Consider the following 57,671-nt stretch of genomic DNA (forward strand, 5'->3'; position numbering starts at 1 on the left):
ACAGTCTCTCACTTCGTTGTGCTCCTGCTGGTTGGTGCAGGATTCTGGCTTGCGCGACGCCGTAAAACGGAGATCGTGGATTGAACGATTCTCCAGACATAGTTAACCTCTCCTCAAGCGAAGCGTTAACGACGACCTTGCGAGGTGAACACCTTGTCAAGTTTTACGGACGACGCAAAGTTGTGGACGAAGTCTCGGTACAAGTGAGAACCGGCGAAATTGTTGGCCTTCTGGGCCCAAACGGAGCCGGCAAAACGACCACGTTCTATATGATGACGGGAATGATCAGGCCGCGTTCCGGACACGTTTTCCTGGGAGATGCCGAAGTCACGGATTGGCCGATGTTTCGACGTGCAAGGTTAGGAATGGGCTATCTGTCGCAAGAGCCGTCTGTTTTTCGCAAGCTGACCGTGCGAGAGAACTTAATGGCAATCCTCGAACTGTTGCCAATCACGCGTTCTGAGCGCAGAAGCCGTGCTGAGGAGTTGCTGGCCGAGTTCAGACTGGAACACGTGATCAATAATAAGGGCTTTCAGTTGTCTGGCGGTGAGAGGCGACGTGTGGAGATAGCAAGGTCGCTGGTGACACGCCCGAAGTTCATGCTTTTGGACGAACCCTTTGCCGGGATTGACCCGATTGCCGTAGCCGACATCCAGAGCATCGTTCGGTCATTGAAAGACCGTGGGATTGGAGTTCTCATCACGGATCACAACGTTCGCGAGACTCTGGCAATAACTGACCGGGCCTATCTGATCTTTAGCGGGCGGCTGTTGATGGAGGGTTCCGCAGAGTTCCTTGCCTCGAACGAAGAGGCGAGGCGAATCTATCTCGGCGATTCTTTCCGCCTTTAGGCATGCTATAACACCTGCTTTGCCGAAGCAAGTCGGGAAGTAACACTATGATTCGACATGCAATAGTTAGACAGAATTATATTATCCCTCTTAAAGTAATCAAAAACAGTGTTTAGATACTAAGACAATCGTTTGTTCAAAATTACATACCTGGTCAAATTGCAGTCTGCTCCCTTGTGGCACAGGGGTTGCATGAAAGGAGAACTGATCTGCCACGGTGAATGGCTGTGCGGGGTTGTCCTCAAAACTCCGATTTGCAGAGTCCACTCCTCCCTACCGCTCGGACCAGAAGGGTAATTCGATGGAACTCAGACAAGTCCTCAAACCCGAACTTCAACAATACCTTCAACCGCAGCAGATACTGCGGAGCGAGCTCATTCAGCTCCCTATGCTCGAGCTGGAATTGCGCGTGCGTGCCGAGCTGCAGGAGAACCCGTTCCTCGAGGAAATTGCTGAAGACGAAGTGGTTGTGGAACGAAATGTCGCTGAAGTCGAGACGGACAACTCTGCAGCCTCGTTGGACGATCGTTCCGACGCCGATGAGGTCACCGCGCGGACAAGCCGAGAGGAGTCGTCCCGTCAGGATGATGAGGTCGATTGGGACAGCTTCTTGAGCGATGAGGACCCGTCTGTGTACAAGGCTTCACGATTCACTTCTTCCGGAGGTGAGGAGCTGACTGAATTGCCCCGCCCGTCTGTTCAATCCCTCGCCGAGCACCTTGAAGATCAACTGCGGCTTCAGCGGCTGACTGAAGAGGAATATCGCGTAGGACAGTATATCATCGGCTCTATTAATCGTGACGGGTTCTTGAGCTATCCTATCGAGGAAATCGCCAGAGAGTTGAACGTGCCCGTGCCGCTGGCGTTGCGAGTGCTGTCCGTGGTTCAAGAGCTCGACCCCCCGGGAATCGGCGCGCGGGACTTGCGGGAGTGCCTGCTGATTCAATTGCGGCAGAAAGATGACCCCCGGGAGTACCGTGTCGCGATGCGCATGTTAGTTGAAGGATACGACGACTTCATGAACAAGCGTTTTGAAGTCGTGGCACGCAAACTCGGAATTACTCTCGATGAAGTTAAGTCTGCCTACGAAGATATTCGCCGCTTAAATCCCAAACCGGGCGAAGGATACTTCGATGAAAAGCAAAATTACATTGTCCCGGACCTTGTCGTGCAGCGCATTGACGATAACGGGAATTTCAATGTCTATTTGAATGACGGCAATACCCCGAACTTTCACGTCAATACCGCCTACAAGGAGATGTTCCTCTCGGGGAACACAGACAAGAAGGTCAAGGAGTTTGTTACAAGGAAGCTTGAGAGCGCTCGTTGGTTTATCAACGCGATTCACCAGCGGAGGACGACGATTCTGCGCACAATGCGGGCTATCGTAGAACGGCAGAAAGAGTTCTTTATGAAGGGGAGAGAGTTCCTCAAACCAATGATTCTGCAGGATATCGCGGAAGACATTGGCATGGATATCTCCACTATTTCGCGTGTCACGAACGGCAAGTACGTTCAAACCGAGTGGGGAGTCTTCGAACTAAAGTACTTCTTCAGCGAGCGCATGGAAACAAGCGATGGCGAAGAGATTTCAACAAAGGTTATCAAATCGCGCCTGCAGGAGATCATTGAAGCTGAGGACAAGAGTGACCCTCTGTCGGATCAGGCGATTGCCGAATTCCTCGCCGCGGAAGGATTCCCCATTGCCCGTCGCACAGTGCAGAAATATCGTGAGCAGCTCAGCATTCCGGTGAAACGACTGCGGCGGGAGATTTAGCTGGAAGCGTAGCATTTCTGAATTCAGTTTTGTATCTTGGGGCCGGTTGCCGAAGGATTTGGCAGCCGGCTTCCTTTTTTCACATCAATCATCCCCGAAATTACATGTCCTTAGAAAACCCAGAAGTTCTGGAGACCCGCTCGGCAGAACTACTGCCTGTGTTGCCGCTGCGCGATGTGGTCGTCTTTCCGGCAATGATCTTTCCCCTACTCATCGGCCGCGCCGCGACTCTCGTAGCTATAGAGAAAGCCATGCTGCTCGAGCGTCGCATACTCCTTGTGACCCAGCGCGACCCGGGCACTGAGGAAATCACCCCGAAAGATCTCTTTGAGATTGGTGTTGTCGCTAACATCCTGCAGACTCTAAAGCTCCCCAATGGTCTGGTTAAGGTGCTCGTGGAAGGAGTAAGCCGCGCCCGTATTACGAACTGGGAGCCGGAAAGTGATTGTTTGTCGGCACTCAGCGAACCCATCGAGCTTACAGGAGAAGATGGACCAGAAGCCCGTGCTCACATGAAGGTCGCTTTGCGCGGGTTCCGTGAGTACGTCAGCTTGAATCGTCAGCTACCCGACGAAGTTCTCCTGACGCTCAGCAATCTGAACGACCCTACGCCGGTCGCCGATTTCGTGATCGCGCATTTGCCCATGACGGCCGTGCGCAAACAGGAAGTCCTTGAGCAGACGCATGTTCCAGATCAATTCCGTTTGATCAACAATGTGCTCGATGAAGAAATTGAGATTCTGAAAATCGAGCGCAATATTGAAGGACAAGTAAGAGAGAAGATCTCCCGGACGCAACGCAACTTCTTCTTGCAGGAGCAGATGCGCATAATCAAAAAGGAGTTGGGCGACGAAAGCGAGGAGGATTTCTCGGACGTCATCGCTTATCGCAAGAAGTTGCGGAAACTGCGTATGCCCAAGGATGTCCGGCAGCGTGCGGAGGAAGAGATTGAAAAACTCAAGGGCATGCCGATGATGTCGCCGGAAGCGACGGTGCTCAAGAACTATCTCGACTGGATGCTGGCGATGCCGTGGGGAGTAACGACTCAAGATCGGCTTGATTTGAAGGAAGCCGAGCGCATTCTGGACGAGGACCATTTCGGTTTGCGCAAACCCAAAGAGCGTATCCTTGAGCATCTTGCTGTGCTTGCGCGAGTTGAAAAGATTCGCGGTCCGATTCTCTGTCTCGTTGGCCCTCCCGGTGTCGGGAAAACGTCGCTCGGACGGTCCATCGCGCGGGCAATGGGACGCAATTTTGTCCGCATTTCACTGGGAGGTGTGCGCGATGAAGCTGAGATTCGCGGTCACCGAAGGACGTACATTGGCTCGATGCCCGGTCGAATCATTCAGGGAATGAAGCGCGCGGGTTCCATGAATCCGGTGTTCCTGCTGGACGAAGTTGACAAGATGTCCGCGGACTTTCGTGGCGACCCTGCGTCCGCCCTGCTTGAAGTTCTCGACCCCGAACAGAACTCGACCTTCTCGGATCACTATCTTGAAGTGGATTTCGACCTCTCACAGATTCTCTTCGTCACTACGGCTAATATTCGTCACGATATCCCGGTCCCGCTGCAGGATCGCATGGAGATCATCGAGTTGCATGGCTACCTCCATCACGAAAAAATGCACATCGCGCGCGAGTTCCTCCTGCCAAAGCAGATGCATGATCACGGTTTACGCGACGGAGAACTGCATGTTGTGCCCACTGCATTAGATAAGATCATCTCGTCATACACGCGCGAGTCCGGTGTGCGTGAACTTGAAAGGCTGATGGCCCGCATCTGTCGTAAAGTTGCCAAAGAAAACGCCGGCGACCTTGCTCGAACCATCAATGTCGCGCCAAACAAATTGAATCGCCTGCTGGGAGTCCCGCCGTACAAGGACAGTCAGATTGAGAAAGGGGATAGGATCGGCACCGCCGTTGGTCTCGCGTGGACATCGCAGGGCGGTGAGATCCTGAATATTCAATCAAGCGTGATGAAGGGCAAAGGTGCGATACAACTGACCGGCAGGCTCGGCGATGTTATGAAGGAGTCTGCTCATGCCGCAGTATCTTTCATACGTGCTCATGGCGGTGATTGGGGCGTCTCACCGGATTTTGTCACGAAGTGCGATGTTCACTTCCATATTCCGGAAGCCGCCACTCCTAAGGACGGGCCTTCTGCAGGTATTACGCTCGCGACGGCGCTGCTCTCGGCGCTGACTTCGACACCCGTACCTGCAGATATTGCCATGACTGGTGAAATTACGCTGCGTGGCCACGTGCTCCCAATCGGAGGTCTCGCCGAAAAGACAATGGCCGCGAAACGGGCAGGGATTCGGAAACTCATCATCCCTGCTGAAAATGAGCCTGATTGGCATGAACTCGATCTGGCACTGCGCAAGGGTATGGAGGTGGTCTTCGCAGACAATATCACGACTGTGTGGCGCGAGCTGTTTCCGACGACCAAGCGGAAGGTTCGAGCGATAACGACCGTCAATCAAGAGTCGGCTTCGCACTAACCCGTGGCCACGCGTGCTTTCTCAATTCCCGTTGCAGAGTTTGTCAAATCATGCACTGATCTTGCGCAAGCGCCACGCCCTGTGTTACCGGAGATCGCCTTCGTCGGTCGCAGCAACGTAGGGAAGTCTTCACTCATCAACTCGTTATTGAATCGTAAGGGGCTGGCATTGGCTTCTGCGACGCCGGGAAAGACGAGACTCCTGAACTACTTCCGGATCGGCGAACGGATGTTCTACTTCGTGGATCTGCCCGGCTATGGTTATGCGAAAGTTTCGCGGTCGCTGCAGGACGAGTGGGCAGGTTTCTTGGAAGACTACCTTGCCGACTCGGAAAATCTTGCGCTCGTCATTCTAATTGTTGACGTGCGGCGAGGGTTGACAAAGTTGGATCATCAGATGATTCAGGCTCTGAACATGTATCGCAGGCGTTTTCTCGTGATTGCGACCAAAGTGGATAAATTGACGCGCAGGGAGCGTGATCAGCAGCTTGCCACACTTCGAGGGCCTATGCTCTCACTGGGTGCGGAGGCTTTGGTTCCATACTCGAGCACGACACATGAAGGTCGCGAAGAATTGTGGGAAAAGATTATGCAGATCCAAAGTTGACCTGCGCCTCGATAGACGTCAAAAGCCCCGGAGAGTATCCGGGGCTTTCAATTTGCACGGCTCAGACCTTACTTCACCGCGAGTAAATCATGACTCCGAGCTGTTCATCGGCGACGACCAGCTTACCGTTAGAAGCTGAAATTGAGTTGGGCTCTGGAAAATCGAGTTTCTGAACATACTTCGGATTCACTGGATCTGACACGTCCACAATGTATACTCCGTCTGCGTCATCCAGGATGCAGGCGTATGTTCCATCCACGACGATACGGATGAGTCTGTCCGCACCGGGGATGATTAGCCACGTGACGACTTCGGGAGCACTAACAGTTGAGACGTCGACTACCGTCAGGAACAAATTGTCTGCGACCAGAATGTAATTGCCATACCACGCGCAGTCCTGGGGATCGCCGGGGGTGGGTACGAGAGCAACGGTGGAATTGTTCAGCACATCGAAAATGCGAAACTGATAATTACTCTGTGCAACCGCGAACAAATCGCCATTCACACCAAAACCACGAATTCTGACGTTTATTGGTATGTAGGGGAAATAGAAATTCGTGCAATAATTGGGTCGCCAGCGTCCGGAGTCAGGCAGATAGCAGAAGGGGCTGTAGAGCAATCCGTCCCCGCCGCTAATATCGGATCTCCAAGCATATAGCTCGTTTTCACGTGAAACAATTTCCGTCTCCACAATGCCGCCGGAGAAATTCGCGTAGCCAATGATCGTGCCGTTTGTGTAATTATGAATCGGGTACTTATCACCCGGTTCTCCATCCGGTTCCGAGACCGTCAACACCAAATTGTTGATCGGGTCAATCCCGACATACGTGGTGTAGAACGGGTCACTTTGCGGATAGTGAAAAATCTGTGAAGGTGATCCGGCATTTGAGATGTCGTACACGTAGGTTCCGGAAGACGAAGCGCCGATCGCAAGCATGTTCTGTTTGCAGTCGACATTTTGTGCGACACCGGTCGTGACGATTTTTGATCTAAAAGAGTACGCTCGCGGAGGAATATCCGCTTCGTTGCGTTCGTCGCAACTAACGAAAAGAACCATAGCAATTAATTGCAGTGCGGCCAATGCGGCGCGCGTCATAGACTGTGCGGTCAAGTGCGGTCTCCCGTGCTTAAGATGCAACTCGATGAGTTTCGAGAATCCAAGATAATAACAAACGATGAAAACGATCATCACCGGTCAATTCAGGATGAAATGTGGTGAGCAGCATTCTGTCTTGGGCTAAGGCGACCGGTTCATCCTTGTACCAAGCCAAAATTCTTGTGCCGCTTCCAACTTGAGTCACTCGGGGGGCGCGAATGAATACCCCAATTGCCGGTCTCTGACTCTTAAGCTCAGGCACGACGCGCAGTTCCGCTTCAAAAGAATGGACCTGCCGCCCCCAACCGTTGCGATTAACATGAACGTTAGCCAGGCCAAGCGACTTCACGCGAGGATCATTGTCCGTATGCGAGAGCATGATCATGCCCGCGCACGTCCCCCACACCGGGTAGGTTGAGCAGTATTCCATCAGAGCCGAACGCAGCTCATCGCTCATCACGCGTGTCATAGTGGTGCTTTCACCACCGGGCCAGACAAGCGCTTCGAGTCCCTCGAGTTCGGCAGGCGTGCGCACCTGCCTTACTTCACAACCCAGTGCGCGCAGCCGCTCCTCATGAACAGGGAAATCGCCTTGCAACGCCAGTACACCAACTCGCGCCATCACGAGACCACTCACCATCCGCGCGTGGACAAGAGTTCGGACTCATCCATGGTGCGCACGTCGAGGCCGTGCATGGCCGTCTGCAAGCCTTCGGATACTCGCACAAGAACATCGGGATCGCGGTAATGCGTTGTTGCCAAAACAATCGCCTCGGCACGCGCGGCGGGGTCATCGCTCTTGAAAATGCCGGAACCTACGAACACCGACTCAGCGCCTAACTGCATCATCAGTGACGCATCGGCCGGTGTCGCAATGCCACCCGCTGCAAAGTTCGGCACAGGCAACTTGCCGAGTTCACGAACTTGCTTCAACAGTTCGAAAGGTGCTCCGATTTCCTTGCCATAGTGCACGAGTTCTTCATCGCCCATCCCCTTCACGCGGCGCATTTCGCTCATGACCGAGCGCATGTGCCGGACGGCTTCCACGACGTTTCCCGTTCCTGCTTCACCTTTGGTGCGAATCATAGCCGCACCTTCGGCGATTCGCCGCAGCGCTTCACCGAGATTCCGGCATCCGCAGACAAACGGGACTTTAAATTTGTGCTTGTCGATGTGATACTCTTCGTCAGCGGGCGTCAGCACCTCGCTCTCATCGATGAAATCCACTTCGAGCGCTTGTAGAATCTGTGCTTCGGCAAAGTGCCCAATGCGGCATTTGGCCATCACAGGAATTGATACCGTATTCTGAATTTCGCGGATCACGGAAACCTGCGACATTCGCGCGACGCCACCTTCCTTGCGGATGTCCGCAGGAACACGTTCCAACGCCATCACGGCGCAAGCTCCCGCCTTTTCCGCGATGCGCGCCTGCTCGGCATTAGTCACGTCCATGATCACGCCGCCTTTGAGCATTTCGGCCAATCCAACTTTTGTTGCAAATGTCCCCGTTGCACTCATGTTTGTTCGCCTCACAACACTGATTACTTGATCAATCTGATAGAAGTTTCCCAGCGGCCACGCGGGGATTCAAGCACTACGAAGTACGTTCCGGACGCGTACTCTCCGGCTGACCACTGAAATGTCATACGTCCTGGTGAAAGGTAGCCATTGTGCAAGGTCGCGACTTGCCTGCCCATAATATCAAATGTGCGTATTGAATAATGGTCGGCGGCACCAATCTCTACTGGCAGCGTCACGGTCGCGTTAAACGGATTTGGAAACGCGGATTCCATTCGTGTCGTGAGCGGCAGCCGTGAATCTCTGTCAGGTGAATCCAGCACAATAGCGTGAATGGCGATTCGCACTACGGTATCCGGGCACGAGTTTGTGAGCAGTGTCAACTCGCCGAGGAAATCATAGACTCCGTCATTCAGAGTATCAGGAGAAAAGGTGACTGTGAACAACCCTGATTCTCCGGGCTGAATCGCCAGCGACCTGGGTTGGACGTCAATCCACGGGAACAAAGGTGCGATGCTCATCGGCTCAGACTCCACATGGAGCGGCGCATCTCCGGAATTCTCTATCCAAAGTTCGTAGGTCGAGACAATCTCGTTCTGCACGAACACGTTAAGAGATGAAACAGGCAATTCTATCACAGGACGTTGCATTGCCGCATCGGCAAAAGTCGTGTCCTCGCTGTTTGTCTCGATACCGACAATGGTCCTAGTCTGCCAGCAGGGGTGATGAAATCGAAGCGAAAATACACCTTCGATAACGCCCAGTTCGTATCGTCCGGCAGCGTCGGTTATCCCCGTAGTTCCTGTCTCCAGCGCAGTAACAATAACGCCTTCAATCGGCGCACCGCCCCGCTCTGAGGATACTATGCCTATGATGCGAGAAGGAGTCCCCATGAGATTTCTGAACAGCACGACTTGCTGGCTGCTGACGTTTGCTGCCAATAAATCGAGGTCTCCGTCAAGATCATAGTCGCTGACGGCAAGACCATAGAAGTTTGATTCGTTTGTGATCTGCTGAATCGTGAACGTTCCCGCTGCAGATTGCCTCCACCAGAACACCCCGCCGCCGCTATTCTGCTCCCCTTGAGCCGTGCAGGCAACATCCATCAAACCATCGCCATCAAAGTCCGCAAGTTCGATGTCCCGAGGATTCGTCACAGACCCAGGCAGAAGGGACATCGCCCAACCAGTGCCGGTTGCTTCCCACCGTCGAATGCGGTCCGCGCCGAAATCGCAAGCGAAGATGTCTGTCTCCCCATCCCCGTCAATGTCCGCTGCGGCCAAGGCCGTCAGCGTGAAACCGGGAATCTCCTGAGACAGAGAATATCCTCCGATTGACGTATGACGCATGACGTAGACTCCGCCATCTTGTCCGGCAGCAATGAGCACTTCAAGTGTCCCGTCGCCGTTAAAGTCGGCAGTGGCCAAACCGAGCGGATCGTGCGCCAATGAGCTTAACCAGATTTCCTCTAAAGAGCCGTTCAACTGCTCAAAGATGCGCACCTGATTTGTGGCATTTCTCAGCTCACTTGTAATCAAGTCGGTTTCGCCGTCGCCATTCAGGTCTGCCGCCTTAGCCGCATAGGGTCCTCCGCCCTGTGCGAAGACGGTATCGATTGCAAAAAGGGATTGCGGGTTGGATGATCCTGTGTTTCGCAGCAGCGCACAGAACTCATCATCCCACGCGGCGATGGCCACGTCCCAATCGCCGTCATTGTCAAAGTCGCCTGATGTAAGATTCCTCGCAGAACCGCCTGAGACGTAAACCTCATATCGGATTAGCGAGTCAAATGTTGCGCGATCGTAGTACAGCGCGGCTCCGGGCCACCATGAGGCAATCATCAAATCAATATCGCCATCTCCGTTGAAGTCACGCGCTGTCACATCTCCAATGCCACCGGCGTCTCGAACCAGCACCGTCGGGCTGAAAGACTGAGAAAGCAGCGGTGTCGCCATCGGGGCGAGCAGTAGGAAGCAAGTCAAAAGTTGCAGGACCAACGCGGGACTCCAGATCCAGAGCGAAAAACTGAGCGATTATTACTTAAGCAAGAGCAATTTCTGGGTTGCGACAAACTCGTCGGCACTCAGACGTGCGAAATACACACCGGTCGATACGGGAGCACCGTCGGAGGTTCCATCCCAGCGAACGGTATGCGAACCGGGGGCTTCGACACCCGAAGCGAGCAACGCGACCACTCTTCCGGTTATGTCAAATACCGAGAGATTTACATTCGTCGCCTGCGGGAGTGAATACTCCAGCGTAACCACCGTGTTAAACGGATTAGGATATGCCCGATCAAAGGTGAACTGCGCGGGAACGTATGGAACAGGGTCGGCAGAAACATTCCAATTGACGAACGTCCAAGTCTGTCTCGATTGCCGCTGCATCACGGGATACCGGCTATTGGCAACCACCCACCAACGCACAGTATCACTTTCCTGTATGAAAGGATGGTCAGTGAACGTGACATTTGAAGACGTTCCCCAAATCGTGTCAATCAAAGAGATTGAATCTTCATTTTGAAAGAACAGGCAATAGAAGATCACCTCATCCGCACTATCCGGATCAAGCGCCGCTTCCCATGAAAAGTGTCCAGTCGGCGTGGTCAATGCGCTTCCACTGTCCGGGCCGAGCAGGTTGAAGGCCAGAGTGGAATCCGGTCGGATTTTGCGAACGTGCCTATGGCGGTCGCTGCACACCCGCAAGTTACCATGCTGGTCCTGCGCAACAACTCTCCAGTATCTGTCAAAAATGTCATCTGAACGATTCAGTAAGTGCGTCGGATTCTGGAGCGGTCCTACTGCAAAGGGGTCGTCGAACAACGTGTCGGTATCAAATAAAAGCGCGTAGGCGATTTGGTCCCCGGGATCCGGATCTGTAGTCGCCTCCCACCGGAAGCGCATCGTGTCGGTCGTGAAAAACGCGCCATCGTCCGGCAGCAGCAGCGAAAAAGGCAACGGAGAATGCTGCACGGGCGCAGACGGATCCACGTCCGTCTTCATGTAGAAGCCATGTGGCAGCGGAGTAGAACGAATCCCAGCGGCGTGATAGCGAAAGCTCGCGTCAAGTGCAACATCTCGAAACTCCGAGGAATTCACAGTGTCGTTGAAGACGATTGTCCAAACGCTGTCGAAATCCTGATCGAACTTCATAAGGAAGGCGTTGCGTGTTCCAAGATGCTGTTCAGACCAGTAGCCCCCTACTACGAATCCGCTGTCTCGATCCGCAACACTCCGCACGCACAGTGCTGCATCGTTCTCTGTTCCTCCAAACGACTCCTGCCAAATGAGGTCGCCGAAGTCATTTGTGGCGACAACCCAAATGTTGGTTCGAGCGCTGTCGCCAAAGGAACGCGTCCAGCCCACCAGCAGAGTCAGATCTTCACTCACGCGAACTGCATCGTACAGATCTTCGTCACGAACTCCGCCAAAACGAAACTGTGCGGTAATCTCGCCCGTCGAGTTGGCAGTCGCCATCCAGAAATCACGACCCGCTCCTGCTACCGAGTCAGCAGTTCCGTAAATCCATATCGTCTGCGAATCGACTTGTGCGACACGCCGCACAACGGAAGATGAGTCATACAGTTGAGACCACTCGACTCCGCCGTTTTGGTTCAGCCTGACCATGCTGCCGTCAGAATCACCGAATGTTCCCGGAGTGACCTGCCCAACTACTAAGTACCCTGTTCCACTGTACGCAGCAGAGAAACCCCGATCGGAGGTCTGATTGCCGCCAAAATTCCATGTGTTTTGCAGTGTCCCCGTTCCGCTGAAGTGAACGAGTTTGTAATCGAGCGTGCTGTTCTCAGACGTGAAACCAATCATGGTTCCTCCGCCGTCCCTCCAGAGACAATCGAACATGCGATTCGTGGTTCCCCATGTTCGAGTCCATGCGGTTTCACCGTTAAGATTCAGCTTCACAGCGTATGCTTGAAAGAGATTCTGCAAGGCTATTCCGGTAAGATATGTCCCGGGAGAAGCCGTGTCGGTGTGGGCAATGACGACGGAGTAAAATTCGCCCCGTTCGTCAAATGTTTGTGTCGAGAGGATATCCGGCGGCGTTGCCGAAGACGGGTCAGTAAATATCAAGCACTGCGTAGACAGAGCAAGCAAAGCAACAAGCAGTGTTCGCCACCAACCTCCCATTATCCTCTCCCTTGCGTTTCGTCCTGACTACCTTATGCATCCTGCAACAGCGGGTCAGGTAACTCGCAGTTGACGCATTCCGACATTCTGTAAACACAAAAGTTACAGATTTTGGGACAGAGTGTCAAGGCGTTCCAGGAAGGCATCGAATTTGCGCTCTTAGAAAGCTGAATTATCAAAGCTTTTTCATAGGTTTCCTCGTATGCATGCATTCTTGAAGATCGTAGCGATGGCTGTGGGCCTAACGGGCCTACTTGGTGGTGCTTTGCTATCCATGGGGCACCTGCGAACCTCAGAATCAGACTTCAAGCAGCTCGAGATGGCAAAACTCAGGAACTTGGCAGGAAACTGGGAAACCCGGCTGCTTTCTGCAAGATCCGCGTTTCGCGATCAGATGCTCCGGCAAAACGTGACCGCCGTGGTGGAACACCCATCGGACTGGGCAGCATGGCGAGTTGAAAATAAGATACAGCAAATGGCTGATAATTGGCCGTCCGGCCAGGCGATCCCCCGAGGATGGGTGTTGCTAAGAGGCAACCAGACGGTCCATGCGCTTGTCGGAGACACAACTGGACTGGGGCTGGCGCTGGATGGATTCTCGAAGTACGGAGCACCCGACATTCTGCTCGGAAATCCGGAGGCTGGGCGCGATCGCTTCTTGGCGCTGCAGTATGGGCCTCCGGCAAGCACGCAGAACCCGAATCCTGGACAACTTGTCGCCCTTTTCGGAGCTTCAGACTTGTTTTCGCTTCCGGCAGATCCGCCGACACGCTGGGTCTTGATGAACGGTCCCAAAGAAGCTTTCCTGGCCTCGACCAGAGGCGGTGAGCCACCGATAGGTGCCGGGACATGGGGGTTGCTGATTTCGCAGACTTACGGTATCGTCAACCTGGATGGTGGCGTACCTCTGGCATACTGTAAGCTGCATGTCCCCGGCATGGAACCGCTCTTGGTGGTGTCCGAGATCAACGCGCCGACCGGCGCTGGAAGTGCGGCAAGTGCATTGTTACTGCTGTGTGCTGGTACGGCCTTTCTGGTCCTTGCCTTTGGTGCCCGCAAGCCAAGTTTAACTGAATCGGCAGTTGCCAGTCAACCTGCCTATTCGCAAGATGATCAGAAGGCAACTGCGCCTGAAATCGTGACCTTTCGCCAAATCTTCCAGGCGGTCCGTACACCACTGTGCGTTGTGGATGGAAGCGGCAGAGTTCTGCGGGTGAATTCCGCTGCACGTGAGCTGTTGCGCCTGCCCAAGGGAGGCCAGCCAGACGACTCCGTAACCGTGATTGGAACCAACTTCCAAGGCTCGCTTAAAGAATTCTTGAAAGAAGCTGCCTCAACGGAATTCAAACAAGGAAGCTGGCTATTATGCCAGATGGACAAGCATTTCTTTGACGGGGAAGTGATTGCGACAAGGCTGTCCGGCACGCTTAACGAACAAGGACCAGTCGCATTGGAATTTGTCGAGCACAGCAAAGTTGAAGCGAATAACGCCCCGGTTACAAGGCCGACATCCCACGCCCTCGTTGATATGCTCAACCCGCAACCAGTCCTGCTGATTGATTCCGAGGGGAGAGTCATCTCAGGCAACAGCGCCGCTCTCGACATTTGCTCTAAGCTCGTCGACAAGCCGATGCTTCATGAGATACTTCCGGGCATTGAACAAGCAAATATTGCTGGTATTCTTGATCCGTTGCGCGCCCAGCGATTCGAAAGCCTCTTCGGGTCAAGGGTCCACGAGTTTTATCCCGTTCCTGCCGAACAAGGCACTCTCCTGTATGGGTTAAGGCGTACGGACGCGCAGTCGTTGCAGGTTGAGCTGCACCAAGCACAAGAGAACTTCAACACTCTCTGCGCGATTTCGAGTGAAGCGATACTGCTAGTGGAGCCGCGCGAATACAAGATTCTCGAGTCAAATCTGTCAGCTTCAGAGCTGTTTGGAGCCACCCATCCCGGGCTGATCGGTAAGAGTATGGACGAGTTTGCCGAGTGGCCGTGGCAGGAGGATCATCTGCGCAGCACGGTGCAATTGCAGAGAAATGACGGACAAGTTGTGCCGTGCTCCTTTGAACATGAACTCATCAAAGTGGAAGGCGAGCCCACTCTGTTAGTCGTGGTATCGCGCGTTTCGGACGAAGTCCAACAGGATGTCAGGCAACTGGCCGACTACACAACTGAACTTGCGGAGAAGCTTGCGGAGCAACTTCAGAGGGAGGCAAGCCCAGCACAAGAATCTGCTCAGATGACGGTAGGACCGGGGATGCTCGTGGTGACCAATCCCACTGTTCGGGATGTGGCAAGAAGGATGCTTGAGCACTTGGGACACAACTGCGAAGTATTCACGAATCTCGACGATGCAACCGTTTGGCTCGTCCGAAGCGACCAGCGTCCGGAATTCGTCATCATTGACTTGGGTGATTTTGACCAGCCTGCCGATTGGGTGGAGATGCTGCGTGCTCGTTGCGGCGATGTTCCATGTGTCGGCCTTTCCGATAGCGAGAATGGTTTCCTTCCCTTCGGACCCAATGCGATACTAAACAAGCCCTTTGAACTTGAGGACATCGCAGGGAGCCTTCTGTCCCTTGAGCTTGAGGTAGTTACTCCTGATTAGTTGAGCTGTTCCGCTTTATTGAGAGCGCCTCCACGGAGGCGCTCTCTTTTTGTGCCGTTGCCTCCACATTCGGTTCACTGGATAGAATTTTTCGCAAGAGTTTGGGTCAGAAATTCCCAAGTTTGCCCGCAATTCTAATGAGTTAAATCGTTATCTCATGAGAGTTTCACATAGCACTAACGACCCCCTTTGTGAACGCGTTCACTTGCTTTAGCACCGTTTTGTCATTATCTTTCAGTTTGTAGTTTTTGGCACGTGGGACAGAGAAGTTGCTCCAAACGGTGTTTTTTCTGAAGTTATTCTGAAGAGGTGAAAGAGATGCGACAGTTGCGTGTGCTTTGGGTGCTGGCCGCTTTGTGCTGGGCTGCGATGCCCGTGCTTGCACAGAGTTTTGGCGACGTTGTTATCACGGAAGTTATGTATGACGATACGGCGTCAACAGACGCAGAATGGGTCGAGATCCGTAACACGACCGCCGCGCCGATTAACATTGGCGGTTGGGTTCTCATCGATGACAATGTCTATCCCGCAGACGGGGGCGAAGGAGGAATCCGAGTACCTGACGGCACAATGATTGGCGCAGGCGCGTATCTTGTCTTGACGAAAGAAACTTCAACTGGTTTGCCGAACGTCGTTGTTTGCACTCAGTATATCGGCAGTTTCACGCTGGGCAACGCAGGGGACAATCTTGCGCTCTATACCGCGCAAACCGGCGGAACATTGATAGACGGTTCACTTACGGTGCAGTATCCCGACCTTACTCTTACGATAGGCAACTCAATTGAAAAGTGTAACGTCAATGCAACGTGGAGCGGCAGTCCCACCGACTGGATCGAATCAACAACTGTCTACTCTCCGACGGGACGCTATCGCAACTGTACTCCCGGTGCGGCAAACACGCCGTGCAGCGGTGGAGATGTCACTCCTCCTGCATTAGTGAGCGTTACAGTTATCTCAAACACGCAACTGGACGTTCTGTTTGATGAACCCGTTCTACAGACTGTTGCTGAGACTGAGGCGAATTACTCCGTCAATAACGGAGTGGGGTCGCCTACGCTTGCGCTTAGGGATCCGGGAAATACTGCGCTTGTGCATCTCACTTTTTCAGCAATGTCGCCCAATACATATACGCTGACAGTCCTGACGATTGAAGATCTTGCGAGCAATGTGGCGAACAATCTGACGCGCAATTTCACAGTCGTTGGGGCTGCTACAAATGCCGTTGTCATTACCGAAGTCATGTATGACGACATCAATGCCGGTGCGGTACCTGATGCCGAGTGGGTAGAGATCTACAACACCACCGGTTCGCCCATTAATATCGGTGGTTGGGTTCTGACGGATGACAATGTCTATCCGGCCGTAACGGAAGGCGCGCTTTACATACCGGCAGGGACAATCATCAACCCCGGTCAGTATCTCGTTCTTACGAAGGTAGCACTTCCTGAAATCGCAAACGAAATCGTTTGTGCGGATTCCTCGGGCGGTTGGGGACTGAATAATAATGGCGATAACCTTGCCATCTTCACTGCGCTCACGGGAGGAACGCTCGTTCACGGATCTCTCACTGTAAACTATCCGGACTTGGCAGGCACGAACGTCGGCAATTCGATAGAAGTCTGCCTGAACGATGTGGGCCTTAACTGGGAAAGCGTGCAGTGGTATGAGTCCGCGAGTGCCTTCAATGCAGGACCTTACTTGAACTGCACCCCGGGAGCCGCTCCGTCGATTTGCGTGCCCGATGTGACTCCCCCCGTCTTGCTCTCCGCAACGCTTGCCTCACCGAATCAAGTTGACGCGTTGTTTGATGAGGCTCTTAATCCAGCGACAGCAAATCTTGCGACGAACTACAGCGTAGATAACGGCGTTGGCAACCCGACGACTGCTGTGCTGCAAGGTGATAATAGCACCGTGCGGCTGACTTTTGGCGCGGCTCTTTCGCCTAATCTCTACACCCTGACGGTAAACAACGTGCAGGATGTTGCAGGAAACACAGTCGCGCCGAACAGCACGGCACAATTTGAGGTCATGGGTTCAAACTATGATATCATTTTCACAGAAGTCATGCCCAACCCGAACTTCGCAGGGAGTGCCGATAGCTTGGGAGAGTGGTTTGAAATTTACAATCGCGGCGCCGTTGCCGTTAATCTTGCTGGTTGGGTAATCTCCGACAACAACGGTTCCGACACTCTTGAAGGCAATCCCGTTGTTTCCGCAGGTGGCTACTTTGTCTTCTGTTCAAACGGAGATAGTGCAACGAACGGAGGAGTTCCCGAAAGCTACGCCTACCGTTACGGGCTTTCAGGTTGGGGACTTGCTTTGAATAATACGTCTGAAACTCTAAGCCTGCGTGACGCTTCGAACACTACCGTTGCTTCCGTTACTTACGGGGGTCTACCCTTTACAGCTGGAGTAAGCGCACAGTTGACGAACACGACCTTGGATCCGGCAAACCCCGCGAACTGGTGCGCCGCTACAACGTCTTGGAGTGGCGCAAACAACGGAGATCGCGGAACACCCGGAGCAGCTTCGATATGTGGAGTGCCGGCTGAACCTGACACAGTTACAATTTGTCAGATCCTGCAGCGCGACACGTGCGGCGTGCCCGTGTGGAACGATTCGCTGCTCGTGACGTATGGTGTGGTGACTTATCGGGACTCGTGCCGCAGAAATCTCTACGTCGAGTCCAACGGCTGTGCGGTTCTTGTATTCGGATCGGCCGCTCAAACGAACATGATCGGAGCCGCACGCCTGCCGTTGCCAGGTGACTCTGTCCGTATTCGAGGTGCGTTGGATCACTTCGCAGGTCTGACAGAGTTTTCTCAGTTTGCAGTAGAAGCCGCTTCTGTAACGTTCATTTCTGAGGGGCACTCGATTCCTGCGCCTGTTCAGATTCCAGCGAACATCGTCTCCCAAGCGGCAGCAGCATGCGCGCCAGAAGACTATGAGTCACGCCACGTGACGGTCAGTAACGTGACGTTTGTTGAAGTCGGAACCTTTGCCGCAGGCGTTAACTATCACCTTGTAAGCGGAATGGACACTGTGCAGTTCCGCGTCAATATCTGCGATACCTTGGTTGGAGACTCAATTCCCGTTGGGGCGATCAATTTGACTGGAATCCTCGCGCAGTATGACACGTCCGGTTGTTACTGTCAAGAGTATCAGATCATGACGGGCAGAATCGCACCGTTTGAGGATGCTCAGTGCGGAGTCCCGATTGAAGTTACCGCCATTCGCCTCGCTGCGTTAAATCAGGTGCAGCTTCGCTGGAGCGCACCGCAGGGCAACGACTGTGGCTGCTACAACGTTTGGTATGCCACGGCCTCTGAACCGGTCTTTCCGCTGGACTATACGTTATTGACGCTCACACCGATTTCCGCAACGCAGTACACGGATGACATTTCGGCAGCAAATCGACGAATCTATGTCGTAACCGGTGTGCCTTGCCCGTAACTGCCCGTCCTGTTTAAGCAAAGGCAGTCCGGAACCAAATTCCGGACTGCCTTTCTATTTGAATTTACTGGACTTGCTGAAAAGTTGAACATGTCATGTCAACCTAAAGCATTGGCACAAGGCTTGCTATTTGAAGTGTCGAAGGGAGAACACTCGTATGTCAGATAATCTGATTCAAAACTTTCTGGTAGGTCAAAATCCGACGGTTGGGACGCTTAAGGCCGTCTTGGATGCACAGGCTACGCGGCAACGAGCCCACTCGCAGAACATCGCGAACGCCGAGACGCCTGGTTATCAACGGGTACGCGTGGAGTTTGAAGATCAGCTTCGACAGCAGCTCGACGGTGATAGTCAGAAACTTGCTCGCAGCAACGAGCGTCACCTTCCTGCCAGTGGAGACGCGGGAGATCTTGCTCCGCGCATCACGCGTGAACAGATCCCTGAAGACGTGACAGGAGTGAATGGCGTGAGCATTGAAGAAGAGATGGCAGAAATGGCGGAGACCCAATTGCGCTACTTAACGGCGCTCGAATTGCTCAAGCGTCGCTACAATGGAATGAAGGAAGCGATTACCGGAAATCCGCGCTAATTGTCTGCTCATTGAATAAGAATCGCCCGCATATGCTGCGGGCGATTTCTCTCTCTTAAGTGGACTCTTTAATCGCGAAGCATCGCCGTATAGCCATGCTGTTTGAGAATCTGGATAGCGCTGCGAGCATCAGATTGCGATTCCAAACTTACTCGCAGAACTCCGCCGTGACGCTCACGGCTGTGGAGCATTCCGATGTCCCTAATATTGATATTATGCTCGGCAAGCAGTCCGGCGATGCGAGCAAGCGTTCCGGGGCGATCGGGCACGATGACGGTCAACTCGGACTGAGAATCCCAATCGCCCGGCCTTTCCCGTGCAAGTTTTCGTTGGAACGAATAGGCTCTCTGCCAGACCTCATCGAGTTTTCCGGCCTCAAACAGTTTTCGAATCTCTTCAAAGTGCGAGCAGAACGAATCAAGCGCCCGCTTTGTCTCGTCGAGGTTTGCTGCAAGCACAGACTCCCAGGCTGAAGCAGGCAAAGCAGAAAGCGCGGTCATCGTCTGGAAGTGACCTGTTGCGAGCTTCTGAGCTAAAGGTATCTCTCGACTGACAACCGCAAGCCAATCTGTCAGGGCAAGAGCAAAAACCAACGGCATATGGGTGGTCGCCGCCGTGATTCGGTCGTGCGACTCAGCGTCTAGGATTATGGGAAAAGCGCCGAGCATGCGAATCCACCACTTCAGTGCGCCAAGGCGCTCGTCCGGCACGCCTTCAGGCGGCGTCAAGAGCCAGTACGCGCTGGCAAACAGATCGGGGTTTGCGTTCGCTATTCCTTGTCGATGACTTCCCGCCAACGGATGCCCGCCAATGAAGACACCACGGGCACCACTCGTGTCTTGTGCGAGGTTCATCAGCTTGGACTTGGCACCTGTTGTGTCCATGATGACTGAGTCGGGAGAACAAGTGCGAAGAATGGTCGGTAGTATTTGCTCAACTTGCGACAAGTCCATGGCAAGCACAACCAGTTCCGCGCCAGTCAGAGCTTCCGCTATATCGCCTGCGCCATGATCAATGGCGCCGCGCATCAAAGCCTCTTCCAGAACGTCCTGCTTGTCATAGCCCACGATGGAACCGGTGAAACCCATCGCTTTGAGCTTCAGCCCAATGGATCCACCGATCAGTCCAACACCCAGCAACGCAATCTTTCGAAAATCGTGGTGCAAGAGTTCCAGCGGATCGGGAAGTGTCAGCTCCACTAATTCCGCGTCACTTGCCGGTGTGGGCTCCATGGAAGTCATGCGTTTTCTGCTCATCTTTTCAGTATTCGTTCAACGCCCACTCGTAAGGGGGCCGTTACGTCTGCGTCTAAGCAAATCACCAGTCTGCTTTCCTATTATTCCAAGCTAATTGTGGATAGAGTTGCAAAACGTGGGCCATGTATATTAAAAAGCAAATATAACACATCCTATAGCAGATTGCAACGGGCGAACAGTCAAGGCAGGCAACAAAAAAGAATGCCTTTCTAAGGGCATTCTTCGGCAAATATAGTGGTAAATATCTATTTTTTTGTAATTTGATTCACCGCTTCTTCCATGGTAGTCCATGCCAGAGTCGCGCACTTCACGCGTACAGGCAATTGCGCGACACCGATCAAGGATGCCATGTCATTCATCGACTCACCCGCAGGCTCTTCGCCTTCACGTATAAGGTGGCGGAATTGGCTTATCCGCTCCTGCACTTCCTCAATGGTCCGACCCTTTAGGTCTTCCGTGAGCATGGAAGCACTCGCCATGGAAATCGCACATCCGTTGCCTTCGAATGTGATGTCGCTCACCAAGCCGTTCTCGAGCCTCAAATGCAAGACGATTTCATCACCACACAAAGGGTTCTTGCCTTCGACACTGATCGTTTCATCAGGCAACTTCCCTTTATTCCGTGGAAGGCGATAGTGATCAAGCAGGATGTCACTATAGAGATCGTTCATACCAGGACTTTTCGTGCCACGCGCAAGCCGTCTATCAGCGCGTCAACATCATCTGATGAATTGTAGAGATAGAAACTTGCCCGTGCAGTTGCCGAAACGTCCAGCCAGCGCATTAACGGCTGACAGCAGTGGTGTCCGGCACGTATAGCAATTCCTTCGCGATCGAGGAGACCCGCGAGGTCGTGAGGATGAATACCCTTAACATTGAAAGAGACAACCGCTCCCCTTTGTGTGCCGGGACCGTACACCGTGACATCCGGTTCACGACTCAATTTGTCAAGCGTCAGACTGGTCAACAGGTGATCTGCTTGGGCAATTCGTTCCATGCCAATTCTGCTAAGGTATCGAACGGCCTCGGCAAGACTGATTGCTTCCGCGATCGCAGGTGTACCCGCCTCAAATTTGTACGGCAAGTCATTCCAAGTCGCATGATCGAGGTACACATCGCGGATCATCTCACCGCCAGTCAGGAACGGATCCATGTCCTGAAGAATTTCCGGTCGACCATAAAGAACACCGATTCCTGTTGGACCCAGCATCTTGTGGCCCGAGAATGCGTAGAAATCCGGGTTAAGTTCGCGAAGGTTTATCGGCATGTGCGGCACGGCTTGTGCCCCGTCAATGAGTGCTTTCGCACCGACCTTGTGCGCAAGCTCAATCAGTTCGCCGACAGGATTGATGGTTCCCAGTACATTGGAGACATGCGTTACGGCAATGAGTGCGGTGCCGGAGTCAATCAACTTACGTGCTTCTGCTACATCGAGCGATCCGTCACTTTTGATCGGAATGAAGCGCAACTCGGCGCCAACCGACTTTGCGACCAACTGCCAAGGCACGAGGTTCGCGTGATGCTCCATGGGAGTCAACACTATGGACTGTCCATGCTTGACAAACTTGTGTCCAAAGGAACGAGCGACCAAGTTAATTGACTCAGTCGTTCCGCGCGTGAAAATCACGCCTTCGAGCGATGGGGCGCTTATAAACTCGGCAACAGTGCGCCGCGCAGCCTCATAGTCGCGCGTTGCGGCTTCACCAAGTGTATGAATGCCCCGATGCACGTTTGCATAACGCGATTCACAGAATCTACAATATGACTGTAAGACGTCATTCGGCTTCTGTGAACTTGCCGCGCTGTCCAAATAGACCAACCGTTTTCCGTTGATCTTTATGTTCAATATCGGGAAGTCTTTGCGAACATCGCGCTCAAACATGCGATTATGCTCCTTCCGACTGCAAATACTTCACTGGAACGGCAACCAAGACATCATCTCCTTGTCGTTCGACTGAGAATGTCTCGATTGGTTCAGTCGCAGGCAATGACAGCGCCTCGCCGGTCTTTAGTGAGAATCTTGCTCCGTGTCGCGGACACTCTATGCAGTCCCCTTCCAGCCAACCGTCAGAAAGATACTCATGCTCATGCGAACATACATCCGATGTCGCATACAGCTTGCCATCGACCTGGAACAATCCAAGTTCCAATGACCCTACCTGAAATCCCTTACCACCGTTCCGAGGGAGATCAGCAATTGTACAAATCTTTACAAGTTTTGTTTCCATAAAACGTATTCTATACTCAAGAATTTCGATAGTGTTCTAACAAGAACGCCCCTTGCGATTGTGCACGGGGCGTTCTTTCATGTATCAGCGACCCGTTGCCCGGCCCACAGTTTGTGAAACTCGTGATCGCCAGTTATCCCGAACGTCTTCCAAAACTTCAGGGACATTGTTGATGACTTCTTCAGCGAAACCGGTCGCAATCGCGGTAAGGGCCTGACGGAAGGTCAATCCGCGAGCCTGCAAATAGAACATCTGCTCTTTGTTCAGATGACCGATGGACGCACCGTGACTGCACTTCACATCATCGGCAATAATCTCCAACTTTGGAATTGCTTCTGCATGTGTGCCGGGATCCAACATCAGATTACGGCACGTTTGATAGGCATCCGTCTTCTGCGCATGCTGCGGGACCGTGATGATGCCCTGATAGATCGAGTGGGCGTCACCTGCGAGCAGAGTCTTGAACAGAAGATTTGAGAAACCGTTCGGAGTGTTATGATGCTGATGTGTCCTATGTTCGGCACGCGCTTCTCCGTCGCCGCTGAAGAGACCGCTCAGATGAGCTTCTGTGTTCGCGCCGAGCAAGTCAATTCTAAGTTTTGCGACATGCCACTTATATCCGGTCGTAAACGAGCACCAATTCAAGTAGCCATCCCGCTCGACTCTCACACGTCCGGTACGATAGACCGAAGCATCGGCATCAATCAGTTCATCATGCACGTAGTGCAGGCGTGCACCCTGCTTAACAAGAATCTCGGTGCGGCCGATGAGCGGAACTGCATTGCCCCCGCCTATCCACCGATCATGCACGATAGCTTCAGCGCCGCGCTCAACGATAATCAGAGTTGTTGGTGCAGCAAGCCCATTTCCGGCGAGGTGATGCGAGAGGTCGATCACGACTCCTGTTGTATTCGCTGGAATTCGAAGGCAGAGCGGCTGTCCTGTCAAAGCGCGGTGATAACTCAGAAACTTCGCATCCACGTCATCCGAATCGTAGCTAAGCAGTTCAGCGAAAGCTTCGCGGTCAGCAGGAGTAGCAAGCAGTGCGTCTTGGGTCAAACCGCTTCGTACTGCCAGAGTGCTCTTGACTTGTGTTGCGTCCTTTGCACTTTCCGCAATCTGCCACGGGAAGGCAGCGGGATCGTTCTTACGCCATTCCTCGTTGTCACGGGCAGGCAAGGCGGCGGCACGCGCCTGTTCAATCCAACTTGCGCGTTGTTCAGAGAAAGTCAGGTTCTGTTCTGTTGATACTGTGTCGATATTGCTCATTCGCAGGTTGGTCGCTGTCTTTCAGCCGACCGACCCCTCCATCTGTAGCTGTATTAGTCGATTCATCTCGAGTGCATACTCCATCGGCAGCTCCTTGACAACGGGTTCAATGAACCCGCGCACAATCATCGTCATCGCCTCTTCTTCGGAAATACCCCGACTCTGCAGGTAGAATACTTGCTCGTCCCCAATCTTAGAAACGGTTGCTTCGTGGCCTAATTCTACTCGTTCTTCCTGAATATTCATGTAAGGATAGGTGTCGCTGCGACTGTGATCATCCAACAGCAGCGCATCACAACTGACATTGCTCTTGCTGTTTGTTGCGCCTTTTGCAACTTCCACCAAACCGCGATAAGAAGTCCGGCCGCCTCCCCGTGATATTGACTTGGACAACACGACAGAGGTCGTATCCGGAGCCTTATGTACGACTTTCGCGCCTGCTTCCGTGTGCATACCGGAACCTGCGTAGGCAACAGAGAGAATGTCCGCCTTTGCACCGCGCCCCATTAAGTATACAGAGGGATACTTCATCGTGATCTTTGATCCGATGTTGCAATCCACCCATTCCATGGTCGCGCCTTCCTCGGCGATTGCACGTTTCGTCACAAGATTATACACATTCTTCGACCAGTTCTGAATGGTCGTGTAGCGGACTTTCGAATTCTTTTTGCAATAGATCTCCACCACCGCAGAATGCAGCGAGTCGCTGGAGTAGACAGGTGCAGTGCAGCCCTCTACATAATGGACGTTCGAGCCTTCATCCGCAATGATCAGCGTTCGCTCAAATTGACCGGAGTTCTTTGCATTGATTCGAAAGTACGCCTGCAAAGGGATAGTAACGTGAACGCCTTTGGGAACGTAGATGAAACTTCCGCCTGACCACACCGCAGTATTCAGAGCAGCAAGCTTGTTGTCACCCGCTGGAATACACTTGGCGAAATACTCTTTGAAAATGTCAGGATGCTCGCGAAGACCGGTGTCGGTATCCAAGAAGATGACACCGAGCTTGCTCCACTGCTCCTGAAGCGAGTGATAGACGACTTCGCTCTCGTATTGCGCGCCTACACCGGCAAGGAACTTCTTCTCGGCCTCAGGTATTCCCAGTTTGTCGTAGGTTTCACGAATCTCCTTTGGAACCGCGTCCCAGTCGTGCTCCACCTTATCTGAGGGCTTGATGTAGTAGTGAATGTCTTCGAAGTCAACAACTTTGAGGTCGGGACCCCATTCAGGCAGTGGTTTCTTGTAGAAGTAGTCGAGGCCCTTTAGACGCAAATTTAGCATCCACTCAGGCTCGTTCTTGTAACGCGAAATTTCCTCTACGACGTGCTTGGACAAGCCTTTTTCGAACTTTACGACGTTGTTCTCAGGAACTGAGAAGCCGTACTTGTCGTAGTTGTCCAGGTCCAGCGTGAATTCTTTCGAGGCAGGCATATCTAACTCCAGTGATCCGTATCTCTTTATTGTCCGGTGACGCGGCGCACAAATTTTCCAAGTTTCAACTTGACTGAATTGTCATACTCCAGCAAGTTTCGCAAGGCGGGCGACTCTGTCTTATAGTATAACTGCGCCAACTCGTCCGGCCGCCACTGTTGCGCCGAAAACATCTTATCCTTAAAATTGATCGGGCGATTCCGACCATATCCGAACGGCAATTCCACGAACGACTCATGGTCCCTGATGATCTGCAGGAATTTGTCTTCTGTGTCCATTTCGCGATCATTCTGCGGTATCGCAAGATATGCGTCCAGGAACTTCATAAAATAGTCGCGGTGTATGAGCATCAAACTCTGGTCGGAACGATTCGGGCCGCCAAGTGAAAAGGAAATGCCTTTATCTTTCGCCTTCATCTCGGAAATCGCGCTCTCAATTATGCCCTCGCCGTAAATCAGGCAATCCTGTTCCATGTAGACCGAGTACTCCGCATCGTTCATGAACGAATAGAATGCACCGATCAGAATCGCGCGGCTTGCCCCGCAGAACTTCGTGTCGCAAGTCATACCGTGCAAGAAGTTGCGCTTCATGCTGACGAACTCAACTTCTTTCCCGGTCAGATCCGGTTTGACGGGACTTGCCGAATCTACAATGATAATCTTCTCAGGACTCGAGTATCTGCGCAAGAACTCATACCAAACCTCAAAGAACGCGGTGGTGCGGATCCGCCGATCAGAGTATTTGGTTGCGCCAGGATGAACCGCCGTGCCGTCGCACCAGTATCCGCCGTGTATGATGTATCCGGACACTACGCACTACCTCACAATACGCTGTATGAAGCAATAACGGTGCTCGGACAATCGATTAGAGAATTTGCAGATGTTCGTGGAATGCGGATAAATGTAAACCATGGTTGGTGTGATACCGGCCCAATCAAGGACGTGAAAGAGTCCTGATTGGCAAACATGGCACTCGCGCGCGCCGGCCATACGGCGTGCATTGGTGAGGATATCTTCCGAATGGTCAATCACGGTTGCGTCCGGAATTTCCGACAGCATAAACTCATCACTTACCAAGATCGCAGTGCTGCTTTCGAACTCACAGAGATTCAGCCGAAATTGAGAGTCATAGCCGATTCCATACTCTTCTGCGACGTACTGCGGGACGAAGCGGCGCGGCGTCCGTCGAAAACCGAAGTTGTATGTTTCGATCGCTGCAATTCCGTATCGGTTTGGATCATGATGATACGGTTGACCACCCTTTTCCCAATCACTGATCGGGAAATCTGCCAATGTAACTTCGGCTGTCATTTCCTGCAGCTTGAGCAGTGAGACGACTTTGCTGAACAGATCGAATTCCTTTGCAAGCACAAAGTGAATTTTGCGGCGGCGAGTTTTGAACAGCCACGATGCAACCGGCAATGTCGCAATGAAGTCCCCCAGTTTGCCGCAGTGCGTGACTGTAATCACACCGGCAGGATATTCCGTGTCAATCGCTCTTGCTCTTTGCAGATAGCGAAGCTTTGCGAGCGGGCCGCCATAACGCGTTCCATGCTGCATCACAACTTCGCACTCACACCAATCTGCTTCAGCGCATCGCTAACTGCCGTGGCGACAGACGTCACGGAAATTGGTCCAAGCGCTTTGCTCTCCGGCGCATGCGATAACGCATCGACGACAAAGGTGTCGTGCCAGCGGGGAGCAACCCGACTCTTGTCGGCGGCAATCACGATTTGGGGTTTGCCAAGTCCCGCAGCAATGAAGCGCCACGCTGAATCCATTCCAATCCAAAGCAACGCCTGGCCAATGTAAGACGCCCGCTTGTCCGCACGATCTTTCAAAAAGTGATCGTTCGCCCGAAGAAGCTTGGTGCACGACGTATTCCCAAGCTGCAAGACTGAAATACCAACTGAATCAAGATTTGCGATCAGAATTTCGAAGCGGGGTGCGGGCCACTGTTCACCATCAACAGAGGGCGACGTATCGATCACGACAGTGCGCTTCATGTCCAGCTTGCCGGGTGGATTCTGTTTGGGCAGCTTGGCAACGTCCACCATCGGTCTGCCCGAGTCGTCAAGTGTGACCTGAAATCCCAGCAGCTTAGTCGATTTGTCGACTATCTCTTCTGCGTCAATGGCTGTCAATGCTTAGGCGGCAACCTCTTCTTTTATCCAATCATAGCCTTGCTCTTCAAGCTTAAAGGCCAGAGTCTTATCGCCAGACTTTACAATCCGCCCATCCACAAGAATGTGAACATAGTCCGGCACGATGTAGTTCAGCAATCTCTGGTAGTGTGTAATGACGAGTGCGCTGAAGTTTGGGCCACGCAAGCTATTGACACCTTGCGAAACGATTTTCAAAGCATCAATGTCCAATCCAGAGTCCGTCTCATCCAGAATGGCCAGTTCCGGCTTCAACATTCCCATTTGGAGAATCTCGTTGCGCTTCTTTTCGCCACCCGAGAATCCCTCGTTCAGATAGCGTTTCGTAAACTCCGGCCTGATATCGAGCAGCTTGAGCCACTTCTTAATCTCGGTATCGAACTCCTTAAAGCTCGGGGTCTGCCCAAACCTTTCGGTCATCGCCAGACGGAGGAAATTGTTGACAGAGACTCCATAGATTTCCTGCGGGTACTGAAAAGCCAGAAAGATACCCTTCTTCGCACGTTCATCTGGTTCCATTTCAAGCAGACTTTCGCCCTTCCATATAATGTCGCCGCCAGTCACCTCATACTTTGGATGACCCATAATTGCGGCGGAAAGCGTAGATTTTCCGCTCCCGTTTGGTCCCATGATCGCGTGCACCTCCCCGACTGGAACGTCAAGGCTAAGCCCGCGAAGAATCTCTTTCCCCTCGACTGCAACGTGGAGATCACGAATTTCAAGCTGGTTCACAGCTACTCCTCAAACTTTATCCTTCAATTTCAAAAATCGTCAACTTCTTGCGGCGCGCGCCGTAACGGCTGCAGGATCAGGCACGTCCGCTGCAGCTGAGCGATAAACCGAAGCCAGAGGCGTAAACTGCTGTTTCTCCTCCATCTCGAGCAGGTCAGCCAATGTCCGCTCTCTGAAAAAACCACGCAGCATATCCTCCGCCTCTGACCACAGGTGTCTGACAGTACACTCTTCTGAGTGAACACAGCAAGTCGGGTCAGACGTACATTCGTTAAACGCCAAACTCCCCTCAAATGCTTCAATCACCTGTAAAACATTAATTTCACTTGGCTTCTTGGCCAAAGCGATTCCACCTCCCTTCCCACGATGGGTCTCAAGCAACCCTTCGCTGGATAGATAGGCGACAATTTTGGTCAAAAAGACCCTCGGGATGTGCTGTTGCTCCGCAATTTCACGAGTAACAAATGTTTTGCCCTCGTCATAGCCTCGGGCCACAAACATAAGCATACGGAGTGCGTAATCGGCCTGCAATGAAATTAGCATGGTATTACCTTTAAACCTGACTTTGCCAGTCATATTAAATATACAGCTAAAGTTCCGGCAAGTCAAGTCCTTTGTCGAACAACGCTTTCGGTGTAAGTTTGTGAATAATTACACGAGAATCAAGCAAAGACTTGAATTATTCTGGAGGCATGTGTATCTTTGACATGTAGCCGTAGGGGTGGTCGCATGGGTTTTCCACAAGCGGCCTGAGAGAGTCCCTCGAACCTGAACCGGATAATGCCGGCGGAGGAAACGGTGCGGTATCGTGGGCCACCAGTTATGGATTCCCAGAAGTGAATGACCGCAGCCGTCTAACGATTGGCTGCGGTTTTTTTACATTTGGAGTTCACATGAAGCTGTTTCACGTCTTGCTCTTGGGCATTTGTACGTACGCGTTCGGCCAGTCAGCGTTGACAGGCATCGTCAGTGACTGGTCAAACGGCCGTGCTCTTGATGGAGTCTTGGTTGAACTGGACTTGGATACTATCGCGACCACGAATCGATTTGGCCGATACCTTACGGAACCAATTGATAAACCAAGCGTGGTTGTGAAGTTCTCGCGCGACGGTTATGTTCCTTTTTCGGTTGTGCTCGTGCTTGCCGACGCCGATCTTACAGAGTATAATGTCGAACTCAGGCCATTTGTTCCCGGCGCGGAATCCGCAGAGAGCCTTCGCGAGGCGCCACGCTACAAGATTGATGAAGTTACTGTGACAACCACGCGTGCTGCATCAGATTATCCGGTAACGTATTCAAATGTTGGCAGAGAAATTCTTGATAAGACTCATTACGGACAGGATTTGCCGCAGCTGTTCACACAGTTGCCAAGCGTGAACACCTACTCGGACGGAAGCAACGGACTTGGTTACTCGTATTTGCGCATGCGAGGATTCAGTCAGAATCGTGTAGGTGTCTACCTCAACGGCATCCCCCTCAACGATGCCGAATCACATGAAGTGTTTTGGATTGACCTTCCGGACTTCGCCGAGGACGTCCAAGACATGCAAGTCCAACGTGGCATCGGCAGTTCGTTATACGGGGCGGCGGCGCTGGGAGGATCAATCAATCTGATTACAAAGACTCCAGGACTTGGCGATCGCCCGACTTTGCGGGCCGAAGGAATGTATGGGACGTGGAATACCAGACGCGCATCTCTGCAATACACTTCCGGGCGTGTCGGCAAACGTTACGGCTTTGCCGGCCGATTCACGCGTATGGAATCGAATGGGTATCGATTTGGTTCATGGGCGAAGCTCTGGAGTTACTATTTCGCCGCAACAAGATTCTCGAATCGGCATACGACGCGAATTCTGTTTTATGGCGGGCCTTCCAAGACACACCTTGCCTACGAAGGAGTTTCAAGAGAATTCCTGAACGGTGAGGTGAGCGGTGACAAGAGCACAGACCGTCGATATAATCCTCTTTCTTATCCGGGCGAGATTGACCATTTTTTTCAACCTCACTATGAGCTGCATGACACGTGGCGGCTGCGCGATGATATTGTACTGGATAATTCTCTTTACATCTTCCGAGGCGACGGCTACTACGATCAGTTCCGCAGCGATCAAGACTTGTCCCGTTACTTCTATTCGCTTCCAGCAGATTCGCTGAGCGCGGACGTTCTGCGCCGTAGAAACGTCGCGGAGATTGACGGAGGCTGGATTCCACGATCCACATTCCAACATAGATTTGGCCAGACAGTGGTCGGTGGAGAACTTCGTCTGCATGAGGCCCGTCACGAAGGAACGGTTCAATGGGCTTCACAACTGCCTTCGGAAGCTCGTCCGAACTTTCACTATTACGACTATCGAGTTGAGAAGCAGGTATTCGCGGGCTACGTACATAATCTCATCAGACTTGCGGACCCCCTTCAGGCGATGTTCGATTTGCAGGTTAAGACCCAACGATACAAGATGAGTGATGATCGGCTGTTCGACGTTTCGCTGGACAAAACATTCTCGGCGCTCGCCCCTCGGGTGGGGCTTAATTACCGCCTGCATGACGGCAATGCAGCGAAGAACATTCCACTGTCCGTTGTCTATGCCAATGCCTCCCTCGCACAGCGTGAACCTGCATTTAGGGACTTATACAATGCGCAAGACTACTACTCCACTCCGCTAATCGCTCCGAACAGATTCGCAAGAGGAACTCAAGGTGGTGAGTATGTCGGCCCAATGCTGAGCGATGAGAAACTTGCAAACTTCGAAATCGGGTGCATTGCACATTGGAGGACTGCGCACTTTGGCCTCAATTACTATCTAATGAATCTTCGCGATGCCATTGTGACGGACAACGGACAGCTTGACGACCTGGGAAATCTGCTCTCGGCAAATGCCGAGCGGGTACGCCATCAGGGTTTTGAATTTGTCGGTGGTCTTGCACCATTTCGGTGGCTCAAGCTGAGCGGCAATCTCGCACTGGCAGATCACAGATTCGTAGACTACGTTGAGATCGATTGGGTCACATATGAGCCAACATCCCGCAACGGCAATCGGATCGGTCAGGACCCCCTGTATCTCGCAAACTTACAGGCCGATGTCGAATACGGCGGGTTCATCGGAGGCCTCGGTGCCCGATTTGTGGGAGCGCAATTCACGGATAACAGTGAAGACAAATCGACAGAGATTGACGCCTATTCGCTTGTTCACATTGACTTGGGCTACAAAATCAAGAACCTCCCTGGGAATGTCCCTCTTGCAGAGATACGTGTCAGGGTGAACAATGTGCTAAACCGTGAATATGAGACTGTGGGCTACGGACCAACCTACATCGTCGGCGCTCCGCGCGCACTGTATACCACGCTGGCAGTCGAACTGTAATGGAGCCTTGGGGTCTCGCGCACGCGACCACGATTGATCTCGTCATTGTGGCGATATCATTGGGAGCAGTACTCGTTGCTGGCCTCTGGAAGCCTGCGAGTGGTTTTGGGGAGTATGTCATTGCAGGCAGGCGACTTTCCGCTCCGGCATTCGTCATGTCTCTGGTCACTTCATGGTACGGGGGAATTCTTGGAGTCAGCGAGTATTCGTACTCCTACGGACTCTCGAACTGGTTTGTCTTTGGCGCTCCTTATTACCTATACGCGGTGATCTTTGCACTGTTTCTGGCAAAGCGAGCGCGAAAGTCTGAGCTTCTCTCATTGCCGGATCGGTTCCAGCTTGCCTACGGGCGAAGTGCAGCGAGACTATGCGGTGGCATAATCTTCCTTACCACTATGCCCGCCGCATACTTGTTGATGATGGGCAAGTTGATAGAGTGGATGTTTGGATGGTCGTACTCCATGTCTCTCGTAGTCGGAACGCTCTTGTCGACTCTGTACCTTTTCCGTGGCGGTTTGAAAAGTGTGGTTCGCACGGATATGCTTCAGTTTCTGCTGATGTACGTCGGGTTCGCCGTGATGGTTGTGACTCTGTTCTCTACTTACGGCGGGCTAAACTTCATCAAGGCGCGTGTGCCTGAAGTCCTACTGACACCCACCGGCGGGCAAACAATTGGCGCCGTGCTAGTCTGGTACTTTATCGCATCAACAACGCTCGTCGAACCGCTCTTCTATGAGCGCGCGTATGCCGCAAAATCAGAGAAGATAGTACTCCCTGGCATTCTTGTCGCCATCGTATTCTGGGCTTTGTTTGACTTCATGACAACCGCCACCGGATTGTACGCGCGCGCCCTACTTGGTGACGTTGCTTCGCCGATCTTCGCATTTCCCGAACTTGCCGCCCGCGTACTTCCTGCGGGATTGTTCGGACTTTTTCTCGCCGCCCTCGTTGCCACTGTGGCTTCCACTATCGACAGCTATATGTTTATCGCCGGTGCAGCGCTTGGCAGAGATGTCGCAGCCCGTGGGCGACCTGCAAGCGAAGAGACGGTGCTCAGGTATGTGCAAGTCGGGGCAATCTGTGCCGCCATTTGTGCTTTCTCTCTCGCGTGGTTCTCTTCGTCAGTCATCACACTCTGGCATGCTATCGGCTCGATCGCTGCTCCTTCCCTTCTGTTTCCGGGATTGCTGGCGTGGTTCTCAAAAAACCCTCCCTCACCCCGCATCGCAGTCATGGCGATGACTTTCGCCGGTCTCTCCGCATTAACTTGGAGGCTCTCTGGACTCTGGACGGAAAACGGAAGTTATTGGTTAGAAATCGAGCCTATCTATGCGGGATTGATCGTGAGCTTTGTAATCCTTGGTATTGGTCTTCAGAAACGCGGTGTTCAAAACTGAAGCTGGAATTGTTCTGTCTGTTGTTTTCAATAGAGAAAACCCGCCGAGTGCTCGACGGGTTTTCTTTTGCAGCAAGTCCCTCTCGTCAGGAACCCAAGCCTGTCAGCATACGCGGCAATAAGACATCAAACAAGTCTTCCACTTGATCCTGCCTGCAATAGTAGAGCGGAACCCCGAACACTGCGACACGGAAACTCAAGTCATACACATACGCCAATACTTGGCCGTTCTGGAAGTAATTTGGGTCTCGGGTAGTTGCGCGTCCAATGACCACACACTCTCCTCGCGGTTCAAACACCCATGTGCGGGGAAGTGCGCCTTGCCAAACAGGAACCGGCACCTTTGTCGCGTCAATTTGAACCGACGGGAAGCCGTTTGAGCCGGTGAATCCATTCACCTGCGCATTCACGTTGGGATTTGTGCTGGGATCCCGTCTGCAGCTGAATACGCGCAGGAATCTGTACTCAAACACAGAACCTCCGTAAGTCGCTGCGGGTTCAGTCGTATATGCGCTCATGAAGTCCCAACCGCTGAAGATTACACGACCTCCCCGCGACATGAATTCACCCAGTATTCTACGGTAATTCTGGACTTGAATCAAGTTTCGTTCATCTGCGTTCCAGATAATCAGGCCAATGAACTCGATGTCCTTGGGCGACAAATATGTCCCCAGCGGCGAATTTCCTCGTTCGAATAAGTCGAGGTGTCGCACATTATACCCTTCGACTATCGCGGAATAGAAGTTGTCAATCTGCACGTCTGACGCGCCGCCCGCCGCTTCACGCGCTTCGTCCACAACCAGAATGCTATCCGAAAGCTGTTGATTGAGCAGCTTGAACACAAGCGTGGCAGAGTCGGATATTGCACCTGCGGCGTCGCGAGCTTGAAAATAATACTCGTAAGATCCCAAAGGCAAATCGGTCAAAACCAGCTCCGGGATGTCCTGCCAGCTGCTCCATGCGCTCGTGGATTCCCGATAGCGATATGCGTTGAGCACACCACTGTAGGTTGCAACATCTGCTTCGAATGCCAATATCAGTTCAGCGTTGTTACTCCGATAAATCGATCCATCAGGATACAGGCTGTCGGAAGCGATGCCATAGTTATAACGAGCAGGGACTCCTGTGATTACCGGGCGGTGGTCGAGCTCAACGTTCACTGTTCGTGAAATTGTCGGAGAGACGGCCAGTCCGGAGTCGCGGCAACGCGCATAAATCGTGTGACTGCCTTCTGTCAGCCGACTGTTTGAAAGAGCCACGACGCCCGATCGAAAGAAGCCAAGAGATGTGTCGGCGAAGAGAAAAACAGAGTCAGTAGACCATGCACACCAGCTCATTGTATCATCAATGCTCACCGAGAATTCAATTCCAGAACGATTTGCGTCTGATGCTTCGAGCCGCAGCTGAAATCCCCTTCCTACAAATGAGTTGGGTCTTACTGTGTTTGTACTGGAGAAATCGCAGGTTGGTGCAGTGTTTCTTGTGTAGAACTGTCGTTGCGGCGGATTGGGGTCTGATGATCCCTCGTTATCGACCGCCTGCACACTGAACGTGTGCGAGAAAACTTCACCCGAAGAAGGAGAGGTAAACGAAATTGTGCTGTCCGTGCGTGTCGTAAAGGCGACCTGTTCTCCGTCAATAAACATGTTGAATCCTGCGATTTCGCCGTCAACATCATTCCCACTCCAACGCAATGTCAGGTAGTGGTTCACCGTTGAACCATTTTGCGGCGCAGAGGTAATGGCCGTTGTGGGAGGTTGATTCTCAAACGGGGAACCGGGATTCGAGACTTTGCACGACGCGCAGGCCAGCGCGAGGAGAAGGGTGACTATTCTAAGATTATTTTGCATTGCTTGCTCCTTCACCACGCGAAAGCAACCGAAAAGCGATGCGGTTGGTCCGCAAAACCATCGCTTGCGGAAGTGATTTTTCCCCAATGCGAGTATGCGTAGTCGAAAGTCAGAATGTATTCATTCATGACGTCAAAGTTCAGGCCGAATCCGAGGGCGAAACTCTCCTCATCGTATCCGAACTTTCCGCCCGCGCGCAAGAATAGTGTGTTCTTGTAGCCATACTCCCCGCCCAGATTCAGCCGCTCTTTGTTGTCGTTCGGATGGTCCATTTCAATAGCAAAAATACCGGAATGAGCTTCCGACTCTTGAATTGCAAGCATCTGCCAAACATCAAACGAAATGCCAAGACGGAACATCGTCGGAAGAGACGCGCCTTCGTACTCTTCCGTTGCAACTGGCTCTCCGTTCGATGCTGCTTCACGATGATCCAGGAAGTTGCCGGAGTACTGCACATCGGGCCCCAGATTCTGAATAGCCATTCCCAACTTCAGAGAGCGAAGCCCTGTCTGATACATTGTTCCAAGGTCGATCGCAACGCCGTTATACACTTGTTCTTCCAAGGCACTGCGCAAGTACCGTAATTGACCACCAAGTGAAAACTTATCTGTCAGGCGCTCAGCGTACGACGCTCCAATTACGAAGTCGTAAGCGTTGAAGTACTCGCCTGTGCCTTCCGGCCGTTCCCAAGTTCGGACAGGCATATCGTTCGTAAACAGATTGATTATGTGCACCGAAAAGGCGCGGTACTGCCCGATTGGACTCGCATAAGAAACAGAATTGCACTGAATGTCAACCGGCATATTTATCTGGGTGATTTGGAACTGGTTCTTTCTGGTCGTCGTCAGACTTCCCGGATTCCACCAGACTGATTCGGAGCCTTCTGTGGCGGCCACAAAGGCATTGCCCATCGCGACTCCGCGCACGCCCATGGGCATTTTCAGAATTTGCATGGAGGTTGTGCCCACCTTCTCCAATCCAAAGACGGTCGTTACTGCCAGTAGCGTCGCGAGTATCAGCAGCAATGGTCTTGGAACTTGTGCTCTTATCATGGTCGATCCTCCGCGTAAACCAGGACGATTGCCGCTGTGATGTTCGTAACCGCGCCTGTAGCACGAGCGCTGAGCGTGTGCTGTCCAACGGACAAACAGGGTCGCTGTGATCCGGGAAAGCAGGTCGTCCAGTTGATTTCTATTGGCCGACCCGGGTTGTTCAGGTCTGCTGCCTCGAATTGTGCCAAGTCCAATTGAAAGCCGCGTCCTTTGAAGCCGCTCTGAGAGTTCGTTTCGGCGAGATATATTCCTTGCCCACTAAGTCTTCCATCAGGCAATAGCAAGCCGTCGGGATAGGCGGTTGTGGTGTCGCCATCCATCCAAAGCGCAAGAGTGAATCGGTCGTCCAATACCAATCCCAGCGAATCCCGCCTATCTCCCAGCTCTGTCGTATCCGCAATCGCAATGTCCAGCGAATCCTGAAATGTCTCCTGAATGCTCCGTGCTTGCGATTCGGCTGAAAGAAGTCCCGACGTATCAGACGGGCACTCTTCGGGAAGCGAATCACAGAGTGCGCGGATACCGGCAACAGAATCTATGACGCCCTGCTGTGTCTCTATCCCGACAAGATAACGCACAATTTCGGTACTGTAGGCAGGGAACGAGTCAGAAACAATGCTCTCATACCACTCGACATCGTCATCAGGAAGGACATACGCCGCTATCGTCAGCCGTGCCGGTCGATCTACCCCGGGAAGATTGATCGAAGCGAGCGGCGCCGCGACTTCAAATTCTGCAGAGATGATCTCACCGTTCGAGGCGGTATTTTGCCACAGCAGTATTGTTTCAGTATGAGCCGGATTCGGCGCGGTCACCGGCGGCGTACGGGGATCGTCGCACGCGGTAATACTGCTCACAGCGAGAATTAATAGACAAATGAAAATCTTAGGTTTCGTCATCATGCAAAGTGCTCCAGTGGTTTATTTGATGACGACAAATTTGTCCAGATACTTATCTCCGCCAAACTCTACGGAGAAATAGTAGATGCCGCTGACGATCTCCTGACCATTGCGCGTTCGGAGGTTCCATTCTGCTTGTTCCGTGCCGTTGTAGTGATCGATTGAACCAAGGTAGTCTCCAGCAAGAGAGAAGATCCGGATTATGCACTTGCCCTGTTCAAGATTGGTCGGAAGACCGCGGAAAAACAGCTTGCGAACAAACTCGAGTCCGGCGCTCGTCTCGTTCGGTATCGCCTCGCCTCGGTGCCCGCCTTTGTAGGGATTCGGAAATACGTAGACTTTGCTCAGGTCGGCATGGGGGGATTCGCCCGCGACTGCCTGTTTGGCGATCGTGACTGACTTGGTGTATCCCGTACGGCTCGATTCAAGGACACCGGCGCCGAATACGCCCATGTCAAAAGCCCGTACGATGTACTCGTAAGTTTGGCCCGGAATAAGGCCAATGTCCCAGTAGACATACTCAAAGGATCCGTCTGGATAGTGGATTGAATCGGTCGGCATTCCATAGTTAAAATTCTGCCATTCGAATTCTCCTTCAAGCTCGTCAATAATGTCGTATTCTCTCAGTGTTTGCCATACCGTCTGGCCTGTTCTGCGTTCGATACGGTATCCCTCGAAGTCGGCCAGATTCGTAATAGCATCTATGGATGCCTCAGAATTCGGTTTCCAGCGAATCCGGACGCGGTCTTCATACACATCGAGCGAAAATTCAGGCGGTTCGGGCGCAGACGGACCCTGGAAGTCATTCAGGTACATGGCAAGCGCCCACTCTGCATTGACACCAATGTCCGCTGTATCATCTCCCGCAATGAAAGCGACTGTGATCGGCAGCGTCTCGCCCGGGCGAATCGTGAAGCCGTTTGTGGCTTCAGCACCAAACGAAATCAACATGCGCCAGTCACCAGCGGTCGGGCTTAACGGATCAATGTCGCCTGACGACATCATATTGTACTTCTCAGCGTTGGTCTCGGGGTCTCCGCCCGCAACTCGTTCAAAATTCCGGAACGAGACCCGTAATTGATTCAGCGCAACAGGTGTCTTGACCACTCGCATGGCGAAGACACCGGGACCCGGACCGTCGGTATCGTTGATTTCATCATAGTGCACTGCCATTAACCGGCCAGCGTCATAGTAGTTGTAGTCGTCCGTTGACCCCGCGTCGCCGCCTTCCCCCTGCGCGAGAATATCCGGGTCGGCGAACAATCCAATATACACATTTCGCAACGGCAATGGTCCGACGTTGCGAATACGGTAATCCAGCAGAATGAAGTCTGCGGCGTAGTCTTCAGGAAAAGCGTACGTCCGCTGTGTTACGATGAGATTCAGCGGAGTATGTCCATCGACATCCGGACTCGATACAAACTGCGGTTGAATGTCATCCATGTAGACCGCGTAATACTCCTGCACGCCGCGGGCCACGCCGTCTTCGTCTGCCAGTCCATCACCGTCATCGTCGAGAAAACCCGGACAACAATCGCCGTCAAAATTCGAGTCTTCCATGTCAATCAGCCCGTCCGAATCGTTGTCCACAAAGTCGTTGGACATATCTCCTGCAGGATCCTCGTCGATGTGAGGTTCCGGGTCATAGTTGCAATTGCCATCTCGGTTGGAATCGCCGCTTGAATCGGTATCTTCATCCACCAATCCATCCGCGTCGTCATCAAGTCCATTGACGATCTCTTCGTCAATCTGACCATCTTTGTCGTCATCAAATCCGATCAGGCCCCGCCCGCCATCCCAATTGCTCGAAGGCCGCCCATCGCCGTCCCAATCATCAGTCAATGGATCCCAATCTTCGTCGTCATCCGCGCCTTTCGCTCCAGCAACGAAGAAACGGTCGCCAAAGCGGCTAAAAGACTTCGAGGTCAGGTGCCAATCCGGATTTGCCGCCGTATTTGCGAAGGGCATGGCGAGGATGTTCTTGGGATAAAACTCGCCGGTGCCGTTGTCGCCATCGGTAGCCGTTGACACGAGTCGAACGCCGTTCATATCCGCGCCAATCCAAACGCCAGCGGAGAACAGAAAGTCATTGCCACTGTTGATCGGGAACTCGAATCCCGCGAACCCGGGAACATTATTTGGATTGCCAACTTCTCCGTAGTTCGAGAGCGTCATCAACACGTTTCCAATGTCGTGTGCAATCACATCGGGACGCGCTCCGGGGTCGACGTCATCCATGTTGCGAACAGGTCCACGGTCTGTAATTCGCCGCGCGTCTGCCTTCTGAGGCAAACAGACGAGTATCGAGGCAATCAGCAGAATAAGTCTTAAACAGTGATTCTTCATGTGAAACCCTTCTGCCTAAAAGTCAACCGCGAGGCCTACGCGAACCTGACGAGGGATGTCCCACGCGTCTGGATTTGCTCCGGCCTTCGGATTCAGACCATAGTTGGGCGAATTACTGTCATTGATGAACCCAGGTTCGCCGTCATTATACGTGTCAATCGTGTTCTGGTTGCGGTCCCAACCCAGCACATTGCGGACATTAAACAGGTTGCGCACTTCAAGCAGCGCACGCCACTCCAAACCACCTGTTCGAAAGTGTCGCGCAACGTTGATGTCCGTCTGATAAGTCCACGGGGAATTCTTGCCGAACTCCTGCCCTTCAATGTTGTTACCGTTCACCTGAGTTGGAGTGTACGGCAAACCGGATAGGAACTGTGAGAGCCAGTTGATCGTCCAACCAGAGCGCAGCCATTCAGCTGAGAAAGGCTCGCCCTTCAGCGCGTAATTCGCGCCGAGATTGAAAACTACCTGATGGCGGCGGTCCCAAGCCAACGGAGTCTCGCCAGCAGGAACCACGTAGTTGCTGCGGGTTACGTCCGACCCGATGTCGTAGGAATTCTTGCCGGTCGCCCAGGAGATCGTATATGTCAAACGTCCCGACAAATAGGAGCCGTAGTCCTTGGTCAGATTGAACTCAAATCCGCGAACGGAGGCATAATCCGCGTTGTAATAGATAGCCGCATTTTGACGACTCTGAAGCGGAATGCCTAACTCGAAGTAGAGTTGATTCTGCGATGCCGTCTGAATCCAGTTCTTGATGTCTTTGTAATAGGTGGAAACATCCAGCAGAAAATCCGCGCCAAACTGGTGACGCACACCAAGTTCATAGGCGATGGTTTTGGACGGCTTCAGATCGGGGTTCCCAATTACAGGTGTGCCGCCGGTTTGCAGCTGATTGACGCCCGTCAAATAGTAGTCGTGACGACCGCGTTGATAGAAATAGCCATAATTGAAATGAAACACATCGCGGTCGGTAACGCTGTATGCGATTCCCAGTCTCGGCGACACATATGCCTCACCGCTCTTTCCCGGCGGCTCGTAATCCACGTAGTTGGCCCGTGAAGGGTCATTCGCAATGGGCGTACGGATCGCGTCGCCACCAATCCGCCAGTAGTCAAGTCTAACACCTGCGTTTATGATGATATCGCGATACTCCATCTTGTCCTGCAGGTACATTGCAGCCGCTGAAGGATAATAACGATATACGTCCGTGTAGATACCCTGTCCGCGATTAGCGATGCTGGGATACGGTCTATCTTCCGCAGCCACGTTGTAGTAGTTGTATTCCAATCCGCTCTTCAACTGATGCCGGGGATGAAGTTGCGATGTGATGTCCCATTTCAAAGTGTAGGTTTGGGACTCGAAGCGTGCCCAGTCAGGAACAAGCTGTTGACTGTTTCCTGCAAGTCCATCGCCTGCAATGTGGAATCCATTGATGTTGGGGTATGCATTGCTCGGATTGTTGAAGTCATACAATCCGTCCCCGTCCAGATCAGTGAACGGTTCTCCGATGTCGTAGCGCCCGTTATAGCGGCCATCGGCGTTAGGCAAGTCCACAAATGGCTCGGAAGCGACGCCATATTCACTGGCGGACTTGTTTCCGCCGGCCAGCATTCGCGACGCGTCATAGACTCCAATCCGGAAAGTGTGAAACGTTTTCGCACTCAAGTTGTGATTCAGAGTCAGGTACAATTGCTGGTCGCGGATGGTTTCGGCACGTACGTGATTGGCAGGATTATAGAAATACGCCTGCAAATCCTCGTCTACCAGCCCGTCACCGTCGTCGTCGACCCAGTTTAACGCTTCTTCATCGACCCGGCCATCCCCGTCGTCATCCGCGAGTTCAGCGTCGCGGCCATCCACCACCCCGTCGCCATTCAAATCCTGATAGGTCCACTGCCTGTATTCATCCGCATTCGTTGCCAGGCCTTGAATGGAAGCCAAGGCATGCATTCCCGCAGTCTGCTCAGCAAGTGGGAAATCGTATGGGAAGACCTGCGAGAGCCTGTACCAATACGGATTAACACGCTCCTGATTGCTAACCCAGCCTATGCTTAACTTGTAGTTCTTTTCGGAATTGTAGGTTACTTTCACATTTGTATTGTTGTAGGCTTCTGCTTTGCGAATGTCCGAACCGAACCAATCAAAAACCTGTGGACGAAACCACGTATCGCCCCCAATGTTTGTCCCAAACTCATTTGCATTGCGACTCCAGAACGTTCCCGAGGCGAAAATCGACGTGAATCCAGGAACTTCAACTCCGAGTTGCGGCAGAAGCCGATCCGTGATCGGCTCTGGTCCCGAGATGGACATCTCGGTGTAGTCGTAGTTCTGGTAGCCGTTCTTGCGGTCATCTGGCTGGTGTGGCAAATCTCCTGCGACACTCTTGCCCAAGTCGCTGAATTTGCCGTTTCCAAAACCATCCAAGTCCATCACATGCTCAACATGTCCCGTGTACTTGCGATCGCCATCGCGCGTGACGAGGTTCACTACTGCGGACTGCGCTTCTCCATACTCAGCGCTGAATCCCGCAGTCATGACCTGCATTTCACCAATCGCAGCTTTGGGAACTTGCAGATAGCGCCGCTGAAACTGCGGATCACGAACTGACATGCCGTCGACTAAGAAGAGTATTTCGTCACGCCGACCGCCGCGAATGTGCAGATTAGTGCCACTCCCAACCACACCTGCCTGCCGAGCCAGTGCGTCTGAAAACTGAGTTACGGGGAGTTCTGTGATTTCGCGGGTATCTACAGTACGGACTGTGCTTGCTACGTCCCTTTTGACAACATCCCGCTCTGCCGTTATGGTCACTTCCTGGCCCTCAAGCACGGTCTCTTTTAAGCGGATGTTTAGCTCGGTCGTCTGTTCGGACGCAATCGTAACTCCGGTCACGTTTTGTGTCTCGAAGCCAATGGTTGTCACTTTTACCGTGTACGTACCGATTGGCAAGTTCAGAACAAAAAACTCGCCGTCCACATTTGTAGTCGCTCCGCGAATTGTTCCTTCCACCGTTATATTTGCACCGGGGATAGGGTCATTCGTGCTGGCGTCCACAACTGTGCCGGCGAGTTTTCCGGTGCCTTGAGCCCAGGCAGCTGACGAAGCTGCAAGTGCGACAAGGCCCCAAAACAGTCGTTTCAATTTGTTCATGCGACACCTCCGGGCAGGACTGCCCGTTCGCGTAGGTAGGCGGGAGTTATTCGGATTGCAACAAAAACCGCGTGCTGGCTTGCCTCTTCCGATGAAAGGGCAATGGGAGCAGCACACGGCGAGCAGGACTGACTGAAGTTAATATCAATCCGTTGAATTGTCAAGGGTTTAGAGAGCAATTTCGGACTCTTTCCTCCGGCTAAATACTTGAGTTTGGATTGTTTTTCGGCTGTTCAATTCTTCATAATTGCACAATATTCAACGTATTAGTGACCCGTAACGCTCGAGAGTTTGCGTCTTCTCACGTTGTGTGACCTCTTAACATAAGAAAAGCCCCTGCGAATACAGGGGCTTCAAGAAGCACTGTGCTGCGTAACTTAGCTCAGGTGAAGCAACTCTCGATACTTGGGCATTGGCCACAGGCTGTCGTCGACTATAACCTCAAGTTCATCCCCCGAGGCACGCAGCTCTTGCATCGCAGGAATGATAAAGTCCCGATAATACGATGCAACCAGCAGATGATCATCCGTTTCAGGGACCGCAGCTCGTGCTCGATCGAGGTGCTTCAATCGCGAGATGAAACGCTCGATTGCCTGAGTCACCAATTCCAGCAGACCTCTTTGACCGGCAAGCGGGACGGCCGACAGCACTTCTTCAGCGGCATCAATTGTCTCGGCAACATTTCGCTGATACTCCAGGGCCGCAGGCAGGATTTGTGTTGCACCGATTGACGACATAAGGCCTGCTTCAATGCTGATCGTCTTAATATAAGTATCGAGCTTGATATGATAGCGGCTGTAAAGTTCAGACTCACTAAGGATACCAAGTTTAGAGAAGAGTTCAACGGATTTCGCCGTCTTAAATGCGGGAATCGCGTCGACCGCTGTACGAAGATTCGGGAGGCCGCGCCGTTCAGCCTCTTTATGCCACTCCAATGAGTAACCGTCCCCTCCAAAAAGCACATCTTTGTGAGCTGCAAGTTCGCGCTGAACTGTTAATCGAACCGCATCGTTGAACACTTGGCCTTGCTGTAGCGCACTCTCAATCTCGGCTGCCATGTGATTCAGGGATTCTGCCACAATCGCATTGATAACCATATTCGGCCGCGCTATGTTCTGTCCGCTTCCGACCGCACGAAACTCGAACTTGTTGGCCGTGAACGCAAATGGCGACGTTCTATTACGGTCTGAATCGTGCAGGGGCAGCTGTGGCAGGGATGAAACCCCGATATTCAGATACTCCTGCTTCTTTGTCTTATGCGTCAATCCCTCGATTATGGATTGAACGACTTCGCTTAGTGTATCCCCGAGATAGACGCTGATTATGGCGGGCGGAGCTTCATTTGCTCCCAAGCGGTGATCATTTGCCGGCGTCGCGATGGCAGCTCGAATCAGATCGGAATGCAAGTGGACGGCGCGAACGACAGCCGTCAGGAATACCAGGAATTGAGCGTTCTCGTGCGGAGTATGGCCGGGTTCAAGCAGGTTATTCCCTTTGTCGTCAGCCATTGACCAGTTATTGTGCTTGCCGCTGCCATTAATTCCCGCAAACGGTTTCTCATGCAGCAAGCAGGCAAATTCGTGCCTCGCCGCAACGCGCCGCATCACGGACATCATGAGCATGTTGTGATCGGTGGCAATATTGGCCCGTTCGAATACAGGTGCTATCTCAAATTGTGCCGGTGCCACTTCGTTGTGCCGCGTCGTCACCGGAATGCCAAGTTTATACAGCTCCAGTTCGAGGTCTTCCATAAACCCCAGCACTCTCTCAGGGATCGAACCGAAGTAATGATCCTCCATTTCCTGACCCTTCGGGGGGCGTGCGCCAAATAGTGTGCGGCCGCACGTCATTAAGTCCGGACGCTGGAGGTAGAGTGCGCGATCCACAAGAAAATACTCTTGCTCGCAGCCCACGGTTGTGACAACCTGTTTCGCCTCATTGCCGAATAACTTCAGCACGCGAATCGCCGCCTGGCTCAACGCATCAATGGAACGCAGAAGCGGCGCTTTCTTATCAAGAGCATGGCCATTGAATCCGAGAAAGACGCTCGGGATATAGAGCGTCTTGCCGTAACGGCCTTCCATCAGGAAAGCCGGGCTTGTGGGATCCCACCCAGTGTATCCGCGAGCTTCAAACGTTGAACGCGTTCCGCCAGAGGGGAAACTCGAAGCGTCCGGCTCGCCTTGCATCAGATTGGCGCCAGTAAACTCTGTGATGACTCCGCCATCCTGTGTCGGAATCAAAAACGACTGATGCTTCTCAGCCGTTAATCCGTGTAACGGGTGAAACCAGTGCGAGTAGTGTGTCGCGCCACGAGCCTGCGCCCAATCTTTCATCGCGGCGGCAACAACATCTGCCGTCGCCGGGTCGAGCGACGTGCCGGAGTCGTGAATCTCCAGCAGGTGTTTGTATACTGGTTTCGGCAAGACCTGACGCATCACTGACAGAGAAAACACGTTCAGTCCGAAGAGTTCGGACGGTTGAACCGGCTGACTTGCTCCATTTCGAATGGTTCCATTCGCTGTTTGCTGGGAGTGATCTGTGCGAAACACTGTCTTGCTCATGTGCGCCTTTTGGGTTGGATGGTATCCAGAAGTGTCAGAAAGGAAAGTACTAAGTGCGGGAAATCGGTTTTGGGCGGCCGTGTTCGTCGACACATACAAACACGGCGCTTGTCTTTACGACAACGGTCCCATGTGTCGTGACAGCTTCTATCTCGAAAGAACAGCTTGTGCGGCCAATGCGCGGATTCATGCAGAAAAAATGGATGATGTCGCCTTCACGCACCGGATGGTGGAACTCGAACTCGCCAAACTTGAGAGTTACCATGTACCGTTCACCGGTGTGCTCATGCGCAAATATCGCCGCCGCTTCATCAACCCAAGCCATCATATTCCCGCCAAAGAGTGTACCATTCACTCCAAGGTTCTGTACCATGCAAAGCTTGGATGATACCTTGTAGCGTTGAATTGACTGCGAGTCTGTCATACTATTTCACAAGAAGCAGCTTGCGTTCGGCCTTGAAAGAGGCGGCCTCCAAACGATACACATAAAGTCCGGTGGCAAGGTCGCTCGCCTCTAAGCTGAGGACGTGACGGCCGGCATTGTAACCGCGATTGCCAATCAACTCGCGAACCAGTTGTCCTTGTATGTTGTACAACTTGAGACTGACTGCGGCGTGTTGAGGCAAGTCGAATGCAATCTGCGTCACCGCATTGAACGGATTGGGATAGTTTTGATGCAGCATAAACTCGGTTGGCAGCAAACTCGACTCGTCTGAACTCAAATTCGGAGTACCGTTGGCAATCAGTTCGACCGAGTCCGGCGAACTCGCAGCCGAGTGATGAATGATCAGCCACCCACGCACCTCCCCGAGTTCCGTGGGTGATACGCGCGGATACAAGCGAAGCAATGGCCCGGGCTGCAGGACAGCGGGACCGCTGAAGTTAATCGAAAACGGCGACTGCGTGCTCACTGAGTTGATAACCAATGGCACGTTTCCAACCGTGCGAAGTCCGATTAAGGTACTGTCTACTGTGGCAATCGGAACATCACCGAAATTCGTCGAAGACCCGGTGAACAGTATCAGCGAAGACGTTATGGCAAAGGCCGACACTTCACAGGTCAGGACGCCGCCCGGTCCGTTGTGATTGATGACCAATTCTCCGCTGTGAAAACCTTCTGTCTCCCCGTTGAATGTCACAGTAATGGGAAGGTCGCTGTTCGGCGCAAGCGACGTTGGGCCGACAGGTGAGACGGAAAATGGTCCGCTGACTGTGATTGATGAGACAGCGAGTTGACCTGCCTGCGGAGGATTGGTCAAAACGACCGCTCCAGCAACAGTTTCTCCCACCTGAGTTGAGTCAATCCGGAGCGGACATCCACTGAGGTAAGGTGTTGCAGGATCCACTGATTCAATCGTCAAACGATAGAGCTGAATCGTGTTGTTTGTCGCACCATTAACCAGCACTTTCAAATTTGTCTGGCCTTGAGGAACATCATAGCGGAAAATCTCTTCGGTTCCTCCTGCAGGCTGGGAGTTGGATATGACCAATGGACTGCCGTTGGAATCAGTCAGGGTTAGATTGAGATTCTGATTACTGTGTGTGCTGTAGGGAGTGCCGGCTTCGCAGCTTCCATCGTTATTCTGTTCACCTTCGAGGTAATCATACCCGTCAGGAGCAAGTGTAACGGTCAATGAACGTCCGTTTACGATACTGAATTCCCACCAATCCGTGTCGGCGTCGTCATCAAGACTTGCAAGTTCAAGAACCCTGGTTCCGTCGATCAGACCAAGACTGTGAGCAGAGCTTTGGGTGTCGTTTGGCTCGTAGGGATCCCCGTAGCCGCGCTGCCCAGCAAGAATATCGTCGTGCTGTGGCCCATCGAACGCCGAGGTGTACGTCGGTTCCATGAGTTTGGTGGTGTTAATCGGGCAAACATGCTCGATTCCCAAGCCATGACCGTGCTCATGGGCAACAATGTTTCGGAAAAACCGGTAATTGTTGGTTCCGGAGGCCCAATTCTCGTCAGAGTCCAGCACCATATCGCCACGGTCTGGAAAGTAGTTGTAGGCCAATACCCCGCTTTGTCCGTCAATCGGAACCATTGCTATTCGAACATCGCCGCGAGCTCCGATAACTCCCGGACTACTGTTCCCGAATGCGGCTCCATCATCGGCAACCTGCATATAGGTATTTCCCGTAACGTCCGACCAGCCAGCGAAGACCTGCGCAAATAAATCCTGCCAAACCTGTTGATTCCCGAACAATTGGTTCATTCGTGTGTATAAGCGGCTGGCTTGTCCCTGAATCAGCACGCCGTCCGGGACAAAGCTGTAGGTCAAAGTAACTCCTGTGCCCTGACTGCCTGTACTCCCATTAGCTGTGTTCTGCCAGCGTCCGCCGAGGTTGAAATCCAACGCACCCTCCCTGTCCAGCAATCGGTGGGTCCATTCTGCCATGTACCCAGCATCGGTGCCTTCGGCAAAGCAGACCGCGAGAGGCGGGAGCTGCGGGGAGAGTTCCGCTTTCTGGGCTGACTGCTGGTGATCGGTTGTGGCAGGAGCCTGCCAAATCATGCCCACCAAAGATGCAGCGGCTATGCAGAAAATCACGTGGCGCATGCTGTTATCCTTAAATAATTGTTTTGCAATACTTAATCGTCGAAGCGGAGACCGTCTATAAACGTTTAAAATACGTATCGGTTAGGCCGAATGCAAGCACTTTGGCAGATTCCTTGCTGTGGAATATGCGGAGTTGGTTGTTGCTAAATTTCCTTCGCAGCATTCCGGCCTTGCATCTGCCTCGAATTGCTATTAACTTAAGCTTTCGCCATGTCTTGGCATTAGATGCAGATGCTATACTTTACGATGAAACCAATGGGTCCTGGGATGAAAGCTTGTTTGGTCGGTTTTCGCGTCTTATTACTTACCCTCTTTGGGTTGCTTGTTTCCGTTCCGTCTACCGTCTGTAGTGCTGATGTGATTTGCCCGGATTGCGGCAAAGTCGTTGAGAACGATTCACCGTGGGAAGCGGTAACTGCATTAGAGAACAAAGACACTTGGAAGAGCGCTTTGGCGCCTAAAATGTACTGTTTCGATCCGGGTACACCTGAGGACGTTGTTCAGTCACTGGTGAATCGAATCTACAACAACCCTGCCTCCTACATCAGCAGCAGTCGTTGGACGGCAACAGCATCGGGCACGACCGGAGCTCAAGGTGAGCCGACGGTCCTCACGTACAGCTTTGTGCCGGACGGAACTACCGTTCCTGATGATCCACCGCCGAATGGCTTTGGGAATCAGGTCAATAACATCCATGCCATGATGATTGCGAAATTCGGCAGCGTTGCCAACGGTAAGGCGAAGTTCAGACAGGCTTTCAATCAATGGCAGGCGCTAACAGGTTTAACCTATGTGGAAGAGACGAATGATGATGGCGCTGCTCTGTTTTCTTCACCCGGTGTGCTTGGCGTCAGGGGTGACATTCGACTCTCGGCAATCCCCATGGATGGCTCGTCCGGAGTCCTTGCTTACAACTACTTTCCGAATACCGGAGACATGGTATTGGATAATGCCGAAAGCTGGCAGAATTCCAGCTCGGACTATCGGTTCTTTCGCAATGTAGTCACCCATGAAGCGGGACACGGTATCGGTCTGTCCCATGTCTGCCCGGATGATTGTCAGTTTCTGATGGAGCCATACATCTGCACGGCATACGATGGCCCGCAGCATGACGATATTCGTGGAGGTCAGCGGCAATACGGAGATACGACCGAAACCAATGACTCGCCCGCAACTGCGACTTCATTAGGCAGTCCCGCTAATGGCACAACGACGGTCACAAATCTGTCAATAGACGACAATGGCGATCAAGACTATTTTGCCTTCACTGTGCCGACGAACAAACAAATCACGGTAACCGTTACTCCTGTCGGAATGTTCTATGACCAGTGTGCGCAGACTCAGGCTTGCGCATGTGCGGCAGGGGACACAGTAAGGACCACAGACGACGTGAATCTGTCCGTGCGGCTTATCGGCACAAACGGTTCCACGATTCTGGCGGAGGCAAGCAGTCAACCTGCCGGCGTGGCGGAGACCATTCCTAATACAGCCCTTCCGACTGCGGGAACGTACTACATTCGGGTCTACCAGGGCACGACGAATGCGATCCAGTTGTACAATCTCAGCTTCACCTTGTCCAATCTTGTGGTGCCGTCAATAACTGTGTCACAGCCAAATGGTGGCGAGTTTTGGAATGCGGGCACTAATCAGACGATTACGTGGACGTCCACAAGTGTGACAGGTAATGTGAATATCGAACTGAATCGGAATTTCCCGGGCGGAACGTGGGATATGCTGTTTGCGAATACGGCGAATGACGGAACGCAATTGTGGAACGTCGTTGGTGCAGGCGGAACTGAAGCCAACTGCAAGGTTCGCGTGACGAGCATCAACACCCCGAGTGCGACAGACGAATCCAACAATGTGTTCACGATCTTCTCGCCTTCCATTCAGGTTGTCCGGCCGAACGGCGGAGAAGTTCTAAACGGTTCTGCTCTTGAGCAGATAAATCTTATTCCGAGTGGAATCACAGGCAACGTCCTTGTGGAATTGAATCGTGGATATCCCGCCGGAACGTGGGAAAACATCGGTTCCATTCCGAACACAGGCGGCACTCTTGTGTTTGGCGGTCCGCCCACAACGACCGCTCGAATTCGATTGACGTCAATTAATCAGCCGAGCGTGTCGGATATTTCCGATGCGAATTTCGAAATCTACGTTGTGAATCTTCCGCCAGTCATTAAACATGATCCGAAGGGGGATCAGTCACCTGGCAACTCGGTTGTCACTGCTGTAATCACGGATGATGCCGGTCCGATCACCGCAACGCTTTACTATCGTCCCTCAGGTGGCGGGGCATTTTCCTCCGTGAGCATGCCTTCAACCGGAAACCCGAATGAGTTCGCAGGACAATTTGTTGCGGTCGAAGGAAGCTACGACTACTACCTGCAGGCGCTGGATGCTTCAGACTTCGCCGCGACCGATACCTTTAGTTTCGATGTCAAGGCCTGCGAAGACGTGATTGCCTTCGATGACGGAACTACAGAAGGGTACAATTGGGCCTACGAAACGCCGTACTCGTGGGCTGTGAAATATGCGCCCGAAGCGTATCCGTTTTTACTGTGCGGATTTGAAGTGGCTGTTGCGAAGTTCCATCCAGACAGCAGCCATTCCCGAATCGGTGCCAGAGTTCTGCTTGCTGACGGAATCGGAGGCCTGCCCGGTACTGAGATTTGGAGTGAGATTAGTGGCTCGGTCGGCAATGTGATCGGAGGTCTTCCCGCCGGTCAAGTTGCGTGGGCGCGAGTCTTAACTCCTGAAACACCGTTGATTATGAACCAACCGTTCTTTGTGGCCGTCGATAATCCCCAAGGCGGCGCATACGAGGCCTTCGGTCGTGACGATAACACCAATAGTAGCAACAGCTATTTCTACGATGGCTGCGATTCGCTATGGTATAGCGAGAACGATCTGGTCCCCAACGCGCAAGGCGGACAGCGTATGATTCGATTGCTGGGGGCATCGGTTCCACCCCCAAGCGAATTGGTCATTCTCTCAAGCGGAAATGACATCGTTCTCTTTTGGGCGAGTTCCGGTGCACCTTATTATCGAGTCTACAGTTCGACAACCACCGGAGGGCCTTTCACGACGCTTGAAGGTTCAACTTCCGATACGACCTTCACAGATCTTGGTGCCGTCATGTCGAATGATCTCAAGTTCTATGTGGTTGTAGCCTCTGCGACTCCCTGACAAGTTTCGTTTGGATTCATTGAGAGCCCGGGCAACCGGGCTCTCGTGTCTCTAATTCCTGCATTTATAGCAGAATATTCCCTTTCCATGTGGACTGATGCGCTTCAAACAATAAGAGAAACTCTTGCTAAGGTTTTGTTAATGCCAAGTTGCGTTTTCTTGCAGATGTCATCTCAATAGCTTACCTTTTCACTTGTAAGGGAACAGCGAGGTGTTTACGTTGAGTCGAAACCCAAAACGGTCAACACCGGGAGGTTGAACGATAATGAACAATCCAAGAGTTTGCTGCGTCTTCTTCGCGCTGCTGCTTTTCCTCGCCTCGGCCGACGCGCAACCCATTCAAGTTGGGTTTGGATATTGCGCTGAAGCAGAGCCGATCGGTTGCGGCTGCAGTTTGCCGACACGAGTACCCATTGCAGATGGCGAGAACTCGTGGTGTATCTTCTGGGATCGCAATGGAAATGGTCCGGACGAGTTGGACGAATTGCTGGCAGAAGGAGTTGGCTATGGCCAGGCTAACTACAGTTGCAAGCCGTTTAATGGCGTGGAGTATTGCGGCTCTGAAGGCAGTTTCTTTGCCGATCAGTACTTGATCATCGGGATTCCACCCGTGCCGCCCGATTCTTCAAGTTACTTCATCAAAGTGACAGGCGAGAGTTGCTGCTGGGTGTCCGATACCTTTGTCGTTGAAGTGGGTTTTCAGGAAATCTATCTCGCCGATGATGACTGGACTTGTGAAGACATCGCGTGTCCATTTGGTGAAGCACCTAATCCAGTACAGAGCATTTCCGCCACGATGGATGCATACTGTCTGCAAGTTGATTTCACTTGGGAACACGATGGTCAAAACGTGACCGGCTTCAATCTATACACGAGAACTGATCCGGGTCAGCCTTGGCTCTTTCTCCGTCCGTTCTCTGGGACGGAGCGTTCTGGCGGAATCCCCGCATGCGTGGACGGACCGATTCAGATTGGATTACGGGCAGTGAACGGTGCACAGATGTCGGACATTGTCTTTACGACAGGGACGACGTACCTGCGTCATTTCCCGGATCAGGGCGCCGTTCAATGGGTCGGTGGAAACGACTACAGACTTAACCTGGTGAGACCACCCGCAGGTGGCAGTTGTGCTGCGTTCTTGTGGTTCGACTTCTATTCCGGGGGGAGTTTCGTGGAGCGGGTTCTGTCGGTAACCAACTTTGAGCGCGTATTAGAGATGACGTTCGACGTCACGCTTCCGACACCGCCCAACGCAGACTGCTACATTGTCATGCTTGACAGCTTCCCGGATCCTCTGAATCCCATGTACGGTTGCGGTTTGACGGATACAGCATTCTTTACAGTGGATGCAGGCGATGCGCCTAGTCTTGTCCGCGAGTTCAACTTGCATCAGAACTATCCCAACCCTTTCAATCCAGTCACTACTATCGCTTTCATTCTTCCATCAACCGGCTACGCGGAGCTTGCAGTATTCAATTTACAGGGTCAACGTGTCGCAACGCTTCTGTCGGGGGTCGCGACCGCTGGTGAGCACAGAGTCGAGTGGTCGGCGAGCGATATCGCTTCTGGAGTGTACATATACCGTCTGCAAACGGATACCCACTTGTCGACTCGCAAAATGGTGTTGATGAAGTGACGGGAAGTCATTTCAACGAACAGCCCGGCGAATTCTCGTCGGGCTGTTTGTTTTGGCTTTCATCTTCAGCTAAGGCGATTTCACTCGCTTCAGAGTTCCTTGAACTCTAAACTCCGCATTGTACGGTGTGTAGTCCAAAACGATGTCGTAGGCCGGGCCTTCGTCAAAAGTAAGATACAACACTGTCGCTTCATCAGCAGCGGCATACTTTCCGCGTACGGGCGGCACGAAATTGCTTGTCCAGCGACACGTGCTGCTCACTCGGACATCGTCCAACCAGCCGTCAAAGCCGCGCGGCTTGTCATCATCCCCAATCCCGTTGCCTATCCAAACTGGCTTGCGCGTAACTGTGAGCGGCACATCAATCACGGTCGCGGAGAACAGATTGCCATCCACGAAGAACCGCAAGGACTTTCCATCATATGTCACAGCAACGTGCTGCCACTTCCAATATGTGACTGCGCCCTTCTCAGAGAGCTGCCAGCCTGCGTCGCGACTCGGTCGAAAGCCAATGCGGGCATCGTCGGAAAGGTAGAATGTCAAACCACTCTTCTCCTGATCAAGGATTCGTCCTCGCCCTCCACCACCCTGAGTCCTCGGACGCACCCAAGCCTCAAAGGTGTACTCACGGGCGCCCTTGATCGACTGCAAACCATCGATGTGTTCAATCTTGCCTCCGGCGGTCTTGCCGTCCAGATCCAGACAGTAATTCCACGACCGTGGTTGCGAGAAGAGCAAGGCAGTCGACGAGATCAGGATGAACAGAACCCGAAGAATCACTCTTTCGCCTTCTCCTCAACTGAATACTTTGTTCTCAGCAACGGTCCCAAATCGGTAATCTTTTCAACCACCGAATAGTTGATTTTTCGCTCGTCGGCTATCGACTTAAAGAACCCGTCATCGTCTCCCCCGGACACTACAATCAGCTCGTTGGCAAGGCCCGCGCCCAAGCGATTGAACTCGTCAGAGAGAGCGCCTCGGCGGTTCTTTCCGCCGACATGGACTGCCAATACCGGTATGCCTTGCTTCGCGGCGCTTGACAGAAGTTCTGTAACACGGGATGATTCTTGCTCGGAACTTACCTTGGCAGCGCCGAGTCCCTTACTTGAACCTCCCAGCACGACAATGACCGACTTGTTTCCTTCAAGATGGGTGGTATTCGCCAGTGGCTCATATGTAAATGGAATATTCTCGCGAGTCAAGAGCGTCTTGAGCATCTGTGCGTCAGCGCTTTGTCCCGCAGAGGTCAACAACACAGGTGCCGCCAAGTCTGCGGCCAGCGCCCTGATTGTGAACAGCACAAGGGTGAGTATTGAACTTCGAAGCATAATGTCCTCTCTTCCTATTCTTTTCCGGCTGAGGAGAAATAGTGTCCCAAGCCGTTTTCTTGAATGTCTGAACAATCCGGAATGCCGACTGCAATAACAGCGCGATCGGGATGCAGTTCGTTGAAACTCTTGTTCAACATTTTGAATCCGGCGATGTGTCGGCCGACGCGCACGCCTAACGAAATTCCGTCGGGCCCATAAGGAACTCGCGTCAGATTAATCTCCGCTGCTTGAACGTACATCGGGTCTTTCCCCGTAAGTATCAAATTTGCGTCTGTCTTCCCGCGCAATCGACCTTGAATTGCATTGGCCGACTCCATGAGCGTCGCAAGGCATGGTGTATGATCACCAAGCTCCCGGTGCGAAAGGCCGCGAAAGTTGGCCGGAGATGGTTCAAGCGAGAAGTCCAGCCCTTCAAGCTGCAATTCGAGAACCGCGATCGAAGCGCAATCCATCGCCCTTTCGTGCGCCACGATCGCATTGACCACAGGATACTCAAGCGACGCCTCGTGCATGTCAATCACCAAATCCACCCGCTCGCTGCGCACCAATTCTGCAATGGCATGTCCGATTCGCTGTGTGAAATTTCCGTCCGATCGACCCGGATAGCTACGATTGAGATTTCGACTGTCCATCCCCGAAAGCAGTTGTCCTGAGGGATAGTGCACAAATACTTCGGGATCAGGCCATTGATCAAGCGGATTTGTATAGCGGCTGCCCATTCTGAAACTGCGTGACCCTGTAGGAGTCTCGATTGCAAATGTCGCCGGAAACGCTTCGCCTGGTGTCGTGTGCGTGAGCGCGGAGTGGTTGGCACGCGGAACAACCAGAATTCGCCCTTGCTCCATCGTCAGATTTTCTATCAGTAGATATGCGGCGAGGTAGCTTGCCGGTTCGTCGCAATGTGTTCCCCCCAAAACAAGTAGCGTCCCGCCACTAAGAGTGTCCCCAAACTCCATGACTTCGGTGTCTCCGCGCGTTCCCAGAAGCGGCGGATAGTAATCGGACAGTTTCTTGATGGCAGTAAGCGAGCGCGTTGGGAACAACGTTTCATCAGAATGCGCCTGCCGAAACTCGAATCCCGTCACGACACAGAGCGCAGTCGTGAGAATCAGTAGAACAAAAGCACGGGCCAACTTCATTTGAACAGGAACACGCGCATGATAATCGGAATCAGAACCACCGTTGCGGACAACTGACGCCGCCAGTCTGATTCTCGAAACAATTCACGGAGAGTCAAGATTCCGACACTCAGTGCAATCAGCCAGTATATCCAAAAGAGGATCATCACGCCAGCCCAAACAATTTTGCAAAGTCGTTTGCGAAGTAGATCATCAGAAGCGTTACCGCGATTGAAAGAGCGATTGGCCAGACACAAAATTTCAGAATTCTGACAGTGCTGTTTTCGCCCACGACCGGTCCCGCAAGCAGAATAGCCAGGCGCGTCGGAGGCATGTAGTCGCCAACCGATGCAAGCATGGAAAGTGCCGCAGCGACGAGAATATTGCTGCGATCAAGCAATGACAGCAGAATCGGCACACCCAAAACGACGCTTGCACCGTATGCGGAAACTCCTCCAAACAACGGAACGAGTACGGCCATGCCAAGGTAAAGCTGCCAGTCAGGCAAGGACAGCAGGTTTATCACGATCCACCCGCGCGCGCCGCTTAAGGTCAGAACTTCAATAAATGCACCGATTCCTGCCAGAAGCGCAAGAATCGACAGAGATTCGCGAGTAGCCCAGGTCGCACTATCCTTGATCGAGACTCGATCACCTGTGAAGAGCCCGACGACTGCGCTGAGAATGAATATCAAGGGTATCCCGACATAGGGAACAACTCCCGGAACAAACTTCTCTCCCAGCATCAGACCTGCCAGAACCACAAGCGGCAGATAGAGCTTCAATCCGTATTCGCCGAAGCGAGATTGTGGAAGAAGTGTTAAGGCAGTCTGGGGATCAAAAGACTTGAAGTATCCGCCCATCAACAAAAATGCCGACAGCAGGGCAAGCGGGATAGTCGCAAGCAGCAGTGGCAGATCAAATCCAATGTACGGCATGTCCACGCCGCCACAAATCAGCATCGCGCAGATGTTCACGGGCGGTGCAACCATACCGAAGAAAGCGCCGGTCGCGATGAAAGCTCCGGCCACTGCAGGCGGTGCGCCCGTGCTCAAAAGCAACGGCGCAATCATCGCACCCGTCGTCAGAACGCAGGGTGCGGTTAGACCTGTGAACATACCGGGAAACATCACAAGCAACATCAGCAATGAGATCAGCAGAACCTTGTGGCGGCCGAAGTTCTGCACAACCCAGACGTTCAGTGTACCGAGAGCACCCGAACGCTCAAAGACTGCCATGAAGAACAGCGATGAGATTACAATGAGCATTGGATCCAAATAGAGCATGGATCCTTCAACCAGATATCTTAGTCCCAATCCATTGCCCGAAGCCAAGCTTCCACTTGCCGCCGACAACAAAAGAGCAACACCCGTAGGTATCCTCAACAGAAAGATCGCGCCGCATAGAGCGGCAATCATGACGCCAAGGACAGCTCCTTCGCTCACCTCTTCTCCAAGAAGTACACCGGCGAAGTACCAAGTCTGGGCAATGGAGACGGATCCACCGGAATTCCCGCATGCTGAGCAAGCTCTTCAACCTGCAGAAGATTCAAAACCGGCACTCCGGCAGCAAGGAAGTCAAACACCAATCCTCCAGTGGAGGTTGACACGGAATTCTCCCAGTTCTTGCTATCAGGGCGAATGTAGCCCCCCGGAAGCTCCCGACCTTCAGGTCCTGTGCCGAGCATCAAATGGTTTCCGCCAACGTTGATCAGGAGTGAGTAGCTTTGCGGATTCCCGACGGCAGCCTGCCGCTCTTCGTATTGCGCGCGACGGTTGCCCGCATCGAGTAGTCTGTATCCGAGTCGCGCGCACCTCTTTCTTAGAAAGTCAAGCGTTTCCGCGGTCAATCCGCCCCCAACATCGCCCGTCCCGCCCAGTGTCACAAGATCGCTGCGTTTGTTCAACAGGCCTTCTCTGACAAGCACGTCCTCCATATCAATCCAGGTCATATCGAGCTGATTGGCGCCATAACTTGACGCCCCGAGGCTTGCTATACGGAGCGACGGTACGCCAAGAGTCTCAAGTGCGCAAATCAAGTTCAGATTTAGTCCCGGCAGAGAACCGGTCATCGTGACCAGGACTGAATCTTTCTTTGAAAGACCGTGCTCTTGCAGCAAACGAGTCAAATAGGCTGCAAAGTCAGGATTCGTAGCCGTACGTTTGGCCGCAAGATAGCCCGGTGTCGTAGTCAAAGGTGTAAACTCTTCACCTACCAGACCAGTCCGATTGATGTCATTCTTCGAGTTGACTATTCCCAATCGATGTTTGGTCAGGTAGATCTCTCGAGAGGCGCGCTGCGCTTTCTGAGCAGCTTCGAGCATTAACTCGTACGAAGGGTGGCGCGATTGTGACTCTGCGTGAGCAACGGCACAAAGCAGCAGACAAATGAGGACCTTCTGGCCGCTAATCAAGTGACGCATTCGCACCCTCAGTAGCCGTCTGCCGCACCGTCACGACGAGGGTCAGAACTCCCTACCATTCGTACCTGCGAGTTCTTGGGAAAGTGAATGGCCTGCACTCCTCCGAAGTAGTTGCTGATCGGTGCATCCGGGTATAGCTTCCACCCTTTCAGTGCAAGGGCATCCAGCGTGGATTGAGGTAATCGAGGCTCATAGACTAACGTCATTCCGGCCGGAAAGAAGCGCGGCAGGTCGAGAGCTTCGTTCAGCGGTAGATCGAATTCGAGTACAGCGAGTATAACCTGCACAAGTGCCGCAGGAATCCGCGCTCCGCCCGGGGTGCCGATCACCATCACGGGTTCGCCATCTCTTAGGATGATGGTTGGCGCCATGCTGGATACCGGGCGATGGTGCGGCGAAATCGAATTTGCACCGGTCGTATCTCGATCGAAGTCCGCCATATGATTATTGAGCAACAATCCTAATTCGGGAACCATGACGCCAGAACCGAAGAAATAGTTGATGGACTGGGTAAGCGATAACAAGTTTCCGTCTTTGTCGGCCACCACAAGGTGAGTCGTATTGCCTGGGCC

The 57,671-nt window shown here is 52.8% G+C and carries 43 protein-coding genes and 1 riboswitch (2 of these 44 running past the window's edge); of the genes, 12 read left to right on the forward strand and 31 right to left on the reverse strand.

Annotated elements, in window-relative coordinates; translation table 11 throughout:
- From KJZ99_09010 to yihA, 5 genes are all read left to right on the forward strand, one after another.
- Positions 1–84, forward strand: partial view of a hypothetical protein gene (locus KJZ99_09010; protein MCL4306040.1) — the final stretch only. Its footprint begins 2,418 nt before the window's first position; only the last 84 of its 2,502 coding nucleotides appear in the window; the start codon falls outside the window, past its left edge; its stop codon occupies positions 82–84.
- 14 nt (positions 85–98) lie between these two features.
- Positions 99–851, forward strand: coding sequence for an LPS export ABC transporter ATP-binding protein (gene lptB, locus KJZ99_09015; GenBank protein MCL4306041.1), 753 nt, complete (start codon positions 99–101; stop codon positions 849–851).
- Positions 852–1,152: 301 nt separating this feature from the next.
- Entirely contained in the window at positions 1,153–2,628 is a 1,476-nt protein-coding gene (gene rpoN, locus KJZ99_09020) for an RNA polymerase factor sigma-54 (GenBank protein MCL4306042.1), read from the forward strand.
- 104 nt (positions 2,629–2,732) lie between these two features.
- On the forward strand, positions 2,733–5,129 hold the full coding sequence (gene lon / locus KJZ99_09025) for an endopeptidase La (GenBank protein MCL4306043.1): 2,397 nt from the start codon (positions 2,733–2,735) through the stop codon (positions 5,127–5,129).
- Between the two features lie 24 nt (positions 5,130–5,153).
- Positions 5,154–5,735, forward strand: coding sequence for a ribosome biogenesis GTP-binding protein YihA/YsxC (gene yihA, locus KJZ99_09030; GenBank protein ID MCL4306044.1), 582 nt, complete (start codon positions 5,154–5,156; stop codon positions 5,733–5,735).
- A 73-nt stretch (positions 5,736–5,808) separates the two neighbouring features.
- Here the strand turns inward: yihA and KJZ99_09035 are convergent, their stop codons facing one another.
- Genes KJZ99_09035 through KJZ99_09055 form a run of 5 tightly spaced genes read right to left on the reverse strand, consistent with a single transcriptional unit; the run spans position 5,809 to position 12,494 of the window.
- A complete protein-coding gene (locus KJZ99_09035) occupies positions 5,809–6,846 on the reverse strand; it encodes a hypothetical protein (protein ID MCL4306045.1) in 1,038 nt (345 codons plus the stop codon).
- Positions 6,847–6,862: 16 nt separating this feature from the next.
- Positions 6,863–7,453, reverse strand: coding sequence for a pyridoxal 5'-phosphate synthase glutaminase subunit PdxT (pdxT, locus tag KJZ99_09040; GenBank protein MCL4306046.1), 591 nt, complete (start codon positions 7,451–7,453; stop codon positions 6,863–6,865).
- Positions 7,454–7,464: 11 nt separating this feature from the next.
- Positions 7,465–8,349, reverse strand: a complete 885-nt coding sequence (pdxS, locus tag KJZ99_09045; protein MCL4306047.1) for a pyridoxal 5'-phosphate synthase lyase subunit PdxS — start codon at positions 8,347–8,349, stop codon at positions 7,465–7,467.
- A 23-nt stretch (positions 8,350–8,372) separates the two neighbouring features.
- Positions 8,373–10,346, reverse strand: coding sequence for a VCBS repeat-containing protein (locus tag KJZ99_09050; GenBank protein MCL4306048.1), 1,974 nt, complete (start codon positions 10,344–10,346; stop codon positions 8,373–8,375).
- Positions 10,347–10,385: 39 nt separating this feature from the next.
- Positions 10,386–12,494, reverse strand: a complete 2,109-nt coding sequence (locus tag KJZ99_09055) for a T9SS type A sorting domain-containing protein (GenBank protein MCL4306049.1) — start codon at positions 12,492–12,494, stop codon at positions 10,386–10,388.
- Between the two features lie 202 nt (positions 12,495–12,696).
- Here KJZ99_09055 and KJZ99_09060 point away from each other — a divergent pair, with 202 nt between their 5' ends.
- The 3 genes from KJZ99_09060 to flgB all read left to right on the forward strand — a co-directional run bounded on the left by KJZ99_09060 (position 12,697) and on the right by flgB (position 19,144).
- On the forward strand, positions 12,697–15,102 hold the full coding sequence (locus KJZ99_09060) for a PAS domain-containing protein (protein ID MCL4306050.1): 2,406 nt from the start codon (positions 12,697–12,699) through the stop codon (positions 15,100–15,102).
- Positions 15,103–15,420: 318 nt separating this feature from the next.
- Positions 15,421–18,555 (forward strand): lamin tail domain-containing protein, encoded by a 3,135-nt coding sequence (locus KJZ99_09065; protein MCL4306051.1) that lies wholly within the window; start codon positions 15,421–15,423, stop codon positions 18,553–18,555.
- Positions 18,556–18,712: 157 nt separating this feature from the next.
- A complete protein-coding gene (flgB, locus tag KJZ99_09070; protein MCL4306052.1) occupies positions 18,713–19,144 on the forward strand; it encodes a flagellar basal body rod protein FlgB in 432 nt (143 codons plus the stop codon).
- Positions 19,145–19,212: 68 nt separating this feature from the next.
- Here flgB and KJZ99_09075 read toward each other — a convergent pair whose 3' ends face one another.
- The 11 genes from KJZ99_09075 to KJZ99_09125 all read right to left on the reverse strand — a co-directional run bounded on the left by KJZ99_09075 (position 19,213) and on the right by KJZ99_09125 (position 28,764).
- The gene (locus KJZ99_09075) at positions 19,213–20,385 is read right to left on the reverse strand and encodes a prephenate dehydrogenase/arogenate dehydrogenase family protein (protein ID MCL4306053.1); all 1,173 of its coding nucleotides are present in this window, start codon (positions 20,383–20,385) and stop codon (positions 19,213–19,215) included.
- Between the two features lie 260 nt (positions 20,386–20,645).
- Positions 20,646–21,071 (reverse strand): SUF system NifU family Fe-S cluster assembly protein, encoded by a 426-nt coding sequence (locus KJZ99_09080; protein MCL4306054.1) that lies wholly within the window; start codon positions 21,069–21,071, stop codon positions 20,646–20,648.
- Complete coding sequence (locus tag KJZ99_09085; protein ID MCL4306055.1) at positions 21,068–22,282, reverse strand: cysteine desulfurase; 1,215 nt, start codon at positions 22,280–22,282, stop codon at positions 21,068–21,070. Before KJZ99_09085 ends, KJZ99_09080 begins: the two co-directional genes overlap by 4 nt.
- A gap of 4 nt (positions 22,283–22,286) precedes the next feature.
- Positions 22,287–22,628: a non-heme iron oxygenase ferredoxin subunit gene (locus tag KJZ99_09090; GenBank protein ID MCL4306056.1), complete on the reverse strand. Its 342-nt coding sequence runs from the start codon at positions 22,626–22,628 to the stop codon at positions 22,287–22,289.
- Between the two features lie 84 nt (positions 22,629–22,712).
- A complete protein-coding gene (locus KJZ99_09095; GenBank protein MCL4306057.1) occupies positions 22,713–23,897 on the reverse strand; it encodes a SufD family Fe-S cluster assembly protein in 1,185 nt (394 codons plus the stop codon).
- A gap of 21 nt (positions 23,898–23,918) precedes the next feature.
- The gene (gene sufB / locus KJZ99_09100; protein MCL4306058.1) at positions 23,919–25,328 is read right to left on the reverse strand and encodes a Fe-S cluster assembly protein SufB; all 1,410 of its coding nucleotides are present in this window, start codon (positions 25,326–25,328) and stop codon (positions 23,919–23,921) included.
- Between the two features lie 26 nt (positions 25,329–25,354).
- Complete coding sequence (locus tag KJZ99_09105) at positions 25,355–26,137, reverse strand: hypothetical protein (protein MCL4306059.1); 783 nt, start codon at positions 26,135–26,137, stop codon at positions 25,355–25,357.
- Positions 26,138–26,143: 6 nt separating this feature from the next.
- A complete protein-coding gene (locus KJZ99_09110; protein MCL4306060.1) occupies positions 26,144–26,890 on the reverse strand; it encodes a hypothetical protein in 747 nt (248 codons plus the stop codon).
- Complete coding sequence (locus tag KJZ99_09115; protein ID MCL4306061.1) at positions 26,887–27,471, reverse strand: hypothetical protein; 585 nt, start codon at positions 27,469–27,471, stop codon at positions 26,887–26,889. Before KJZ99_09115 ends, KJZ99_09110 begins: the two co-directional genes overlap by 4 nt.
- Positions 27,472–27,474: 3 nt before the next feature.
- Positions 27,475–28,221, reverse strand: a complete 747-nt coding sequence (gene sufC, locus KJZ99_09120) for a Fe-S cluster assembly ATPase SufC (protein MCL4306062.1) — start codon at positions 28,219–28,221, stop codon at positions 27,475–27,477.
- A 39-nt stretch (positions 28,222–28,260) separates the two neighbouring features.
- The gene (locus KJZ99_09125) at positions 28,261–28,764 is read right to left on the reverse strand and encodes an Rrf2 family transcriptional regulator (protein MCL4306063.1); all 504 of its coding nucleotides are present in this window, start codon (positions 28,762–28,764) and stop codon (positions 28,261–28,263) included.
- A gap of 164 nt (positions 28,765–28,928) precedes the next feature.
- Positions 28,929–29,033: riboswitch (TPP riboswitch) on the forward strand.
- Positions 29,034–29,114: 81 nt separating this feature from the next.
- Here KJZ99_09125 and KJZ99_09130 point away from each other — a divergent pair.
- Both KJZ99_09130 and KJZ99_09135 read left to right on the forward strand, forming a co-directional pair.
- Positions 29,115–31,583: a TonB-dependent receptor plug domain-containing protein gene (locus KJZ99_09130; protein ID MCL4306064.1), complete on the forward strand. Its 2,469-nt coding sequence runs from the start codon at positions 29,115–29,117 to the stop codon at positions 31,581–31,583.
- A complete protein-coding gene (locus tag KJZ99_09135; GenBank protein ID MCL4306065.1) occupies positions 31,583–32,980 on the forward strand; it encodes a sodium:solute symporter family protein in 1,398 nt (465 codons plus the stop codon). The genes KJZ99_09130 and KJZ99_09135 overlap by 1 nt, the downstream gene beginning before the upstream one ends.
- A gap of 85 nt (positions 32,981–33,065) precedes the next feature.
- Here KJZ99_09135 and KJZ99_09140 read toward each other — a convergent pair whose 3' ends face one another.
- The 8 genes from KJZ99_09140 to KJZ99_09175 form a co-directional block, all read right to left on the reverse strand.
- A complete protein-coding gene (locus KJZ99_09140; GenBank protein ID MCL4306066.1) occupies positions 33,066–34,829 on the reverse strand; it encodes a hypothetical protein in 1,764 nt (587 codons plus the stop codon).
- A gap of 11 nt (positions 34,830–34,840) precedes the next feature.
- A complete protein-coding gene (locus tag KJZ99_09145) occupies positions 34,841–35,881 on the reverse strand; it encodes a PorV/PorQ family protein (protein MCL4306067.1) in 1,041 nt (346 codons plus the stop codon).
- Positions 35,878–36,783, reverse strand: a complete 906-nt coding sequence (locus KJZ99_09150) for a hypothetical protein (GenBank protein ID MCL4306068.1) — start codon at positions 36,781–36,783, stop codon at positions 35,878–35,880. Before KJZ99_09150 ends, KJZ99_09145 begins: the two co-directional genes overlap by 4 nt.
- A gap of 18 nt (positions 36,784–36,801) precedes the next feature.
- On the reverse strand, positions 36,802–39,126 hold the full coding sequence (locus KJZ99_09155; protein ID MCL4306069.1) for a hypothetical protein: 2,325 nt from the start codon (positions 39,124–39,126) through the stop codon (positions 36,802–36,804).
- A 15-nt stretch (positions 39,127–39,141) separates the two neighbouring features.
- A complete protein-coding gene (locus KJZ99_09160) occupies positions 39,142–42,279 on the reverse strand; it encodes a TonB-dependent receptor (protein ID MCL4306070.1) in 3,138 nt (1,045 codons plus the stop codon).
- A 377-nt stretch (positions 42,280–42,656) separates the two neighbouring features.
- Positions 42,657–44,843: a glutamine synthetase III gene (locus KJZ99_09165; GenBank protein MCL4306071.1), complete on the reverse strand. Its 2,187-nt coding sequence runs from the start codon at positions 44,841–44,843 to the stop codon at positions 42,657–42,659.
- 49 nt (positions 44,844–44,892) lie between these two features.
- Entirely contained in the window at positions 44,893–45,216 is a 324-nt protein-coding gene (locus KJZ99_09170; GenBank protein ID MCL4306072.1) for a hypothetical protein, read from the reverse strand.
- 52 nt (positions 45,217–45,268) lie between these two features.
- Positions 45,269–47,404 carry a matrixin family metalloprotease gene (locus tag KJZ99_09175; protein ID MCL4306073.1) on the reverse strand — a complete coding sequence of 712 codons (2,136 nt, stop codon included), beginning with the start codon at positions 47,402–47,404 and terminating at the stop codon, positions 45,269–45,271.
- A gap of 267 nt (positions 47,405–47,671) precedes the next feature.
- Between KJZ99_09175 and KJZ99_09180 the strand changes: the two genes are divergently transcribed.
- Both KJZ99_09180 and KJZ99_09185 read left to right on the forward strand, forming a co-directional pair.
- Entirely contained in the window at positions 47,672–50,593 is a 2,922-nt protein-coding gene (locus tag KJZ99_09180; GenBank protein MCL4306074.1) for a matrixin family metalloprotease, read from the forward strand.
- Between the two features lie 265 nt (positions 50,594–50,858).
- Positions 50,859–52,229, forward strand: coding sequence for a T9SS type A sorting domain-containing protein (locus tag KJZ99_09185; protein ID MCL4306075.1), 1,371 nt, complete (start codon positions 50,859–50,861; stop codon positions 52,227–52,229).
- Positions 52,230–52,298: 69 nt separating this feature from the next.
- On the opposite strand, the gene KJZ99_09190 is transcribed toward KJZ99_09185, so the two are convergent.
- From KJZ99_09190 to ggt, 7 genes are all read right to left on the reverse strand, one after another.
- Positions 52,299–53,009, reverse strand: coding sequence for a hypothetical protein (locus KJZ99_09190; protein MCL4306076.1), 711 nt, complete (start codon positions 53,007–53,009; stop codon positions 52,299–52,301).
- Positions 53,006–53,557, reverse strand: coding sequence for a hypothetical protein (locus tag KJZ99_09195; GenBank protein ID MCL4306077.1), 552 nt, complete (start codon positions 53,555–53,557; stop codon positions 53,006–53,008). Before KJZ99_09195 ends, KJZ99_09190 begins: the two co-directional genes overlap by 4 nt.
- A gap of 14 nt (positions 53,558–53,571) precedes the next feature.
- On the reverse strand, positions 53,572–54,516 hold the full coding sequence (locus tag KJZ99_09200; protein MCL4306078.1) for a succinylglutamate desuccinylase/aspartoacylase family protein: 945 nt from the start codon (positions 54,514–54,516) through the stop codon (positions 53,572–53,574).
- Positions 54,517–54,695: 179 nt separating this feature from the next.
- Positions 54,696–54,845 (reverse strand): hypothetical protein, encoded by a 150-nt coding sequence (locus KJZ99_09205; GenBank protein MCL4306079.1) that lies wholly within the window; start codon positions 54,843–54,845, stop codon positions 54,696–54,698.
- Positions 54,845–56,122, reverse strand: a complete 1,278-nt coding sequence (locus KJZ99_09210; protein MCL4306080.1) for a TRAP transporter large permease subunit — start codon at positions 56,120–56,122, stop codon at positions 54,845–54,847. The genes KJZ99_09205 and KJZ99_09210 overlap by 1 nt, the downstream gene beginning before the upstream one ends.
- A complete protein-coding gene (gene pgsW, locus KJZ99_09215; GenBank protein ID MCL4306081.1) occupies positions 56,119–57,099 on the reverse strand; it encodes a poly-gamma-glutamate system protein in 981 nt (326 codons plus the stop codon). Before pgsW ends, KJZ99_09210 begins: the two co-directional genes overlap by 4 nt.
- Before the next feature lie 8 nt (positions 57,100–57,107).
- On the reverse strand, positions 57,108–57,671 hold the 3' portion of the coding sequence (ggt, locus tag KJZ99_09220; GenBank protein MCL4306082.1) for a gamma-glutamyltransferase. The gene runs 1,065 nt beyond the window's last position; only the last 564 of its 1,629 coding nucleotides appear in the window; the start codon falls outside the window, past its right edge — the gene reads right to left on this strand; its stop codon occupies positions 57,108–57,110.

Source organism: bacterium (assembly GCA_023382385.1).
Lineage (GTDB): Bacteria > Electryoneota > RPQS01 > RPQS01 > RPQS01 > JABWCQ01.

Bases quoted from the DNA above. Each gene is read 5' to 3' on its own strand.
- KJZ99_09150 (MCL4306068.1), bottom strand. From the start codon at position 36,783: ATGATGACGAAACCTAAGATTTTCATTTGTCTATTAATTCTCGCTGTG.
- pgsW (MCL4306081.1), bottom strand. From the start codon at position 57,099: ATGCGTCACTTGATTAGCGGCCAGAAGGTCCTCATTTGTCTGCTGCTT.
- KJZ99_09170 (MCL4306072.1), bottom strand. From the start codon at position 45,216: ATGGTACAGAACCTTGGAGTGAATGGTACACTCTTTGGCGGGAATATG.
- KJZ99_09075 (MCL4306053.1), bottom strand. From the start codon at position 20,385: ATGACTTCCATGGAGCCCACACCGGCAAGTGACGCGGAATTAGTGGAG.
- sufB (MCL4306058.1), bottom strand. From the start codon at position 25,328: ATGCCTGCCTCGAAAGAATTCACGCTGGACCTGGACAACTACGACAAG.
- KJZ99_09060 (MCL4306050.1), top strand. From the start codon at position 12,697: ATGCATGCATTCTTGAAGATCGTAGCGATGGCTGTGGGCCTAACGGGC.
- KJZ99_09185 (MCL4306075.1), top strand. From the start codon at position 50,859: ATGAACAATCCAAGAGTTTGCTGCGTCTTCTTCGCGCTGCTGCTTTTC.
- KJZ99_09160 (MCL4306070.1), bottom strand. From the start codon at position 42,279: ATGAACAAATTGAAACGACTGTTTTGGGGCCTTGTCGCACTTGCAGCT.
- KJZ99_09065 (MCL4306051.1), top strand. From the start codon at position 15,421: ATGCGACAGTTGCGTGTGCTTTGGGTGCTGGCCGCTTTGTGCTGGGCT.
- pdxS (MCL4306047.1), bottom strand. From the start codon at position 8,349: ATGAGTGCAACGGGGACATTTGCAACAAAAGTTGGATTGGCCGAAATG.
- pdxT (MCL4306046.1), bottom strand. From the start codon at position 7,453: ATGGCGCGAGTTGGTGTACTGGCGTTGCAAGGCGATTTCCCTGTTCAT.
- lon (MCL4306043.1), top strand. From the start codon at position 2,733: ATGTCCTTAGAAAACCCAGAAGTTCTGGAGACCCGCTCGGCAGAACTA.
- flgB (MCL4306052.1), top strand. From the start codon at position 18,713: ATGTCAGATAATCTGATTCAAAACTTTCTGGTAGGTCAAAATCCGACG.
- KJZ99_09085 (MCL4306055.1), bottom strand. From the start codon at position 22,282: ATGTTTGAGCGCGATGTTCGCAAAGACTTCCCGATATTGAACATAAAG.
- KJZ99_09165 (MCL4306071.1), bottom strand. From the start codon at position 44,843: ATGAGCAAGACAGTGTTTCGCACAGATCACTCCCAGCAAACAGCGAAT.
- KJZ99_09205 (MCL4306079.1), bottom strand. From the start codon at position 54,845: ATGATCCTCTTTTGGATATACTGGCTGATTGCACTGAGTGTCGGAATC.
- KJZ99_09180 (MCL4306074.1), top strand. From the start codon at position 47,672: ATGAAAGCTTGTTTGGTCGGTTTTCGCGTCTTATTACTTACCCTCTTT.
- rpoN (MCL4306042.1), top strand. From the start codon at position 1,153: ATGGAACTCAGACAAGTCCTCAAACCCGAACTTCAACAATACCTTCAA.
- KJZ99_09095 (MCL4306057.1), bottom strand. From the start codon at position 23,897: ATGAGCAATATCGACACAGTATCAACAGAACAGAACCTGACTTTCTCT.
- KJZ99_09125 (MCL4306063.1), bottom strand. From the start codon at position 28,764: ATGCTAATTTCATTGCAGGCCGATTACGCACTCCGTATGCTTATGTTT.
- KJZ99_09195 (MCL4306077.1), bottom strand. From the start codon at position 53,557: ATGCTTCGAAGTTCAATACTCACCCTTGTGCTGTTCACAATCAGGGCG.
- KJZ99_09145 (MCL4306067.1), bottom strand. From the start codon at position 35,881: ATGATAAGAGCACAAGTTCCAAGACCATTGCTGCTGATACTCGCGACG.
- KJZ99_09200 (MCL4306078.1), bottom strand. From the start codon at position 54,516: ATGGAGTTTGGGGACACTCTTAGTGGCGGGACGCTACTTGTTTTGGGG.
- KJZ99_09175 (MCL4306073.1), bottom strand. From the start codon at position 47,404: ATGCGCCACGTGATTTTCTGCATAGCCGCTGCATCTTTGGTGGGCATG.
- KJZ99_09135 (MCL4306065.1), top strand. From the start codon at position 31,583: ATGGAGCCTTGGGGTCTCGCGCACGCGACCACGATTGATCTCGTCATT.
- KJZ99_09090 (MCL4306056.1), bottom strand. From the start codon at position 22,628: ATGGAAACAAAACTTGTAAAGATTTGTACAATTGCTGATCTCCCTCGG.
- KJZ99_09155 (MCL4306069.1), bottom strand. From the start codon at position 39,126: ATGAAGAATCACTGTTTAAGACTTATTCTGCTGATTGCCTCGATACTC.
- KJZ99_09130 (MCL4306064.1), top strand. From the start codon at position 29,115: ATGAAGCTGTTTCACGTCTTGCTCTTGGGCATTTGTACGTACGCGTTC.
- KJZ99_09140 (MCL4306066.1), bottom strand. From the start codon at position 34,829: ATGCAAAATAATCTTAGAATAGTCACCCTTCTCCTCGCGCTGGCCTGC.
- KJZ99_09080 (MCL4306054.1), bottom strand. From the start codon at position 21,071: ATGAACGATCTCTATAGTGACATCCTGCTTGATCACTATCGCCTTCCA.
- KJZ99_09055 (MCL4306049.1), bottom strand. From the start codon at position 12,494: ATGGGAGGTTGGTGGCGAACACTGCTTGTTGCTTTGCTTGCTCTGTCT.